The organism is Micromonospora sp. NPDC003197 (genome assembly GCF_053590565.1).
In genome coordinates this window covers 1-57547 of the sequence record NZ_JBSFTE010000032.1, presented here as the reverse complement: position 1 = coordinate 57547, position 57547 = coordinate 1, and the positions used below count along the sequence as shown (strand labels likewise).

The 57547-nt window shown below is 69.0% G+C and carries 51 protein-coding genes and 1 pseudogene (1 of these 52 cut by a window edge); 36 read left to right on the top strand and 16 right to left on the bottom strand.

Annotated features, from left to right (window positions below):
- Positions 1-83, top strand: partial view of a co-chaperone GroES gene (groES, locus tag ACWDV4_RS26660; RefSeq protein WP_449984053.1) — the 3' end only. The gene continues 232 nt to the left of window position 1, outside the view; 83 of the gene's 315 nt are visible here — the last part of the coding sequence; its start codon lies off the left edge, out of view; the stop codon is at positions 81-83.
- Between the two features lie 70 nt (positions 84-153).
- Positions 154-1800 (top strand): chaperonin GroEL, encoded by a 1647-nt coding sequence (gene groL / locus ACWDV4_RS26655; protein ID WP_449984051.1) that lies wholly within the window; start codon positions 154-156, stop codon positions 1798-1800.
- 154 nt (positions 1801-1954) lie between these two features.
- On the opposite strand, the gene ACWDV4_RS26650 is transcribed toward groL, so the two are convergent.
- On the bottom strand, positions 1955-2350 hold the full coding sequence (locus ACWDV4_RS26650; protein ID WP_449984048.1) for a WhiB family transcriptional regulator: 396 nt from the start codon (positions 2348-2350) through the stop codon (positions 1955-1957).
- Positions 2351-2682: 332 nt separating this feature from the next.
- On the opposite strand from ACWDV4_RS26650, the gene ACWDV4_RS26645 reads away from it, so the two are divergent.
- Positions 2683-3819 carry a response regulator transcription factor gene (locus ACWDV4_RS26645; RefSeq protein ID WP_449984045.1) on the top strand — a complete coding sequence of 379 codons (1137 nt, stop codon included), beginning with the start codon at positions 2683-2685 and terminating at the stop codon, positions 3817-3819.
- A 102-nt stretch (positions 3820-3921) separates the two neighbouring features.
- On the opposite strand, the gene ACWDV4_RS26640 is transcribed toward ACWDV4_RS26645, so the two are convergent.
- Positions 3922-4323, bottom strand: coding sequence for a DUF5319 domain-containing protein (locus ACWDV4_RS26640; protein ID WP_449984043.1), 402 nt, complete (start codon positions 4321-4323; stop codon positions 3922-3924).
- Positions 4324-4663: 340 nt separating this feature from the next.
- Here ACWDV4_RS26640 and guaB point away from each other — a divergent pair, with 340 nt between their 5' ends.
- From guaB to ACWDV4_RS26610, 6 genes are all read left to right on the top strand, one after another.
- Positions 4664-6220, top strand: a complete 1557-nt coding sequence (gene guaB / locus ACWDV4_RS26635; RefSeq protein ID WP_449984040.1) for an IMP dehydrogenase — start codon at positions 4664-4666, stop codon at positions 6218-6220.
- A 31-nt stretch (positions 6221-6251) separates the two neighbouring features.
- A complete protein-coding gene (locus ACWDV4_RS26630; protein WP_449984036.1) occupies positions 6252-7370 on the top strand; it encodes a GuaB3 family IMP dehydrogenase-related protein in 1119 nt (372 codons plus the stop codon).
- 110 nt (positions 7371-7480) lie between these two features.
- The gene (locus tag ACWDV4_RS26625) at positions 7481-8338 is read left to right on the top strand and encodes a hypothetical protein (RefSeq protein ID WP_449984035.1); all 858 of its coding nucleotides are present in this window, start codon (positions 7481-7483) and stop codon (positions 8336-8338) included.
- 148 nt (positions 8339-8486) lie between these two features.
- On the top strand, positions 8487-9380 hold the full coding sequence (locus ACWDV4_RS26620) for a DUF998 domain-containing protein (RefSeq protein WP_449984032.1): 894 nt from the start codon (positions 8487-8489) through the stop codon (positions 9378-9380).
- 7 nt (positions 9381-9387) lie between these two features.
- The gene (locus ACWDV4_RS26615; protein ID WP_449984029.1) at positions 9388-10614 is read left to right on the top strand and encodes a sensor histidine kinase; all 1227 of its coding nucleotides are present in this window, start codon (positions 9388-9390) and stop codon (positions 10612-10614) included.
- Positions 10611-11288 carry a response regulator gene (locus ACWDV4_RS26610; protein WP_449984027.1) on the top strand — a complete coding sequence of 226 codons (678 nt, stop codon included), beginning with the start codon at positions 10611-10613 and terminating at the stop codon, positions 11286-11288. The genes ACWDV4_RS26615 and ACWDV4_RS26610 overlap by 4 nt, the downstream gene beginning before the upstream one ends.
- A 60-nt stretch (positions 11289-11348) precedes the next feature.
- On the opposite strand, the gene ACWDV4_RS26605 is transcribed toward ACWDV4_RS26610, so the two are convergent.
- Positions 11349-11921 (bottom strand): NUDIX domain-containing protein, encoded by a 573-nt coding sequence (locus tag ACWDV4_RS26605; RefSeq protein WP_449984025.1) that lies wholly within the window; start codon positions 11919-11921, stop codon positions 11349-11351.
- Between the two features lie 142 nt (positions 11922-12063).
- On the opposite strand from ACWDV4_RS26605, the gene ACWDV4_RS26600 reads away from it, so the two are divergent.
- Positions 12064-13500: a M1 family metallopeptidase gene (locus ACWDV4_RS26600; RefSeq protein WP_449984022.1), complete on the top strand. Its 1437-nt coding sequence runs from the start codon at positions 12064-12066 to the stop codon at positions 13498-13500.
- Positions 13501-13533: 33 nt separating this feature from the next.
- The gene (locus tag ACWDV4_RS26595; protein WP_449984019.1) at positions 13534-15207 is read left to right on the top strand and encodes an FAD-dependent oxidoreductase; all 1674 of its coding nucleotides are present in this window, start codon (positions 13534-13536) and stop codon (positions 15205-15207) included.
- A gap of 64 nt (positions 15208-15271) precedes the next feature.
- Here the strand turns inward: ACWDV4_RS26595 and ACWDV4_RS26590 are convergent, their stop codons facing one another.
- Positions 15272-16426 (bottom strand): LCP family protein, encoded by a 1155-nt coding sequence (locus ACWDV4_RS26590; protein ID WP_449984016.1) that lies wholly within the window; start codon positions 16424-16426, stop codon positions 15272-15274.
- An 89-nt stretch (positions 16427-16515) separates the two neighbouring features.
- Between ACWDV4_RS26590 and ACWDV4_RS26585 the strand changes: the two genes are divergently transcribed.
- From ACWDV4_RS26585 to guaA, 3 genes are all read left to right on the top strand, one after another.
- Positions 16516-16845, top strand: a complete 330-nt coding sequence (locus ACWDV4_RS26585; RefSeq protein WP_449984013.1) for a PadR family transcriptional regulator — start codon at positions 16516-16518, stop codon at positions 16843-16845.
- Positions 16842-18914 carry a hypothetical protein gene (locus ACWDV4_RS26580; protein ID WP_449984010.1) on the top strand — a complete coding sequence of 691 codons (2073 nt, stop codon included), beginning with the start codon at positions 16842-16844 and terminating at the stop codon, positions 18912-18914. The genes ACWDV4_RS26585 and ACWDV4_RS26580 overlap by 4 nt, the downstream gene beginning before the upstream one ends.
- Positions 18915-19051: 137 nt before the next feature.
- Positions 19052-20605, top strand: coding sequence for a glutamine-hydrolyzing GMP synthase (gene guaA, locus ACWDV4_RS26575; RefSeq protein ID WP_449984007.1), 1554 nt, complete (start codon positions 19052-19054; stop codon positions 20603-20605).
- Positions 20606-20639: 34 nt separating this feature from the next.
- Here guaA and ACWDV4_RS26570 read toward each other — a convergent pair whose 3' ends face one another.
- Positions 20640-21029 carry a PspC domain-containing protein gene (locus ACWDV4_RS26570; protein ID WP_449984005.1) on the bottom strand — a complete coding sequence of 130 codons (390 nt, stop codon included), beginning with the start codon at positions 21027-21029 and terminating at the stop codon, positions 20640-20642.
- Positions 21030-21265: 236 nt separating this feature from the next.
- Between ACWDV4_RS26570 and ACWDV4_RS26565 the strand changes: the two genes are divergently transcribed.
- The 3 genes from ACWDV4_RS26565 (at position 21266) to ACWDV4_RS26555 (ending at position 24708) form a co-directional block, all read left to right on the top strand.
- Positions 21266-22213: an NUDIX domain-containing protein gene (locus ACWDV4_RS26565; protein WP_449984002.1), complete on the top strand. Its 948-nt coding sequence runs from the start codon at positions 21266-21268 to the stop codon at positions 22211-22213.
- A 284-nt stretch (positions 22214-22497) separates the two neighbouring features.
- Complete coding sequence (locus ACWDV4_RS26560) at positions 22498-23409, top strand: NUDIX hydrolase (protein ID WP_449984000.1); 912 nt, start codon at positions 22498-22500, stop codon at positions 23407-23409.
- 267 nt (positions 23410-23676) lie between these two features.
- The gene (locus ACWDV4_RS26555) at positions 23677-24708 is read left to right on the top strand and encodes a CDP-alcohol phosphatidyltransferase family protein (protein ID WP_449984102.1); all 1032 of its coding nucleotides are present in this window, start codon (positions 23677-23679) and stop codon (positions 24706-24708) included.
- Positions 24709-24902: 194 nt separating this feature from the next.
- Here ACWDV4_RS26555 and ACWDV4_RS26550 read toward each other — a convergent pair whose 3' ends face one another.
- From ACWDV4_RS26550 to ACWDV4_RS26540, 3 genes and pseudogenes are all read right to left on the bottom strand, one after another.
- Complete coding sequence (locus ACWDV4_RS26550) at positions 24903-26156, bottom strand: phosphatidylserine decarboxylase (protein WP_449983997.1); 1254 nt, start codon at positions 26154-26156, stop codon at positions 24903-24905.
- A gap of 234 nt (positions 26157-26390) precedes the next feature.
- Positions 26391-26630 (bottom strand): annotated as a pseudogene (locus ACWDV4_RS26545) (hypothetical protein); the annotation flags it as partial.
- The gene (locus ACWDV4_RS26540) at positions 26627-28294 is read right to left on the bottom strand and encodes a PspC domain-containing protein (protein WP_449983995.1); all 1668 of its coding nucleotides are present in this window, start codon (positions 28292-28294) and stop codon (positions 26627-26629) included. The gene ACWDV4_RS26540 and the pseudogene ACWDV4_RS26545, both read right to left, overlap by 4 nt.
- Positions 28295-28522: 228 nt before the next feature.
- Here ACWDV4_RS26540 and ACWDV4_RS26535 point away from each other — a divergent pair, with 228 nt between their 5' ends.
- A complete protein-coding gene (locus ACWDV4_RS26535) occupies positions 28523-29767 on the top strand; it encodes a PspC domain-containing protein (protein ID WP_449984100.1) in 1245 nt (414 codons plus the stop codon).
- Positions 29760-30443 carry a response regulator gene (locus ACWDV4_RS26530; protein ID WP_449983993.1) on the top strand — a complete coding sequence of 228 codons (684 nt, stop codon included), beginning with the start codon at positions 29760-29762 and terminating at the stop codon, positions 30441-30443. Before ACWDV4_RS26535 ends, ACWDV4_RS26530 begins: the two co-directional genes overlap by 8 nt.
- A 76-nt stretch (positions 30444-30519) precedes the next feature.
- Here ACWDV4_RS26530 and ACWDV4_RS26525 read toward each other — a convergent pair whose 3' ends face one another.
- Positions 30520-31254 (bottom strand): PIG-L deacetylase family protein, encoded by a 735-nt coding sequence (locus tag ACWDV4_RS26525; protein ID WP_449983990.1) that lies wholly within the window; start codon positions 31252-31254, stop codon positions 30520-30522.
- Between the two features lie 451 nt (positions 31255-31705).
- Between ACWDV4_RS26525 and ACWDV4_RS26520 the strand changes: the two genes are divergently transcribed.
- The 5 genes from ACWDV4_RS26520 to ACWDV4_RS26500 all read left to right on the top strand — a co-directional run bounded on the left by ACWDV4_RS26520 (position 31706) and on the right by ACWDV4_RS26500 (position 37444).
- A complete protein-coding gene (locus ACWDV4_RS26520) occupies positions 31706-33343 on the top strand; it encodes a peptide ABC transporter substrate-binding protein (RefSeq protein WP_449983987.1) in 1638 nt (545 codons plus the stop codon).
- Between the two features lie 146 nt (positions 33344-33489).
- A complete protein-coding gene (locus ACWDV4_RS26515) occupies positions 33490-34416 on the top strand; it encodes an ABC transporter permease (RefSeq protein WP_449983985.1) in 927 nt (308 codons plus the stop codon).
- Positions 34409-35392 (top strand): ABC transporter permease, encoded by a 984-nt coding sequence (locus ACWDV4_RS26510; RefSeq protein WP_449983983.1) that lies wholly within the window; start codon positions 34409-34411, stop codon positions 35390-35392. Before ACWDV4_RS26515 ends, ACWDV4_RS26510 begins: the two co-directional genes overlap by 8 nt.
- A 17-nt stretch (positions 35393-35409) precedes the next feature.
- Positions 35410-36438, top strand: coding sequence for an ABC transporter ATP-binding protein (locus ACWDV4_RS26505; RefSeq protein WP_449984097.1), 1029 nt, complete (start codon positions 35410-35412; stop codon positions 36436-36438).
- Complete coding sequence (locus tag ACWDV4_RS26500; RefSeq protein WP_449983980.1) at positions 36431-37444, top strand: ABC transporter ATP-binding protein; 1014 nt, start codon at positions 36431-36433, stop codon at positions 37442-37444. The genes ACWDV4_RS26505 and ACWDV4_RS26500 overlap by 8 nt, the downstream gene beginning before the upstream one ends.
- A 225-nt stretch (positions 37445-37669) precedes the next feature.
- On the opposite strand, the gene ACWDV4_RS26495 is transcribed toward ACWDV4_RS26500, so the two are convergent.
- Both ACWDV4_RS26495 and ACWDV4_RS26490 read right to left on the bottom strand, forming a co-directional pair.
- Positions 37670-38065 (bottom strand): chorismate mutase, encoded by a 396-nt coding sequence (locus ACWDV4_RS26495; protein ID WP_449984094.1) that lies wholly within the window; start codon positions 38063-38065, stop codon positions 37670-37672.
- Positions 38066-38369: 304 nt separating this feature from the next.
- On the bottom strand, positions 38370-40211 hold the full coding sequence (locus ACWDV4_RS26490) for a bifunctional metallophosphatase/5'-nucleotidase (RefSeq protein WP_449983977.1): 1842 nt from the start codon (positions 40209-40211) through the stop codon (positions 38370-38372).
- Between the two features lie 165 nt (positions 40212-40376).
- Here ACWDV4_RS26490 and pcrA point away from each other — a divergent pair, with 165 nt between their 5' ends.
- Positions 40377-42803: a DNA helicase PcrA gene (gene pcrA / locus ACWDV4_RS26485; RefSeq protein ID WP_449983975.1), complete on the top strand. Its 2427-nt coding sequence runs from the start codon at positions 40377-40379 to the stop codon at positions 42801-42803.
- A gap of 87 nt (positions 42804-42890) precedes the next feature.
- Here pcrA and ACWDV4_RS26480 read toward each other — a convergent pair whose 3' ends face one another.
- On the bottom strand, positions 42891-43709 hold the full coding sequence (locus ACWDV4_RS26480) for a M23 family metallopeptidase (RefSeq protein WP_449983973.1): 819 nt from the start codon (positions 43707-43709) through the stop codon (positions 42891-42893).
- Positions 43710-43994: 285 nt separating this feature from the next.
- Positions 43995-44723 carry a M23 family metallopeptidase gene (locus tag ACWDV4_RS26475; RefSeq protein WP_449983970.1) on the bottom strand — a complete coding sequence of 243 codons (729 nt, stop codon included), beginning with the start codon at positions 44721-44723 and terminating at the stop codon, positions 43995-43997.
- 539 nt (positions 44724-45262) lie between these two features.
- Here ACWDV4_RS26475 and ACWDV4_RS26470 point away from each other — a divergent pair.
- From ACWDV4_RS26470 to ACWDV4_RS26450, 5 genes are all read left to right on the top strand, one after another.
- Positions 45263-45667, top strand: a complete 405-nt coding sequence (locus ACWDV4_RS26470) for a cobalamin B12-binding domain-containing protein (RefSeq protein WP_449983967.1) — start codon at positions 45263-45265, stop codon at positions 45665-45667.
- A 330-nt stretch (positions 45668-45997) separates the two neighbouring features.
- On the top strand, positions 45998-46750 hold the full coding sequence (locus ACWDV4_RS26465; protein WP_449983964.1) for a hypothetical protein: 753 nt from the start codon (positions 45998-46000) through the stop codon (positions 46748-46750).
- A gap of 215 nt (positions 46751-46965) precedes the next feature.
- The gene (gene sucC, locus ACWDV4_RS26460) at positions 46966-48144 is read left to right on the top strand and encodes an ADP-forming succinate--CoA ligase subunit beta (protein ID WP_449983962.1); all 1179 of its coding nucleotides are present in this window, start codon (positions 46966-46968) and stop codon (positions 48142-48144) included.
- Position 48145: 1 nt separating this feature from the next.
- Complete coding sequence (sucD, locus tag ACWDV4_RS26455) at positions 48146-49033, top strand: succinate--CoA ligase subunit alpha (protein WP_449983959.1); 888 nt, start codon at positions 48146-48148, stop codon at positions 49031-49033.
- A gap of 210 nt (positions 49034-49243) precedes the next feature.
- Positions 49244-50563: a cell division protein PerM gene (locus tag ACWDV4_RS26450; RefSeq protein WP_449983956.1), complete on the top strand. Its 1320-nt coding sequence runs from the start codon at positions 49244-49246 to the stop codon at positions 50561-50563.
- Positions 50564-50617: 54 nt separating this feature from the next.
- Here ACWDV4_RS26450 and ACWDV4_RS26445 read toward each other — a convergent pair whose 3' ends face one another.
- The gene (locus tag ACWDV4_RS26445) at positions 50618-50854 is read right to left on the bottom strand and encodes a DUF4190 domain-containing protein (protein WP_449983954.1); all 237 of its coding nucleotides are present in this window, start codon (positions 50852-50854) and stop codon (positions 50618-50620) included.
- Positions 50855-50878: 24 nt separating this feature from the next.
- On the opposite strand from ACWDV4_RS26445, the gene ACWDV4_RS26440 reads away from it, so the two are divergent.
- Positions 50879-51301, top strand: coding sequence for a hypothetical protein (locus tag ACWDV4_RS26440; protein WP_449983951.1), 423 nt, complete (start codon positions 50879-50881; stop codon positions 51299-51301).
- 25 nt (positions 51302-51326) lie between these two features.
- Here ACWDV4_RS26440 and ACWDV4_RS26435 read toward each other — a convergent pair whose 3' ends face one another.
- On the bottom strand, positions 51327-51728 hold the full coding sequence (locus ACWDV4_RS26435) for a CD225/dispanin family protein (protein WP_449983949.1): 402 nt from the start codon (positions 51726-51728) through the stop codon (positions 51327-51329).
- A 127-nt stretch (positions 51729-51855) separates the two neighbouring features.
- Here ACWDV4_RS26435 and purN point away from each other — a divergent pair, with 127 nt between their 5' ends.
- Together purN and purH are read left to right on the top strand one after the other, a co-directional pair.
- Positions 51856-52476, top strand: coding sequence for a phosphoribosylglycinamide formyltransferase (purN, locus tag ACWDV4_RS26430; protein WP_449983946.1), 621 nt, complete (start codon positions 51856-51858; stop codon positions 52474-52476).
- Positions 52473-54053, top strand: coding sequence for a bifunctional phosphoribosylaminoimidazolecarboxamide formyltransferase/IMP cyclohydrolase (purH, locus tag ACWDV4_RS26425; protein WP_449983943.1), 1581 nt, complete (start codon positions 52473-52475; stop codon positions 54051-54053). Before purN ends, purH begins: the two co-directional genes overlap by 4 nt.
- A 47-nt stretch (positions 54054-54100) precedes the next feature.
- On the opposite strand, the gene ACWDV4_RS26420 is transcribed toward purH, so the two are convergent.
- Complete coding sequence (locus ACWDV4_RS26420) at positions 54101-54634, bottom strand: hypothetical protein (protein WP_449983939.1); 534 nt, start codon at positions 54632-54634, stop codon at positions 54101-54103.
- A gap of 188 nt (positions 54635-54822) precedes the next feature.
- Here ACWDV4_RS26420 and ACWDV4_RS26415 point away from each other — a divergent pair, with 188 nt between their 5' ends.
- The 3 genes from ACWDV4_RS26415 (at position 54823) to ACWDV4_RS26405 (ending at position 57376) form a co-directional block, all read left to right on the top strand.
- Complete coding sequence (locus ACWDV4_RS26415) at positions 54823-55689, top strand: bifunctional methylenetetrahydrofolate dehydrogenase/methenyltetrahydrofolate cyclohydrolase (protein WP_449983935.1); 867 nt, start codon at positions 54823-54825, stop codon at positions 55687-55689.
- Positions 55690-55848: 159 nt separating this feature from the next.
- Entirely contained in the window at positions 55849-56799 is a 951-nt protein-coding gene (gene mdh, locus ACWDV4_RS26410; protein ID WP_449983933.1) for a malate dehydrogenase, read from the top strand.
- Positions 56800-56977: 178 nt separating this feature from the next.
- Positions 56978-57376: a VOC family protein gene (locus ACWDV4_RS26405; RefSeq protein WP_449983931.1), complete on the top strand. Its 399-nt coding sequence runs from the start codon at positions 56978-56980 to the stop codon at positions 57374-57376.
- Positions 57377-57547 lie beyond the last annotated feature (171 nt).

The window sequence follows — 57547 nt, the reverse complement described above, 5'->3', positions numbered from 1 at the left end:
ACGGCGGCACCGAGGTCAAGTACGCCGGCGAGGAGTACCTGGTGCTCTCCGCCCGCGACGTCCTCGCGGTCATCGAGAAGTAATCAACTGATCAGTGACGATGCCCCGGACCGGCTCGCCGGGCCGGGGCATCGACTGTTTGAAGGGATATTCATGGCGAAGATCCTGAGCTTCTCGGACGACGCCCGGCACCTGCTCGAACACGGTGTCAACACGCTCGCCGACACGGTCAAGGTCACCCTCGGCCCGCGCGGGCGCAACGTCGTACTGGACAAGAAGTTCGGCGCCCCCACGATCACCAACGACGGCGTGACCATCGCCAAGGAGATCGAGCTCAGCAACCCGTACGAGAACCTTGGCGCGCAGTTGGTCAAGGAGGTGGCGACGAAGACCAACGACGTCGCCGGCGACGGGACCACCACCGCCACCGTGCTCGCCCAGGCCATGGTCCGCGAGGGCCTGCGCAACGTGACGGCCGGTGCCAACCCGACCAGCCTCAAGCGGGGCATCGACGCGGCGGCCGCGAAGGTCTCCGCAGCGCTGCTCGACAAGGCCGCCAAGGTGGGCAAGCGCGAGTCGATCGCCCAGGTGGCGACGGTCTCGGCGCAGGACGCCACCATCGGCGACCTGATCGCCGAGGCGATGGAGCGGGTCGGCCGCGACGGTGTGATCACCGTCGAGGAAGGCTCCACCCTGGCCACCGAACTGGACGTCACCGAGGGCCTCCAGTTCGACAAGGGCTTCATCTCGCCGCACTTCGTGACCGACAGCGAGGCCCAGGAGGCGGTGCTCGACGAGCCGTACATCCTGATCACCACGCAGAAGATCTCCTCCATCGAGGAGCTGCTGCCGCTGCTGGAGAAGGTGCTCAAGACCAGCAAGCCGCTGCTCATCGTGGCGGAGGACGTCGAGGGTCAGGCGCTGTCCACGCTGACGGTCAACTCGATCCGCAAGACCATCAAGGTCTGCGCGGTGAAGGCTCCCGGCTTCGGTGACCGGCGCAAGGCGATGCTCCAGGACATGGCGATCCTCACCGGCGGTGAGCTGATCGCTCCCGAGTTGGGCTACAAGCTCGACGCGGTCACCCTGGAGATGCTCGGCAGCGCCCGGCGCATCGTGGTCGACAAGGACAACACCACGGTCATCGACGGTCGGGGTAAGCGGGCCGAGGTGGCCGACCGGGTCGGTCAGATCCGCAAGGAGATCGAGGCTTCGGACTCCGAGTGGGACCGGGAGAAGCTGGCCGAGCGGCTGGCGAAGCTCTCTGGTGGCATCGCGGTCATCAAGGCCGGTGCGGCGACCGAGGTCGAGATGAAGGAGCGCAAGCACCGCATCGAGGACGCCATCGCCGCGACCAAGGCCGCAGTCGAGGAGGGTACGGTGCCCGGCGGTGGCGCCGCACTCGCACAGATCGCCTCGGTGCTCGACGACGGTCTCGGGCTCACCGGTGACGAGAAGGTCGGCGTGTCGATCGTCCGCAAGGCACTGGTCGAGCCGTTGCGCTGGATCGCTCAGAACGCCGGGCACGACGGCTACGTGGTGGTGCAGAAGGTTTCCTCCAGCCCCTGGGGCAAGGGCCTCAACGCCGCCACCGGCGAGTACGTCAAGCTGGCCAAGGCCGGCATCGTCGACCCGGTGAAGGTGACCCGCAACGCGGTCGTCAACGCCGCGTCGATCGCCGGGCTGCTGCTCACCACCGAGAGCCTGGTCGTGGAGAAGCCGGAGAAGCCGGTCGCTGCGGCGGCGGGTGGTCACGGTCACGGCCACGGCCACGGGCACCAGCACGGCCCGGGTTTCTGACCCGAGGTACGGGCTTCTGACCCGAGGTATGGGCTTCTGACCCGAGGTACGAGCAAGACCGGATCCGCGTGATCAGGAACTGGCTCCGGCGCGCCGCTGGCGTGTCCGGAGCCTTCTGATTACGCGGATCCGTCGGTCGTGGGTATGCGGTGTGTCAGGCGGAGCGCTCCTGCAGCTGCCGCTGTATCGGGATCGTGGCCTTGTGCGGCCTGCCCAATCGAGCCTCCAACCGGGCGGTGTCCACCCGGCTGCGCCGCCGGTCGGCGAGATCCTCCCAGCCCATGGCGAGTAGCCGGAGCCGCTCCGATTCGCTGAACCCGCCCCAGACGCCGTACGGCTCTCGCACGGCGAGCGCGTGCGCAGCACATTCGGCGCGTACCGGGCAGGTCACACAGACCGCCTTTGCGGTTGTCTCCCGACGATTGCGGGAGGCACCCCGCTCGCCGTCCGGGTGGAAGAACTGGGCGCTGTCCCGGCCCCGACAGGCACCGAGCCGCTGCCATTCCCACAGGTCAACGATGGGTCCGGGCAGTCTGCGTACGTCCGACATCAGCACCTTCCTTCGACGGTGAGTGTGGGACCCCGGCTGCCCGAGGTCGGGGCTGGCCTTCCCGATACCCAGTACGCCGCCGGCTCACACGTCCGGGTCAAGAACCCCGCTGCCAGGGTTAGGAAGGGGCCCTTCCTATCGCTTTCTGCCTAGGAAGGGCCCCTTCCTAACGCCTCAGAGCACACCGGCCGGCAAAACGGGGCATTATCTGGCGAAACAGCTGGAAAGCGGTCGGGCATGCGCAAACGTCGAAAATATTGCCGTTCATCGCGCGGAAACTCGTGATGATCAAAGCCTGCCGTGGTCTCCTCCTTTGAGGAGAGGAGAGCACCGTGCGTACAGTTCTCGTCTGCGTCCGGACACCGCTCGCGGCGCAGAATGTCGCTTCCGCCGCCGCCCGGCTCGGGCTAGCCGCCGCCGTCCGTACCGCAGTGTCCGATCCCGAGGTGATGCTGCGGCTCGCCGAGCGACCACCCGACGTGGTCTTGGCCGACACCGCGATCACCCGGCCGGACAGTGTGGGGTTCACCCGTCGGGTCCTGGCCCGAGCTCCCGGAGCGGCGATTCTGCTGTTCGGCGCGGAAGAGCCAGGGGTAGCCTCGGCCGCCATCGCCGCCGGAGCCCGGGGCCTGATCCAGGGCGGGGACCATGACCTGGTCAGTGTGGTGGCCAAGGCCATCATGCTGCTCGCCGCGCGAGGGCGGGCCATCCGGGGGGCCGGCCAGGACGGGGCCGCGCTGCCCACCGTCACCGGTACGGCGATGCCGGGTGAACGCGCCAACCCGGCGGCCCGGATGCGCGCTACCGGCCAGCATCCGGATGCCGGCCAGCGGCCCGGTACCGAACCGCGGCCGGGTGCCGTCGCCTGGGTGGCGGCCCGGCCAGGGGCGCTCGGTTCGGAGACCGGCACCACGGCGCAGGCGACGTCACGGGGCGGCACCATGCCACCCGTTGGCGCCGATCCCGCGACCCACCTGGCGGGACGGACAGGCCCGCCGGTAGGGGCGGGAACTGGGCCGGCGGGAGCGGGAACCGGGCCGGCGGGCAAGGCCGCTGGTGGTCCACCGGGGGTGCCCGGAGTCGTACCGGTCCAGCGGGGTGACGACCCGGGGGGTGACGGCGAACACCCAGCGGAGGGGGCACCGTCATCGACCGGGACGGCGGAACCACCAGCCGGCGCTGCCGATGGCCGGTCGGGAGCCGTTCGTTCCGGGGAGACCGCCGCTACCGGTGATGCCGGCCGGTCCGAGCCGGGTACGCCCGTCGCGCGGCATCTGGTGCTGACCGAGCGCGAGATGCAGGTGTTGCTGGGGATGGCCGATGGTAAGAGCAACGCGGAGATTGGCCGGGAGCTCTACGTCTCGGAGGACACCGTGAAGACGCACGCCCGTCGGCTGTTCCGCAAGCTGGGGGCCCGGGATCGCGCACACGCGGTGGCGGCGGGCTTCCGGGCCGGGCTGGTCGCCTGATCGGGGCGGCTTCCCAGACGCCAGGTCGGGCGCCAGGTCGTCTGATCGGGGCGGCTTCCCGGGCGCCAGCGCAGTGGGGTTTCGGATCAGCCGGGTTTCGGATCAGCCCTCGCTGTCGTCGGTTCCCTCAGCCAGGGTGTCGTGTACGCCGTCGGCGTAACCGCGCGCGTACTCCCAGCTCACATAGTGGTCCGGGTCTGGATCGTAGGCTGGCTCATGCACTCGGGGGCGGCCCGAGTCGAGTAGATGCCGGAGATTGCCCCGCAGCAGATCCCAGTCGAAGTAGTGTGGCTCTCGGCAGTCCTCGCACTCGATCACCAGTCCGCGGATGCCGGACGGACCCAGCAGCGCCTGGTAGACCTCCAGGTCGGCGAGGTCCTCCAGTACGTCCTGTCGCTCGCTCTCGGTCAGTGGTTCGAGCGGGGCGTCGCCTACGGCGTCGTCAAGGCCTGCTGACGGATCGGCAGGGTCGCCGTTGAACGGATCGATCGGCTCGTCGTGCACCCCCCCACCGTAGTGGTAACCCTGGCTGGTGCGCGTACCCGTCGGTCGGACGCTTGCGGCGTCGCGGCCGGCTGCCGTCGGTCGAAGGCTCGTGGCGTCGGGTCGGCTCCGCCGGTCGGACGCTCGCGGTCGGCTGCCGTCGGTTGTCCATGGCGTCGGTTGTCCATGGCGTCGGTTGTCCATGGCGTCGGGTACGGTCCGCTGGCCGGCGGGGCCTTGCCGCCCGCCGAGGCGTCCCAGCTCACTGGGTACGATGAACCATCGCGTCGCCCGCTCCGACCGGGCGATGATCCACTACGGCACGTGACGCCGTCGTTCCGACCAGCTCAGGGGAGAAATCGTGGAGAATCTGCCGACCAACGATCTTCCGGCGGGTCTGGTCGACACCGATGCATCCGCCGCCGACCTGGCTGCGGCGCAACCCCTGTCGGTGCCGCTCGGCCTTACCTTCGACGACGTACTGCTTCAGCCGGGCGAGTCGGACATCGTGCCGAGCAAGGTCAACACGATCACCCGGCTGACCCGCAACGTCACACTCAGCCTTCCACTGCTGTCCAGCGCCATGGACACGGTGACCGAGGCCCGGATGGCGATCGCCATGGCCCGCCAGGGCGGCATCGGTGTGCTCCACCGCAACCTCTCGGTCGAGGACCAGGCGATGCAGGTTGACCTGGTCAAGCGTTCCGAGTCCGGGATGATCACTAACCCGGTCACCTGTAGCCCGGACGACACCCTGCGCGATGTGGACGCGCTCTGTGGTCGATACCGCATCTCCGGGGTGCCGGTGGTCGACGCTGACGGCGCCCTGGTGGGCATCGTCACCAACCGGGACATGCGGTTCGTCTCCGACGGGGACACCCCGGTCCGGGAGATCATGACCAAGATGCCGCTGATCACCGCGCGGGAAGGGGTCTCCAAGGCGGAGGCGCTCACCCTGCTGCGGCAGCACAAGGTCGAGAAGCTGCCCCTGGTCGACGCCGCCGGCCGGCTCCGTGGCCTGATCACCGTCAAGGACTTCACCAAGAGCGAGCAGTTCCCGGACGCGACCAAGGACGCCGCCGGCCGGCTGCGGGTTGCCGCCGCGATCGGTGTGGGTGACGACGCCTACAAGCGGGCTCGGACGCTGATCGACGCCGGGGTGGACGTGCTGATCGTCGACACCGCCCACGGCCACCAGCGCGCGGTGCTGGACATGGTCCGCACCCTGAAGAAGGACGCCACGATCGACATCGTGGGCGGCAACATCGCCACCTACGCCGGGGCGAAGGCGCTGGTCGATGCGGGTGCCGACGGGGTCAAGGTCGGTGTCGGACCGGGTGCCATCTGCACCACCCGGGTGGTCGCCGGGGTGGGCGTACCGCAGATCACCGCGATCATGGAAGCTGCCCGGGCCTGCCGGCCGGCCGGCGTGCCGGTCATCGCCGACGGCGGCATCCAGTACTCGGGCGACATCGCCAAGGCGATGGTGGCCGGCGCCGACTCGGTGATGCTGGGCAGTCTGCTCGCCGGCTGCGAGGAGAGCCCCGGTGAGCTGATCTTCATCAACGGCAAGCAGTTCAAGGCGTACCGGGGGATGGGCTCGCTGGGCGCGATGCAGTCGCGGGGCCAGGCCCGGTCGTACTCCAAGGACCGCTACTTCCAGCAGGACGTGACCAGCGACGAGAAGCTGGTCCCCGAGGGCGTGGAGGGCCAGGTGCCCTACCGGGGCCCGCTGTCCCGGGTGGCCCACCAGCTGGTCGGCGGGTTGCGGCTAGCCATGGGGTACGCCGGCGCGGAGAGCATTCCCGAGCTGCACCGACGCGGTCAGCTCATCCGGATCACCGCGGCCGGGCTCAAGGAGAGCCACCCGCACGACATCCAGATGACCGTCGAGGCGCCCAACTACCACACCCGCTGAACCAGTGACCCCCTCACACCTGGAGTGACTCATGCGTGACGTGGTAGAGATCGGGCTGGGGAAAACCGCGCAACGCGGCTACCACCTGGACGACATCGCCATCGTGCCGAGCCGCCGGACCCGGGACGTGGACGACGTCTCCACCGCCTGGCAGCTCGACGCGTACCCCTTCGGGATCCCCTGCGTCGGGCATCCCTCCGACGCGACGATGAGCCCGGCCTCGGCCGTACGGCTGGGTCAGCTCGGCGGGCTCGGGGTGCTCAACGTCGAGGGTCTCTGGACCCGCTACGAAGACCCGACCAAGATCCTGGAGGAGCTGGCGGCGCTGCCCGACGAGGCCCCGGCCACCCGCCGGTTGCAGGAGGTCTACGCCGAGCCGATCCGACCCGAGCTGATCACCGAGCGGGTACGCCAGCTCCGCGAGGGCGGCGGCACGGTCGCCGTACGGGTCTCCCCGCAGCACACCCTCGCGCTCGCCCCGGTGATCCTCGACGCCGGGGTCGACATCCTGGTGATCCAGGGCACGATCGTCTCCGCCGAGCACGTCTCCACCACCGACGAGCCGCTCAACCTCAAGGAGTTCATCGCCGACCTGGACCTGCCGGTCATCGTCGGCGGGTGCACCGACTACAAGACGGCGCTGCACCTGATGCGTACCGGCGCGGCTGGCGTGATCGTCGGCCTCGGCGGCGACGAGTGGTCCACCACCGAGTCGGTGCTCGGCATCCGGGTGCCGATGGCCACCGCCATCGCCGATGCGGCGGCGGCCCGGCGTGACTACCTCGACGAGACCGGTGGCCGCTACGTGCACCTGATCGCCGACGGCGACCTGCGTACCTCGGGCGACATCGCCAAAGCGCTCGGCTGTGGTGCCGACGCGGTGATGCTCGGCGAGCCGCTGTCGCTCTGCGACGAGGCCCCGGCCGGCGGATCCTGGTGGCACCCGGCGGCCAGCCACCCGAAGCTGCCCCGGGGTGCCTTCGGCACCGCCGACCAGCCGCTCGGGTCGATGGAGAAGCTACTCTACGGCCCGGCCGACGAGCCGGACGGCCAGCTCAACCTCTTCGGCGGGCTACGCCGGGCGATGGCCAAGTGTGGCTACCGCGACCTGAAGGAGTTCCAGAAGGTGGGGCTCGTCCTCGACCGCTGACGTCCGTCCGTTCCCGGCCGGCTGCCCGTCGTTCGCGTCAGCGAGAGCGGGTCGCCGGCCGTCCGATTCTTTCAAGACTCAACAGACGGATCCGCCTAGCGTTGGGTGTCATGCCCATCGACATCGCTGCTGCCGAACGGTTCATCCACGACACCGCCCGCCTGTTGGACCGGCATCGACTCGCGGTGCTTCGCCACGGTGCCCCGGTGGAACCGGTGCTCACGGCACTGCGTGCCTATCAGAACCCGGACCACGGCTTCGGTCATGCCCTGGAACCCGACGTCCGGGATCCCGCGAGCCAGCCGACTGCCACTTTGCACGCGCTTGAGGTGCTCGCCGAGGTCGGTGCGTTGGACGACCCGATGGTGGTCCAGGCAGCGGACTGGGCCGCCCACAATGCCCGCGCGGACGGAGCCCTGCCCTTCGTCCTGCCCACGGCGGCCCACCATCCGCACGCACCCTGGATGACACCGAACCCGGACGGTTCGTTCATCACGTTCGGGGTCGTGTCCATCCTGATCCGAGCCGGCGTCCGGACCTCCTGGCTCGATGTCGCGAGGTCCTGGTGCTGGTCCCGGATCGATCGCCCGGACCAGCTCGACGCCTACTGGATCAAGTTCGCTCTCGACTTCCTCGACCACGAACCGGACGAGGACCGTGCCCGTGCGGCAATCGCGTCGCTCCAGCCCAAGATCGGGAGTGACGGCACCATTCCCGTACCTGGTGGTACCGAGGACGAGCGCCTCACCGCGCTTGTGCTTTCCCCACGGCCGCATCTGCGCAGCCGGACCCTCTTTGCGCCGGAGCAGATCGACGCGGAGTTGGACCGGCTGGAGGCCGACCAACTGGCGGATGGCGGGTGGATGTTCGACTGGCTCGACTGGTCCCCGGGGCAGCGCGTGGAGTGGCGGGGCAGTGTCACGCTGCGCGCCCTCGCCACCCTCACGGCACACGGACGCGCCAGATGATCACATGGTGTCGGTGTCGGTGTCGCGGGTACGCCATCCGGTGCGCCGGTACGACGTTCGGTGTACCCGCAACTGACTGTTTCCGGACGACGTAGCGGGGGTGGCGGCACACATAGCGTTCCCTCATCGATAGCGATGAGGAGGAAGAATGACTTCCGTACCAACCAGTTCGGTCCGCGTACCGGCATCCGCTCCCATTGAGCCGGCGACGGCGACGGCGACGGCGACAGCGACAGCGACGGCGACAGCGGGGGCGACGGCGAAGGCGGACAACCGGTCCAGGTGGCTGTCCTGGGGACTGGTGGCGACCCTCGGTGTCGCGGGTGGGGCGATGGCGGCGGCGGATGTGCTCAACCCCCAGTACAGCCCGCTCAGCGAGGTGGCCAGCCGGTATGTCAACGGAACCGCCGGCTGGTTGATCACGGTGGCCCTGCTCAGCATCGGTACGGCCTCGGCCGTGCTCGCGGGCTGGTTCGGCCGGCTTCCCGGACTGGGGCGGGCCGGCCGGGCCGGACGCTGGGCATTGGCGCTCTGGGCGGTTGGGGTCTTCGTCGCCGGGGTGTTCCCGGCCGACCCGCCCGGCCAGTGGAGCCGGCCGTCGACGTCGGATTTGGTGCACGGCATGGCGGCCTGGCTGTCGTTCGCGGCGTTCCCGGTGGCCGCCGCATTGCTGACTCGGGCGCTGACTCGGGCCTTCACCCGAGCAGAACCAGCATCAGCCGAGGACGTGAGCCGTAGCCGTCTCCGGTCGGGCCTGGTCGGACTCATGATCGCCTCGGTCGTGACCACGGTCGGATTCGCGGTGTTCCTGGTCGACGTTATGGGCGGTCGGTCGTTGGGGTTCGGCGGCGTACCGACCTTCGTTGGGCTCGTCGAACGGCTCGTGATCGTGGCGAATCTGGCCTGGCTGGCCCTCGCCGCAGTGGCGCTGCGTGCGGCAATGCCGTCCGGCACCGCAGTGGCGCTGCGTGCGGCAACGCCGACCACATTCGGTCAGCCGGCTGACCTTCGGTCGCGGGACGGCGCCGATGCCCGGGCATGATCGACCGGTGAGTAAATCGGATGCCCTGCTCAGCATGCCTACCGAGGCGGTGCCGGCCGGATCCCGTACCCGGGCGATCTGGATCGATGTGGCGCTGGCCGGGCTGACCTCGATCGGGGTGCTGGCCGGCACGGTCCTCCTCGATGGAGAGGTCGACCACGCCGGCACGGTACCGGTGGCGGCCTGGCTCGGTCTGCTGTTGCTGCTCCGTCGCCGGTGGCCGGTGCCGGTGTTGCTGGCCAGTGTGCTGGTGGTGATCGCCTTCCGGGGTGCGGGGTTGACCGAGGTGGGCTGGGTGTGGCCGGCATCCGCGGCATTCTTCACAGTCGCGGCCGGTGACCGGCAGGCCCGGCACGGTTTGGCCTGGGCGGCCGGGGTTGGGCTGGTCGCGTTGTGGTTCGCCGCCACCTGGCACGGCCCGGGTGCCGGCGGTGACCCGCGACTCGCGTTGGCTCTGGTCGGTGCGGAGACGTTGTGGCTGGCCGTGGTCCTGGCCGCAGCTGCCGCGTACCGCAACTGGCACCGGTGGCAGGCCGAGTTGGCCGCCGGGCTACGTCGGCTGGAGTACGAACGGGAACTGGAGTCGAGCCGCCGGAGCGCGGAGGAACGCCTTGAGATCGCCCGGGAGCTGCACGACGTGGTCGCACACACGCTGACCGTGGTGGGTGTGCAGTTGCACGTGGTGGCCGAGGCGCTGGACGATTCACCCGCCGAGGCGCAGGCCGCACTGCGTACGGCGCAGGAGGTGCGTACCAAGGCGGTCGCCGACCTCCGTTCGCTCATCGGGATCCTGCGTGACCCCGACCCGACCCTGCAGAACGAGGCTGGGCCCGTCCGAGTGCCACAGATCGACCTGGCCGGACTCGACGACCTGATGGTCCGTACCCGGGCCAGTGGGTTGGACATCGCCCTCGACGTAGCTGGCGATCCGGCGGCGGTTCCGGCCCCGATCGCGTTGGCCGCCTACCGGATCGTGCAGGAGTCGTTGACGAACACGGTCAAGCACGCCAACGCCAACCGGTCGATGGTGCGGCTGCATTGCACGAGTGACGTGGTGGAGGTGGAGGTCACCGACAACGGTGCCACGGCGGAGCCGAAGGTGGGCTCCGGGCATGGCATCAGCGGCATGCGGGAGCGGGTCGCCGCGCTGGGCGGGACGTTCACCGCTGGGCCGGCGGCCGGAGGCGGCTACGCGGTACGCGCCACGATCCCTGTGCCAATCTTTCGATCATGACGATCAAGGTGCTACTCGCCGACGACCAGGTGCTGGTCCGGGCCGGGTTCCGGAGTCTGCTGCGGCGGGACCGGGACATCGAGGTCGTCGGCGAGGCAGGGACCGGCGACGAGGCGGTCCGGACGGTCCGGGCGAACCGGCCGGACGTGGTGCTCATGGACATCCGGATGCCCGGCATGGACGGCCTGCTGGCCACCGAACGGATCGTGGCTGATCCGGCGTTGGCCGGCTGCCGGGTCATCATCCTGACCACCTTCGAGACCGACGAGTACGTCTTCGCCGCCCTGCGGGCCGGGGCCAGTGGGTTCCTCACCAAGGAGATCGAGCCGGAGGAGTTGCGGCGCGCGGTCAAGGCCGTTGCCGCCGGGGACGCACTGCTCTCACCCGGCGTCACCCGCCGGGTGATCGAACAGTTCGCGCACCGGCCGGTGACGCCGGTCGACACCGACGCCAGGCTGTCGGTGCTCACCACCCGGGAACGCGAGGTCCTCCAGCTGATCGCCACCGGACTGTCCAACGAGCAGATCGCCCAACGCCTGGTCATCAGCCCCCTGACGGCCAAGACCCACGTCACCCGGGCGATCACCAAACTCGGCGTACGGGACCGCGTCCAGCTCGTCATCCTGGCGTACGAGACCGGCCTGGTTCGTCCCGGGCAACAGCCCGCTGAGTAACCCGGGCAGCAGTCCACTGAGTGCCCCGGGCAAGGCCCACGGCGTGACCCGGTGCGGCGGTCAGTTGCCGAGTAGGCGACCCACCCGGGTCAGGGTTTCGCGGATGTTGGGCTTGGTGGTCGTTGCCAGCGCCTCGGGGACGGACAGCCAGCGCAGTTCCGCCGTCGGGTTCTCCGGTCGGATCGCGTCCGGTGTGTTGGTGGCGAGCACGAATCGCAGGTCGGCGTGCTCGTGGGCCGGCTCGGTGTCGCTCGGTGCGACCGGCACGACGACGACGTGGACGATCGGCGCGGCATCCGGGGCGGGCCAGGAGGTGAGGTCGGTGAGGCCGGTCTCCTCCTGCCCTTCCCGTACGGCGACGGTCCCCGGATCCGTCTCGCCCGGGTCGGCGTGCCCGCCGACCAGCAACCAGGCCTGCTGCCGTACGTGCCAGCGCAGCAGCACCCGACGGCTCGGCGGATGCACGATCCCTGCCGACACGGTCAGATGCAGCGGCGTCGACCGGTGCCACGGATTTTCGGCCGACGACAGCAGCGAGCGGACCCGCGCGACGTCGTCGGTTTCCGTAGCCGTCTCGGGTCGATAGTGGGACAGGGCATCGACCAGGGGAGACATCAACTCGCTCTCGGGCATCGTCGAACTCCTCCATCCACACCGCTGTCGGGATCACGGTAGTGGTGCCGGGGCGAGTCGCCCAATGAATACTCTGGTCCTGCCCCGCCCCGGCGTACGACGACGCACGGAGGTGCGGTGGGCGAGAGTATGGGGGAGGGCAATGAGCAGGTCCAGGCGTACGGTGACCGCCGCCATGCTGGTGGCGGTGCTCGCGGCGGGCGGCTGCACCGGTGACGGGGGTGATAGTGAGCCGAGCGCGCGGCCCGATCCCACCGGATCCCGCTCCTCGTCCGCTGCCGACGGGATCGGTGACCCCTACTTCCCCTCGTACGGCAACCCCGGTTACGACGTGGCGAGCTATGCGCTGAAGGTGCGGTACGACCCGGCCAGCGATGTGCTGACCGGGGTCGCCACCATCACCGCCACCGCCACCGACCAGTTGGACCGGTTCAATCTGGACCTGGCCGGCCTGACGGTCGAATCGGTCGAGGTGGACGGTGCCAAGGCCGGCAACGAGCGCCGGGACAACGAACTCGTCGTCACCCCCAGCCAGCCGATCGCCAAGGACCGTCGGTTCACCGTCAAGGTCGACTACGGTGGCAAACCCCGTCCGATCATCGACCCGGTGCTCGGGGCGAACGGCTTCAACGACACTCCGGACGGGGCGATCGCCCTCGGTCAGCCCGAATCGGCCAGCACCTGGTTTCCGGTCAACGACCACCCCTTGGACAAGGCCACCTACGAGATCGAGGCCACCGTGCCGGCGGGGCTCAGCGCCCTGAGCAACGGGATACCGCTCGGCGTCGACACCGCCGACGGGTGGAGCACCTGGCGGTGGGCCGAGCGGGTGCCGATGGCCAGCTACCTGACCACCCTGGTGATCGGCGACTACCGGGTGGTCACCGGTACGCACGGCGGCAAGCCGATGGTGACCGCAGTGGCGTCGAGCCTGCCCAAGGGCGGTGCCGCCGAGCAGGCGATGGCCCGTACCGGGGAGGTGGCCGACTTCCTGGTCACCCAGTTCGGACCGTACCCGGTCCAGGCGTACGGCGGGATCGTGGTCGACGACGACCGGATCCGGTATGCCCTGGAGACCCAGTCCCGCCCGGTCTACGGGTCGGTGTTCTTCCGCAGCGGCCCCGAACTGGGTGTGGTCGCCCACGAACTGGCCCACCAGTGGTTCGGCGACAGTGTCTCGCTGCGCCGGTGGAGCGACATGTGGCTCAACGAGGGCTTCGCCAGCTACGCCGAGTGGCTCTGGGAGGAGCACGCCGGTGGCCGGTCGGTGCAACAGAACTTCACCACCGAGTACGCCAACACGGACTGGGCGAAGCCGGCGCTCGACCCCGGCCCGACGCAACTCTTCGGCCGGGCGGTCTACAAGCGGGGTGCGCTCGTGGTGCACGCGCTGCGGCTCACCGTCGGCGACGACGCGTTCTTCCGGATCCTCAAGACCTGGACGGCGGAGAAGCGCGACGGCAACGTGACCACCGACGACTTCGTTACCGTCGCCGAGCGGGTGGCGGGTAAACCGCTGCGTCCCGTGTTGGACACCTGGTTGTCCGGGACCAGCGCACCGCCCGTGCCGGGCGGGTAGACACTTTTCTACCCGTCGGTAATATCGCTGGTCATGCACTTCGACGTGGTGGTCATCGGCTCCGGTTTCGGCGGCAGCGTGGCCGCGCTGCGCGCCGCCGAGAAGGGCTACTCGGTCGCGGTGATCGAGGCCGGTCGCCGGTTCGCCGACGACGAGTTCCCGAAGACGTCGTGGCGGCTGCGGCGCTTCCTCTGGGCACCGAAGCTGGGCTGCCACGGCATCCAGCGGATCACCCTGCTGCGCTCGGCCAACCGGCAGGAGGCGGGGGTGCTGGTGCTCTCCGGCGCCGGAGTCGGCGGTGGCTCCCTCGTCTACGGCAACACCCTCTACGAACCGCTGCCCGACTTCTACGCCGACCCGCAGTGGCGGGACATCACCGACTGGCAGGCCGAACTCGCCCCGCACTACGCGCAGGCGAAACGAATGCTCGGTGTCACCACGTACCCGGTGCAGACCAGCGCGGACCGGGCGATGCGGGCGGTGGCCGACCAGATGGGGGTCGGGCACACCGTCCGCCCCACCCCGGTGGGGGTGTACCTCGGCCGGCCCGGGGAACGGGTCGCCGACCCCTACTTCGGTGGCCTCGGGCCGGACCGTACCGGCTGCACCCACTGTGGATCATGCATGACCGGATGCCGGGTCGGGGCCAAGAACACCCTGGTGAAGAACTACCTGTGGCTGGCCGAGCAGCGCGGCGCGCAGGTGATCCCATCGACCACCGCGACGAGCGTACGACCCGCGCCGGACGGGACCGGCTACGAGATCGAGACGGTACGCACCGGCACCTGGCTGCCCGGCCGCCGCCGGACCTGCCGGGCCAACCAGGTCGTCTTCGCCGCCGGGGCACTCGGCACCCAACGGCTGCTGCACAAGCTACGGGCGACCGGCGCACTGCCGAAGCTCTCGCCCCGGGTCGGTGCGCTGACCCGGACCAACTCCGAGGCGATCCTCGGCGCGGCCGTGCCGCGACCCGCCGCCCGCCGTCGAGGTGTGGACTTCACCGACGGCGTGGCCATCACCAGTTCCTTCCACCCCGACGCGCAGACCCACATCGAGCCCGTCCGGTACGGCCCCGGCGCCAACCTGATGGGACTACTCCAGACCGCACTCGTGGACGGTGGACCCCGCCGGTTCCGGCGCTGGCTGGGCACGCTGGCCCGGTCCCCGCTGACCTACCTGCGGCTGCTCTCCGTGCGGGACTGGTCCCGGCGTACCATCATCGCCCTGGTCATGCAGTCGGCTGACAACTCGCTGATCACGCACTACCACCGGAGCTGGTTCGGTCGGCGGCGGCTGGTCACCAGCCAGGGGCACGGCACGCCCAACCCGACCTGGATCCCGCCCGGCAACGAGGCGGTACGCCGGCTCGCCGACGAGATCGGCGGGATCCCCGGCGGGTCGATCACCGAGCCGTTCAACGTGCCGATGACCGCGCACATCCTCGGCGGGGCGGCGATCGGCCGGTCAGCTGAGGACGGGGTGGTCGACGCGTACCACCGGGTGTTCGGCTACCCGGGGCTGCACGTGCTGGACGGGGCGGCGGTGTCGGCGAACCTGGGCGTCAACCCGTCCCTGACCATCACCGCCCAGGCTGAGCGGGCCATGTCGTTCTGGCCCAACCGGGGCGACCCGGATCCGCGTCCGACGCCCGGCACGCCGTACGTCCGGGTCGCGGCGGTGCCACCGCACAACCCGCTTGAGTGTTAGGAAGGGCCCCTTCCTATCGCTTTTTGTATAGGAAGGGGCCCTTCCTAACACCCAACTGTGCGGCCTAGCGCGGTACGACGAGCGTCGGGTTGGCTGTCAGGAAGTTCGCGACCCGACCGGCGCGCAGTTCGGTGATGAACCGCCGGCTGACGTCGTCGAGCTGCTCACCCAGATAGCCGTCCCCAACCCCCACCGAGTGTCCGGGCAACTCGACCAGGGTCATCGCCTCGACCGACAGCCCACTGAGCGCGAACGCGAAGTCGACCACCCGTTGGCCGTTTCCCTGGAAGGTGAAGCCGCTGCCGAGGGCGTTCACCATCTGATCGAGCCGATCCGGGTCCCGGGCCAGCTCCTGGCTGAGGATCTTTTGCGTGATGGCCTTGACGAGTTGCTGGTGGTGACGCTGGCGGGAGTAGTCGCCGCCGTTGATGTAGCGCTGCCGGGCATAGTCCAGCGCCTGCCAGCCGGTCAGGTGCCGCTGGCCCTTCTCGTAGACCATCTGTGGGCCGACGTAGCCACCCGGTCCACTGGCCCGGTGCGTGCCGTCCGGGCGGCGGTGCCGGGAGACCACCCGTTGGTCGATGTAGAGGTCCACGCCGCCGACCGCGTCCACCAGGTTGTCGAAGCCGCCGAAGGTGAGTACGCCGCCGGCATCGAACCGGCTGATCCCGGTGTACCGGCTGACCGTGGTGGCGAGCAGCTCGAAGCCCTGAGCGGTGCTCGGCGGCTTCCGGCCGGCCGGATCCCGGCTGCCGTAGCTCATCGCATGGGTCAGCTTTGTTCGTGCCCCGGAGAAGCCCGCCTTGGGAAAGGCCGGGATGTCCACCACCAGGTCGCGGGGGAGGGAGAAGACGTACGCCCGCTCCAGCCCTTTCGGGATGTGCATGATCAGTACGGCGTCGCCGTGTGGCTCCCAGTCTGGCTCGCTGACCCGGGTGTCCACGCCGACGAGCAGGAGGTTGAGCGGTCCGGTGATCCCGGCACCGGGCTTCGGGGTGGGGCTGGCCGATGGAGTCGATCGTCCGGCGGTGGTCGAGGCGGTGCTACCGGTGGGCGGCTGGCCGTCGTCGCTGCCGGAGAGGAGCGCGCTGGTCGCGTACGCGGTGCCAGCCAGCAGTGTGACGACCGTGACGATTACGGCGAGCTGTCGGCTACGGGCGTGTCTGTTGGGTTGCCACCGGTGGCTGTGGCCAGGCCGATCCTGCCCGGTGTCTGTCATCCTTCGATCCCTTCCCGTGGCCCTACCTGCGGCCTGCGTCGGATCTTCCTATGTAGAGAACGCGGCTACCCCTATGTAGAGTTACGACCATGGGTGGCAAGGTAAGGCTCACCACGGCCGTGGCCCGGGTGCTGACCGCGTTCCTCGAAGATCCCACGATGGACCGCTACGGTCTTGATCTCATCGGCGTGACCGGCCTGCCGAGTGGCACGCTCTATCCGATCCTGGTCCGCCTGCAACGCGCCGGATGGGTCGACTCCGCGTGGGAGGACATCGACCCGGTCACGACCGGCCGGCCCGCCCGACGCTACTACCGGCTCACCCCCGATGGCCTGGTGCAGGCGCGTCAGGAGCTGGCCGCGCTCTATCAGCAACTCGGCAAAGGGCAGCCGGCGAGCACGAAGCCGAGCCCGGCGTGAGGGCTGTCGAGCGGGTCGCGGTCCGACTGCTCCGTCTCGCCAGCCGCCGCTGGCCAGCCGACCTACGCGAGCTGATGCTGGCGGAATGGCTGGCGGAGCTGGCGGTGATCAGCGCCGACCGGACGCGGAGGCCCGTCGCCCGGGCCGTCCGGCAACTCCGGTACGCGATCAGCCTGGCCGGGTCACCGCCGGTCGGGGACGAGTACGGCGTACCGCGCGGGTGGCGGGAGATGCTGCCCGGCCTCGGCCAGGCGGTGCAGCCGGTCCTGATGCTGCTCGGCGCGGCGGTGTTCTGCTCCCTGCTGGTCGGACTGGTCGGCGGACTCGGCAACTGGGTGCTGGAGATGATCCGGGGCTACCGGATACCCAGCGACGAGTTCGACTGGGTCTGTGGCGCGACGTCTGTGGCGAGTCTGGCCATCGCCACCGTCGCCGCCGCCCTGATCGGTGGTTGGCTCGGTCGGCGGCTCCCCATCGGCTGGGCACACCGTACCCGGCTCGCGGCGGCTGGGTCGGCGGTGCTGGCGCCGGTCGTACTGGCCATCGGCGTGCAGGTGCAACACCTGGTCTCGCTGTCTCGGCACGACATACCCGACGACGGGACAGTCACCATGATCGGTCCGGAGCCGTTTCCGGCGGTGGTGCTCTGGGCCGCCCTGGTCGCCCCGCTGGCCGGGTACGCCGTCCGCCTGAGGCGGCGAGGACGTCGACGGCAGGCCGCGTGGATCGTCGTCCTCGGCAGCTTCGTCGCCCTTGAGCTGACCGCGATCGTGGCTGGCCAACTTGCGGCAGCCATCGAGGGCGTCAGCTTCGCCACGTCCGCTTGGTGGTTCCCGTTTTCGCTGTTGGGCTACGACGATCGGTCGACCAGTCTGCCCGCCCTGCTCGGGGCGGATGCCCTGGCAATCGACATCGTCCTGACGGCGGTGGCGGGCACGATGCGACCCCTGCTGGCCTGCACTGCCTTCGCAGTGGGGTACGGCATACGGGCGAGCCGAGCATCCGTAGCGGAGGTGCTCCGGGCGCCGGTGTCGGTCCCACCTGCCCGGTCTGCGGCAACGGCCGGCGCGGCCTGGGTCGTGCCCGGCCCTGCCTTCCGGACGTTCGGGCTGGCGGTCATCGCCTTCGGGCTGGCGCTCTGGGCGTACGTCTCGACGGTGCTCACTCCGGGACTGGTCGAGGTGGCGGCGGTCGACGAGGTGCAGAGCTGGGAGCTGCACCTGTGGGCCCAGGAGTTGCGCGAGGCCGCGATAGTGCTCGCCGTACTGGGGTTGCTCGTCTCGGCTGCCGGGCGTGGTCCGGTGCTGCTGCCAGGTTTGTTCGTCGCGACGGCTCTGCTGGTGGCTGACTCCATGATCGATAGGTTTGATCTTGGCGGCCTGAGCCTGCTGCCCGGTGTGTTCGGCCTCGGGGTGGCAGTGCTGGCGGTCGGCTGGGGGCTTAGCGGCGTACTGGCTGGAGATCGGAACGACAGCAGGGTGAGCGAGCCGGTCGTACGCCGTCGCCTGGCCTGGGTGTCGGTGGTGGCGGCGCTGTGCGGCCCCGCGCTGTTCGCCCGGACCTGGTCCGATTCGATAATGCCGATGGGCTATCCGGCCAGCACCGCCATCGCTGTCGGCGCGTTCGCCGCCGTGGCGGTCCTCGCCGCAGTCGCTGTACGCCCCGGCCGACTTCCGAAGACGGCCAGGGCACTACTGGTCGGTGGGCCAGCGTTGCTCATGGGCACCCTCGGTGCGCTGCTCGGGACGGTCGCCGTCGCATTTGTCGGTGCCGGGCTGGGTCTGTTGCTCGTGGCCCTCACTCTGGCGATCATGACGCTACGGTCGGGCCGTTGGGTGACTCTGCGTTGGTCAGCGGTAGGGCTCGTCGCCCTGCTGCTCGGCCTACCGGTCGCCTTCGCCCAGATCGTGCTGGGGAGCCTGGTCGGGCACTGGCTCTTCGCCGCCGCCGGCTACGGCACCCCGGTGGATGGCCTGCCCGCCCTACCCGGTGCGGTGATCATTGCGGTGCCACTCGCGGTGCTGCTCGCCTGGCGAGTAGTCCCCCGCCCGACCCCGAGCCTGATGTAAGGAAGGGCCCCTTCTTATCGCTTTCTGCATAGGAAGGGCCCCTTCCTAACACTCGGGCCTATTCCCCAGTCGGGTCACCGGTGAGGTGTGGCACAGCCGCGAGCGGGTGCCCCCATCACGCTCGGTACGCTTTCTCCATGAGCACTCCGCGCCCTGTCCTCGTGGTCGACTTCGGAGCCCAGTACGCCCAGCTCATCGCGCGTCGCGTACGCGAGGCGAGGGTCTACTCGGAGATCGTGCCGCACTCGATGCCGGTCGCCGAGATGCTGGCGAAGGACCCGGCGGCGATCATCCTCTCCGGCGGTCCGGCCAGCGTCTACGCACCCGGCGCACCGCAGGTGGATACCGCCCTGTTCGAGGCCGGTGTCCCGGTCTTCGGCATCTGCTACGGCTTCCAGGCGATGGCGCAGGCGCTGGGCGGCACGGTGGCGCACACCGGCAACCGGGAGTTCGGTGGTACGCCGCTGCGGCCCCGGGCGGAGGCCGGAGTGCTGTTGCGCGAGCTGCCCGCCGAGTTGCCGGTCTGGATGAGCCACGGTGACTGTGTGACGGAGGCGCCCGAAGGGTTCACCGTGACAGCCGAGTCGGTCGGGGCGCCCGTGGCCGCGTTCGAGGATCTTGCCGGTCGTCGGGCCGGGGTGCAGTTCCACCCCGAGGTGGGGCACACCGCGCACGGGCAGGAGATGCTTTCCCGCTTCCTCTACGACATCGCCGGGATCGAGCCGACCTGGACCCCGGCGAACATCATCGAGGAGCAGGTGGCCGAGATCCGGGCCCGGGTCGGCGACAAGGAGGTCATCTGCGGTCTCTCCGGCGGAGTGGACTCGGCGGTGGCCGCCGCGCTGGTGCACAAGGCGGTCGGCGACCAGCTCACCTGCGTCTTCGTGGACCATGGCCTGCTCCGCGCCGGTGAGGCCGAGCAGGTGGAGAAGGACTACGTCGCGGCGACCGGGATCAAGCTGAAGGTGGTCGACGCCCAGGACCGGTTCCTTGGCGAGCTGGCCGGCGTCACCGACCCGGAGCAGAAGCGGAAGATCATCGGGCGCGAGTTCATCCGGGTCTTCGAGGCCGCCGCCCGCGAGGTCGCCGCCGCCGGTGACGTGGAGTTCCTGGTCCAGGGCACGCTCTATCCGGACGTGGTCGAGTCCGGTGGGGGGACCGGGACCGCCAACATCAAGTCCCACCACAACGTCGGCGGTCTCCCGGACGACCTCCAGTTCTCGCTGATCGAGCCGTTGCGCACCCTCTTCAAGGACGAGGTCCGGGCGCTCGGGATCGAGCTCGGCCTGCCCGAGGCGATGGTCTGGCGGCAGCCGTTCCCCGGTCCGGGCCTGGCTATCCGGATCATTGGCGCGGTCGACCAGGAGCGTCTCGACCTGCTGCGCGCCGCGGACCTGATCGCCCGGCAGGAGTTGACCGCCGCCGGTCTCGACCGGGACGTCTGGCAGTTCCCGGTGGTGCTGCTGGCCGACGTACGCAGCGTGGGTGTGCAGGGCGATGGCCGCACCTACGGGCACCCTGTGGTGCTGCGTCCGGTCTCCAGCGAGGATGCCATGACGGCCGACTGGTCGCGGTTGCCGTACGACCTCATCGCCCGGATCTCGACCCGGATCACCAACGAGGTGGCCGAGGTCAACCGGGTGGTGCTGGACGTGACCAGCAAGCCGCCGGGCACCATCGAGTGGGAGTGATCCCGGTCCAGATCTTGCGGTAGCCGGCGCGCTATCACGCGGTCGGCGGCGCGGTCGGCGGCTGTCCGTCCGCAGCGCCGGGCTGCTGCGCCGCGCCGGGCTGCCGGGAGGGCGCATCCACCGTCGCCGGCTGCGGCCAGGTGGGTTGGCCTGCTGTCGGTTGCGGTCCGGTCGGTTGGCCCGTCGGGTACGGCCAGGCGGGAGCGTCGGCCGGCTCTTCGGGCATGAGGAACCACATGATCGGGTACGCCAGCAGTGCGAGGCCGCCGGTGAGCACCGTGGCTACGGCGAAGATCACCCGTACCAGGGTGGGGTCGATGTTGAAGTAGCGGCCCACTCCGCTGGCCACCCCGGCCACCATGCGGTCGGTGACGGGACGGCGGAGCTGCCGGTACGGAGGCTGGTGTGGGGCAGTCTGTGTCATGTCTCCACGGTCCGCGCCCGGCCCGGCGGCTGCCTCGGTGACCGCCCGGAGTCCGACCCTGATCGCCCCCTGACTGCCTGCGTTGTTAGGAAGGGCCCCTTCCTATGCAAAAAGCGATAGGAAGGGGCCCTTCCTAACAACGCATGTCAACCTGCTGCTGCCAGTTTGCGCGTTGACTGTCAGGAATCTGACTCTTCTCATGGTCAGCTTGGCTGGCCCGGGGAGAATTCCGCCCTGTGAAAGCAGCACTAGAGCCACTCCGCAAGATCGCGGCGTATGCAGTTTGTACCGATTCAGCGGACCGGGTGCTACTGGTTCGCGCTTCTTCGCGGTCCGGCACCCCCGGCATCTGGTCGCTGCCCGGCGGTGCGGTCGACCATGGCGAGGACCCCAACCACACCGTGGTACGCGAGACCGCAGCCGAGACCGGGCTCTCCGTCACCGTCTCCGGTCTGCGAGACGTCCTGGCCGACATGCGGGCGCTGCCCGAGCGGGGTATCACGCTGCACACCGATCGGCTGATCTACAACGTCTCGGTACGGGGTGGGACCATCTGTGAGCGGGTGGGCCAGCCGACCGACCTGGCCCAGTGGTGCACCCTCGACGAGGCGAAAGGGCTGCCGTTGCGCCCGTTCACGGCTCGGGCGTTGGGCCTGCCGCCCGGCTCGATCGACCTCTGCCCTGAGGAGACGCCAGACTTCCCGTCCTTCTATGCGGTGCCCGGCCCGGACGGGCTGCACCGGGCGCAGCGCTTTGCGGCGTACGCCGTGGCCACCGACCCGGATGGCCGGGTGCTGCTGACCCGGGTATCCGACGGCTATCCCGGCGCGGGCTGCTGGCACCTGCCTGGCGGCGGTACGGATTACGGCGAGCAGCCGGGCACGGCGCTGATCCGGGAACTGGTCGAGGAGACCGGTCAGCGGGGCCGGCTGGTCGAGTTGCTCGGCGTGGCCAGTCACCGGGACGCCGCATCGCTCGGCCCGGAGGGATATCCGATCGACTGGCACGGCGTACGTGCCTTTTATCGGGTGGTAGTCGACTCGCCGGTGCCCCCGACGGTGTACGACGTGGGCGGCTCGACCTGCGAGGCGCGCTGGTTCGGCCCGGACGAGTTGGGGGCACTGCCCGCGGAACGGCTCACCGAGGTGACTGCCGAGGCAGTTCAGGCCGCCCGCCTAACCTAAGCCAGCCCGCGACAACCTCTACTGCGAGGACGCCCACCGCGACGATCTCCACTGCGAGGACGCCTACCGCGACGACCCCGCCTCTCCCGGGTCGATCATGAAGTTATTGTCGGGATATGGCGGCTCCGACGACGATAACTTCATGATCGACGGAGCGCAGCGGTGGTCGATGGAGCGCGGGCCGTGGTCAATGGGAACGTGGCCGTGGTCGATGGAAACGTGGCCGTGGTCGACGGGGCGTGGGGTGCGGACAGGATGCGCGGGACAGGGACGGGGAGTAGCTGGTGACCGAACGGCGGCGGAGAATCGCGGCGTACGGCCTGTGCCAGGACGGGGATCGGGTGTTGCTCGCCCGAGCGTCCCGGACCGTGGCATTTCCCGGTCGATGGCAACTGCCTGGCGGCGGGGTTGATCACGGCGAGCATCCCGCGACCACCGTGGTACGTGAGTTCGGCGAGGAGACCGGTCTCGAAGTCGAGGTGAACGGGCTGCGGAACGTCGTCGCTGACGTGATCCGGCTGCCATACCAGGACGACCTCGTGGTGCACACCGACCGGGTGATCTACGAGGTCACCCCGGTCGGCGGGACGTTACGCCACGAACGGGAGGGTACGACTGACCGGATCGCCTGGGTGGGATCGGCCGAGTTGCCCACTCTGTCGCTGATGCCGTTCACTGCGCAGCTGCTCGGCGTACCTGTCGTTCCTCTGCCGGAGACCGCCCTGGTCGGGCCGCCGCCGGCTCCGCTGCCGCCCGGTCAGCGACAGCGGTTCGCCGCGTACGGCCTGGCCACCGACCCGGCTGACCGGGTGCTGCTGTCGCTGATCGCACCCGGGTATCCGGGGGCCGGGCGGTGGCATCTTCCCGGCGGTGGTACAGATCACGGTGAGCAGCCGGAGGCAGCGCTGCTGCGGGAACTTGTGGAGGAGTCCGGCCAGCTTGGTCGGGTCATCGACCTGCTCAGCGTCTCGCATCGGTACAGCCCGGCTGAGCAGGGCCCGGAGGGCGTGCCAATCGACTGGCACGGCGTACGGGCGGTCTACCGGGTGGTGGTCGACGTGCCCACGGAGCCGAAGGTGACCGAGGCGGAGGGGGGCTCCACCGCGCGGGCGGCATGGTTTTCGGTCTGTGATGCGTTGAATCTTCCGTTGACCGAGGTCACCGCAGCCGCATTGGGGCAACTGGGCAGCAAGTAGACACATGACTGATCGATATAGATGTCCCGGGTAAAATCTGTGAAGAGGCTGAGCCGGGGTTGAGGGGCTAGCTGCGCCGGTTTAGGTCCTCTGGGTGTTTCAGGTGGTTTGTGCAATGATGTCCCCTCGCTGACTATCGCCAACGCACAACGATTGTGCGATGGTGTAGGCCGCAAAACAGGTTGCCGGTCACCTTTCAGGGCTGGCACGACGAGCCGGATGGCCTCCACTCAGGTGGAGGTGACCGATCCGGTGATGGAGGAGAACGTGCCGAGGACCCCTTGGCGTCGGCGTCGTACCACGGACAGTCCGCGCCCGGCAGGTCGGCGTTGGGCCGGGCAGCTACGTCGGGGTGGAACCTTCGCCCGGCAGGTGCTCTTGGTCCGGGTCGGTCGTCGCAATCAGGAACCGGATGGCGTGCCGGACAAGGTGCTACCCGAGCGCTTCCACCACTCTGGCGGTCACTGGTCGGCCGATCCATACCAGGTTGACCGACTGGCTGAAGCAGAGATCGAGGCTGTCGTGCCGGTCAGCCCAGCAGTCGGATCCGTCGCCACGGCGCCGGAGGACACCGCCCCCGGGGCGACCATCCCGCTACTCCCCGGTGAGCGTACCGTCGCCCGCCGGATCAAGTTCGCGGTGGTGAACGCCTGCACCCTGGCCAGCCTGATGCTTGGCCTCTTCGCCATCTTCCTGGCCATGCACGGCAACGTCCGCACTGCGGCCGCCTGCCTGATCGCCTGCGTGGTCTTCGACGGCCTCGACGGAGCACTGGCCCGCAAACTGGGTGTAGCCAGCCCATTCGGTGCCCAGATGGACTCACTGGCCGACATGTGCTCGTTCGGCCTCGCCGCGCCCGTGGTCGTCTACGCCTCGCTCGCCGGCTCGGTGTCGACCGCCGCCGCTGCGGTCGCCGCCGCTCTGGTCGCCGCCTGCGCCGCGATCCGGCTGGCTCGCTTCAACGTCTCGCCCAAGGACGGCCGGTTCTTCTGCGGCGTTCCGACCACGATGGCCGCGGCGGTGCTCGCGATCACCGTGCTGATCGGGCTCCCGGTGCCGGGCATGGCCGTGGTCGCGGGGGTGGGCGTGCTGGCCTTCGCGATGGTCTCCAGCTTCCCGTACGCCAAGCTGGCTCGGCTGATCAAGCTGCCACCGTGGCTCTGGCTGGCCCCGGTGATCGGTGCCCTGGTCGACGTTCGGCTCACCTTCGCGCTGGTGGTAGTGGGTTACCTGGTCAGCGGCCCGCTGCTTTGGCTGCGCCAACGCGCCACCGTGCACGGCCCTAGCCGAGCGGCATAGGCAACCCGAGTGGGATAGACAGCCGAGCGGCATAGGCAACCCGAGTGGGATAGACAGCCGAGCGGCATAGGCAACCCGAGTGGGATAGACAGCCGAGCGGCATAGACAGCGGCAACGAATCGCCAAGCAAAGGGCGGATCCCGGAATTCCGGGATCCGCCCTTTCGCCGTCATCGACCGGTCACCGGCCGGTGGTTACCGCCAGCGGGCGATCACCGTCGCGCCACCGACGACCCGGTCACCGGGCCCTACCAGGGGCTCCGCCGCGTCGGCAGGCAGATAGACGTCGGTGCGCGAGCCGAACCGGATCAGCCCGAACCGTTCGCCCCGGGCCAGCAGCGCCCCGACCGGCGCGCGGTGCACGATTCGTCGGGCGATCAGCCCGGTACGCTGCGCCACCACCACTGTGCCGTGGTCGGTTTCGAGGGTCGTGTACGCGGCCACGTTGTGTTCCGCGTCCGGCTTCATCGCCGCGGCGAAGCCGCCGTCCGCGACGAAGTAGTCCACCACCTTGCCGGCGACCGGTGCCCGGTTGACGTGGACGTCCAGGACGGAGAGGAAGACCGCGATCCGGAGGAACTCGCCGTCACCGAAGCGTTCGTCGTGCAGCCGCTGCACCGACAGCACCTTGCCGTCTGCGGCGGCGACCACCGCTGACGCGTCGTCGGGTACGTCCCGCTCCGGGTCACGGAAGAACGCCGCCAGCGGTGCGGCGGCCACCGCCGGCAACAGCCAGAGTTTGGAATTCGGCCGGACGACCCGGGTCAGGGCGGCGACACCCAGGGCGATGCCGGCCGCCGCGACCCCGTTGGAGTCGATGTGCATGGTGCGGGTCAGCGGCACGCTCGACGGCCGGAAGGCCGGCGCGAGTCGGGCTGCCGTCGCCACGGCGGCCTGGGTGAACCGCAGCCGGTACACCCGTACCGGGGGCTGGTTGAGCAGGACCAGGTCGGTGCCCACCCCGAACAGCGCACCCTGCCGGTCGAGTTCGGCGGCAGCCCCCGGAGTACGCCCCGGCACGGCGGGCACCGCAACCGACAGCACCGCCCCTTCGGTCAGGTACTTGGCGAGCCCTTCCACGGTGGCCCGAGCCTCCTCGGCAGTGCCGGTCAACGGCTCGGCGGCCACCACCACGTCCGCCGCGTCCGCCTCGGCCAGCGTGTCGACGACCCGTACCCGGTCAGCGACCCACTGCCCCTGGGCCGTGACGTGGGCGCGGAGGCCCGCCGCCGCCAGCGGGTCCGTCGGTACGACGGTGACCGCGTCACCGGGCAGCAGGGTCTCGAACGTCGAGGCCAGCACCGCGGAGTCCACGGTGACCCCGACCAGCAGGGCGGACTTCGGGGCCTGGTGCCGGGCGAGTTCGGCAGTGAGGGTACGGGCGGCGCGCTCGCCGAGGCGCACCGTGCCGGATGCTCCGGTGGTGTGCGTGGCGGGGGACTGCGTCATGTCGGGCGGGCTCCTCGCGAGGTCGTGGTAGGACGTGGGCGGTGGCGCTGGAAACCTCCATCGGGCAGCATATGCGGCTTTCCGACCCGGCCGCATATGCCCGTGTCAGCCCCGCCCGTCGTATCCCGCGCCGTCGTATCCCGCGCCGCTGGCTGGTGGGCCGGTAACTGGCCCGGTCGGGTCGTCGCCTCCCGGCGGTACGGACGCCGAGGCCGGCGGCGCAGACACCGAGGCCGGCGGCGCAGACACCGAGGCCGGCGGCGCAGACGCCGGAGGTCCGGGCGGCGAGTTCCGGTTGGCGCGTAGCGCGCCCAGCAGACCCAGGACACCGAGCAGGATCAGCCCGCCAGCGACGAACCAGCCGACCGCGGGCAGGGCCAGGTCGAAGATCTGGGCGAGCAGCCACCAGGCGACGAGACCCAGGAAGAGCAGGCCGAACATGAGGGACACCCCGTCGGTACGGTGTGGCTTCATCGAGTCACCTCCAGGTTGCCCGCGTTGACGTACAGAATGAGCCGCAGCTTGCCGCCGCCGGGGCCGTCCCGCCCAAGGTCGGTCAGATCCCGCTGTTCGATGTTGACGCCGCTCCGTCTGTTGTTGAAGACTCCTGCGTCGCCAGCGTTGACGCTTGCGGTCACGGTCACGTCGGTGTTCGGCGGCACGAGCACGGTCAGGTTGCCGAAGTTGACCTGCGCGGTCACCTGGGTCTCCGAATCGGTGAACTCGATCCGGGTGAGATCGAGTACGGCGTCGCCGAAGTTGTTCTCGTACCGAATCGCCAGGTCTCGCTGGTTACTCGGTGTCCAGGTGACGTCGCCCTCGATGTTGCGGACCCGGTCGTAGGACTCGGCGAGGGTGGCTATCCCCAGGGCGGTGGCGGCCACCAAGCCGAGGGCGATCAGCCAGCGGGCCCGACCGAACCACGTGCCGATCAGGAGGCCGAGTCCGATGGTGGCCAACGCCACCGCGAAGTAGGCGGATGGCGGCGGGCTGATTACACCGCTGAGGTCGAGTACCGCGAGCAGGCCGAGAACCACGAAGATCATGGAGAAGGTGGCGGCACCGAGGGGCGAGCGCTCCTTCGGTGGTTTGGGCGGCCTGGGGGGCTTGACCATCGGTCGCATCCCCGGTGTGTACGCGGTGGCGTTCGCGTACGGACCGTGCGGCGCGAACGGCGGCCGGTATCCACCAGCTGGTGGCAGCGGGCCGGTGGGCGGAGGGCTGACCGCTGGCGGCGGGGGTGCCGGTGACGTGCCGACCGGCCAGACCGGCATCGTCGGGGCGGGCGGTTCGGCCTGCCCTGCCAAGGTGGCGGGCTCGGTCGGTGACGCAGCGCCGAGGTACGGCGACAGCGGCTCGGTGGCCGGAACGGTCGAGGGGCCGGTCGCCCCGAGCCCGGATGGCGGGGGCGGGGGCGGGGCCATCGGCGGCTGACCGCCGGGCGCGGAGGTCGGACCCGGGTAGGCCGAGCCGGGATAGGAGGAGCTTGGGTAGGCCGAGCCGGGCAGGTTGCTGGTGGGCGTCGGCGTTGCCATCGGGCCCGGAACCGGGCCGGAGGTGGCACCCGTACCGGCTGACCAGGGGTTTCCGGCCTCGGTGGCCTGATTACGGTTGGTGTTCCGGTTTATCAGTAGCGCACCGCCGATGAGGATCGCCGCGCCGAGCAGGACGGCCCGGAACGCATCGGTCACGACGTAGCCGAAGCCCAACGCGACCAGGATGCCCAGTACGAGCACCGTGACCGGGGAGGTGCTCGACCGACCCCGGCCCAGCATCGCCTCCACCGGGGAGGCGGTGTCCCCCTCGCCCGGGATGATCAGCCACGCCGCGACGTAGACCAGGATGCCGATCCCCCCGAAGAAGCCCAGTACCGCCACCAGCACCCGCCACAGGATCGGGTCGGTGTTGGTGGCTCGACCGATCGCCGCGCAGACCCCGGCCAGGTAACGACCCTGCCGGGGCCGGATCAGGCCGTACCGGGTGGTGAAGCCGGCGGTTCCCGGCGGGGGCGGGTCGGGCGGAGGACCGTACCCGGAGTTGGGGGGTGGGGTTGGCCCGCTGGCTGGCGACGGTCCGGCTGGCCCTGGTGTGCCCTCCCCCGTAGCCGGCCGGCGGGGCTCGGCAGCTTCGTCGGTCATACTCCGAATCCTCGTCCGTCCACCACCCGACCGGCCTCAGGACCCGACCCTGAGCACACCCTGAGATCTGCCTGCCCAACGACCAGGGACTTACCCCGTAGCCGGGGAAACCGGGCCCGTGTGACGATCGGATGGCCAGCGGTGTGTAGCCGGCCGGGCAGGCCGGCAGGACGAGCTTACGGAGATCGGCCGGGCAGGCCCGCCAAGACAAGGAGTCCCCCGATCAGCATCGCCACCGAACCACCTCGCCTCTACCGCTCCCGTGACCACCGGATGGTCGCCGGAGTGGCCTCCGGCATCGCCGAGCACCTGGGCATCTCCGTGGTACGGGTCCGAGTCGCGTTCGCCGTACTGCTCGGACTCAGCGGGCTCGGTGTGCTGCTCTACGCGGCCTTCTGGGCGGTCGTCCCACTTCGGACGGACACCGCCGAGACACCCCCGCCACGGGACGTCTTCCAGCTTCTGCCGTTCGTGGCCATCGGACTCGGCATGATCATGGTGCAGGTCCTGGTGTTCGACTCGATCGGTGTGGTCAGCACCGCCGGGTGGCTGGTGGCGATCATCGCGGTTGGCGCGGGGGTGATCTGGCACCAGTCCGCCCCCGGACGTCGACAGCAGAGCAGCGAGTCGCTGTCGGTGCCGTGGCTCGCCGCGGTGGTGGAGGAGAGCGACCGACGCGCCTTTATCCTGCGCTTCATCGGTGGTGGGGTGCTCGTCGCCGTCGGCATCATCGGCGTGGTCGCCGTCTACTCCCCGCAGGACAACTTCGACGCGGTGTTCAACGGTGTGATCTTCGCGCTGGTCGGGCTCGCCGGAGTCGGGGTGGTGGCCGCACCCGTCCTCTGGCGGACCTTCAACCAGCTCCGCGCGGAGCGCGAGGGGCGCATCCGGGAACAGGAGCGGGCCGAGTTGGCCGCCATGGTGCACGACCAGGTACTGCACACCCTCGCGCTCATCCTGCGTAACGCGCACGATGTGAAGACGGTGCAGCGGCTGGCCCGAGGCCAGGAGCGGTCCTTGCGTAACTGGCTGTACAAGCCCACCGCCTCGCCAACCGAACGGCTCGCCGCCGCGCTGGAACAGGCCGCGGCGGAGGTGGAGGACACCTACGCGGTGACCGTGGAGACGGTGGTGGTGGGCGACCGGGAGACCGACGAACGGGTCGGGGCACTGGTCGCCGCCGCCCGTGAGGCGCTGGTCAACGCCGCCCGGCACGCCAAGGTCCAGACGGTGTCGCTCTACGCCGAGGTCGAGCCGGAGCAGATCAGTGTCTTCGTACGGGATCGTGGCGCGGGCTTCGACCCGACTACGGTGGGGGACCATCGGCACGGCGTACGTGGCTCGATCATTGGTCGGATGGACCGGCACGGCGGTCGGGCGGAGATCCGCAGCGAACCGGGCAGCGGTACCGAGGTGCGGCTGACCCTGCCGACCCCCGGCAGCGCAGGAAGGACAGGAAAAGATCATGACTGACCAGCCGAGCGAGTCGACCGGTAGCGTCGAGGTCCCCCGCCAGCTGCGGGTGTTCCTGGTCGACGACCATGCCATGTTCCGGGCGGGGGTTCGGGCGGAACTGGGCGCGCACGTGGAGGTGGTCGGCGAGGCGAGCACCGTGGCCGAGGCGGTCACCCGGATCGCCGCCCTGGAGCCGGACGTGGTGCTGCTCGACGTACACATGCCCGATGGGGGTGGCCGGGCGGTGCTGGACGCGATGCGGCGCAGCCATCCGCAGGTCCGATTCCTGGCGCTGAGCGTCTCCGATGCGGCGGACGACGTGATCGGCCTGATCCGGGCCGGTGCCCGGGGGTACGTCACCAAGACGATCTCGCCGGACGAACTGACTGCGGCGATCCGGCGGGTGGCCGACGGCGACGCGGTGTTCAGCCCCCGGCTGGCCGGGTTCGTGCTGGATGCCTTTGCCGCCCGTCCGGACACTCCGGTCGCCGATCCGGAGCTGGACCAGCTCACCAACCGGGAGCGTGAGGTGCTGCGGCTACTCGCCCGGGGGTACGCCTACAAGGAGATCGCCAAGGAGCTGTACATCTCCATCAAGACGGTGGAGACCCATGTCTCGAACGTCCTGCGCAAGCTCCAAATGTCCAATCGTTACGAGCTTTCCCGCTGGGCAGCGGATCGTCGATTGGTCTGATCTTTGGGCCGGTTCGGCTGGTCTCGATCGGCCGAACCGGCGAGGGCCACTCCGTACGAAGCACGGTCTGGTGGCGTCACTCCGTACGAAGCACGGTGAACGATTCAGCCAACCGACCCTCCGGTAGCCCGGCGGCCCGCGCGGTGGCACCGAGCCATTCCCGCAGCCAGTTTTCCAGGTCCAGATGAGCAGTCTGCGAAGTATGTGCTCGTAGCGCCGCTACCTTCTGTTCGAACTTGTCGGTGATGTCCACAACATGATCCGGGTCGGGCCCACCGGCGTACCACACCTCGCGGACCACCCACGGCTCCAAGCCTTCCTGGAGGAGCTCCGGAAAGGCGAACGGGTTGCGCGCGTCCGGGTAGATGGCACAGGTGGTCGCCTCCCCGGCGGCGAGATGGTCGGGGTGGCTCGGCCCGGTGAGGTGCTCCCAGCGGCGTAGCGGCGAGCTGGTCAGCACCCGGTCGGGTCGTACCCGGCGGATCGCTGCGGTGATGTCTCGGCGGAGGGCCAGGGTGGGAGAGAGGGTCCCGTCGGAGTACCCGTCGAGGAAGTTCACCTCGTGTACGCCGACAGCGGCGGCGGCGGTTCGCTGTTCCCGCTCCCGGAGCAAGGGCAACTCGTCGCGGGGTGTGTCGTCGAACCCACCGGCATCCCCCCGGGTGATGAGCAGGTACGTGACCTCGATACCTTCATCTACCCAGCTGGCAATGGTGCCCGCTGAGCCAAAATCTATATCGTCCGGATGGGCGAATACGGCCAGTGCACGTCGTACGTCGGAAAGTGGTGGTACTGAGGCGGGAAAGCTCATGAAAGCTGAGCCTACGCGCAGCGTGAGGTATCGGCGGCTATGACGGAATTGCTGGTCAGGGCCGCCTTTCCGGGGCGAAAAACGATCTTTCTTCAGTATCGGCAGCGCACCAGGCAACTAACGTCTTGATAACGGCACCTTCACGCAACAGGCCAGGCGGTGTCACAGTTGCAAGCGCTTCACCCCCCTGCGTGAGTCACCCGGCTGGTACGCCCGACACTCCCCGACGGCCTGTCCCAGGCTGCCCCGGAGCGAAGGAAACCGGTTGCGGTGGTGGGCGTGCGGTGGGTGGGCGAGCCCGGCGGATCATCGGTGCATCTGGGGTGTCCCGATTCCCTGCGGTAGCTTTCCGGCGGTCCGTGTCAACCTTCGGGCGGCCGGTCGGCGTCACCCCTACGACGTGTAGAACCACACGGCGAAGACCCAGGTAATGAAAGAGGAGGCCCCAGTAATGAGAGTCTCGAAGCGCGCGAGCGCGGTCGCGGTCAGCGCGGCTGTCGTGCTCGTCGCTGCTGGCTGCAACAGTGGGGACGGAGGCGACACCTCGGGCGGAAGCACCGATGGCGCCATCACGATCCACGGCACCCAGCCCGAGGTCGGTCTGGTCCCCGCCAGCACCACCGAGACCGGTGGCGGCAAGATCATCGACTTCATGTGGACCGGTCTGGTGCGGTACCCGAACGACGGTGGCAACCCGGTCAACGCCCTTGCCGAGTCGATCGAAACCACCGACTCCAAGGTCTACACCATCAAGATCAAGAAGGGTACCAAGTTCCACGACGGTACCGAGGTCAAGGCGAAGAACTTCGTTGACGCCTGGAACTGGGGCGCCTACTCGCCGAACGCGGCGCAGGGTGCCAGCTTCTTCAGCGACATCGAGGGCTACGCGGACGTCCACACCGAGGACCCGGACGGTGCCGACGGCCCGCAGAAGGCCCCGGAGCCGACGAGCAAGACGATGAAGGGCCTGGAGGTCGTCGACGACCACACCTTCAAGGTGACCCTGTCGGCGCCGTTCTCGATCTTCCCGACCAAGCTCGGCTACAGCGCGTTCGTGCCGCTGCCGGACGCCTTCTTCACCTCCACCCCGGACGCCTTCGGTAAGAAGCCGATCGGTAACGGCCCGGTGAAGTTCGTCTCGTGGCAGGACAACGTCGAGATCAAGCTGACCCGCTTCGACGACTACACCCTGGAAGACAAGGTCAAGTTCAAGGACGTGACCGTCAAGATCTACCAGGACGACACCGCCGCCTACAACGACCTGCTCTCCGGCCAGCTGGACTTCATGGAGCAGGTGCCGACCTCGTCGCTCGCCGGTGACAAGTGGAAGAGCGACCTGGGTGACCGGGCCAAGAACGTGCCGGTCCCGACCAGCGCTCTGATCGCCTTCCCGATCTATGACAAGCGCTACCAGAACGCCGACCTGCGTCGGGCCGTCTCGCTGGCCGTCAACCGGGCAGAGATCACCGAGAAGGTCTTCTTCAACTCGAAGAAGCCGTCCGACAGCTGGGCCAACCCGCTCGCCCCGGGGAACAAGGAGGGCAACTGCACCTCCTGCACCTACAACCCGGACGAGGCGAAGGCGCTGCTCGCCAAGGCCGGTGGCTTCCAGGGCGAGATGGTCTTCTACTACAACGCTGACGCCAGCCACAAGGAGTGGATGGAGGCCGTCGCGCAGAGCGTGAAGAACACGCTGGGCATCAACGCCCGCGCCGAGGGCATCCCGACCTTCGCGGTGTTCCGTCAGATGATCAACAACCACGAGATGAAGGGCCCGTACCGGGCGGCCTGGCAGCAGGACTACCCGGACGTGGAGAACTGGATCGGCCCGCTGTACGTGACCGGCGGTTCCTCGAACGACGGTCTCTACAGCAACAAGGAGGTCGACCGGCTCTACAGGGAGGGCACGGCGGCTGTCGACATCGACGCTGCGCACGCCAAGTTCGCTGAGGCGGTCGCCCTGGTCGACAAGGACACCCCGAGCATCCCGGTGTACTTCTACAACGAGCAGTGGGCGCACTCGGAGAAGCTGAAGAAGATCGAAGTCACCAACGTTGGTGAGATCGATCTTTCCTCGGTCGAGCTCTAGTAGGTAACTAGTTCCGACCCCGGGTCGGGCCGCCAGATCCTTGGCGGCCCGACCCGAGGCGGTATCGCCGGGGTGCGTCTGCCACGTTTCCGGCGCGCATCTGCCACCCGTGTCGGGCGCCCGACGCGCTCCTGTCTGGAGGACCCATGGGCCGTTATGTTCTGAGGCGGCTGCTCCAACTGGTTCCCGTCTTCATCGGGACCACGTTCCTGATCTACTGGCTCGTCTGGGCAGTGCCCGGCGACCCCTTCGCTGGGAAATGCGGTGACCGCCGCTGCCCAGACTCCTACATCGCCGGCATGATCGAGAAATACGCGCTCGACCAGCCGCTCGTTGTGCAGTACGCCAAGTACATGCAGAACCTGTTCCAGGGGGACTTCGGTACCACGTACGGTGGCCGGTCGATCAACGAACTGATTGCCGCTGCCTACCCCAACACCCTCAAGCTGGCTCTTGTCGCGCTGGCCGTCGAGGCCCTGATCGGCATCACCGCCGGCGTGCTGAGCGGTCTGCGGCGTAACGGCTTCCTGGACAACCTGGTCCTGGTCTCGACGCTGTTCCTGATCGCGATCCCGACCTTCGTCACCGGCTTCGTGCTGCAGTACCTGTTCGGTGTCAAGTGGGGCATCGTCAACCCCACCGTCTCCAGCGACGTGCCCTTCGCCGAATTGCTGATACCTGGATTCGTCCTTGGTAGCACTTCCATGGCGTACATCGCCCGGTTGGCTCGGACGAGCATCGCGGAGAACCGTCGTGCCGACTACGTGCGGACCGCCATCGCCAAGGGGCTACCCATGCGCCGGGTGGTGGGAGTTCACCTGCTGCGTAACTCGATGATTCCAGTGATCACGTTCCTCGGTACCGACCTCGGCGGCCTCATGGGTGGCGCGATCGTAACTGAGGGTATCTTTAATATCAACGGAATTGGTCGAGAGGTCTTCCGGGCGATCGTCACCAAGGAAGGCGCGACGGTGGTCTCCATCGTCGTGATCCTGGTGCTCGTCTATCTGCTCATGAACCTGGTGGTCGACCTGCTCTACGCCGCCCTGGACCCGAGGATCCGCTATGAGTGACCCCACAATCGGATCGGCAGTCACGACTCCGCCGGCAGAGGCACCCACCGTTGCCGGCGGCACCGCACCGCCGGACGCTGGCATGCCCGCCAACGCCAAGCGGGAGAAGCCGCGTGGGCTGCTGGGCGACGCCTGGATGGACCTGCGCCGCAAGCCGCTCTTCTGGATCTCCGTGGTGTTCATCGGCTTCTTCGTGGTGGTCGCCGCCTTCCCGTGGCTGTTTACCAGCAAGGACCCGGCGTACGGCACGCTGACGAACAGCCTGGCCAAGCCGTCGGGCGAGGCGTGGTTCGGCTACGACGTGCTGGGCCAGGACGTCTACTCCCGGGTGATCTACGGTGCACGCGCCTCGATCATCGTTGCGCTGCTCTCCACCATCGGCACGGTCCTCATCGGTGGTGCGATGGGCATGATCGCCGGGTTCAAGGGCGGTTGGGTGGACTCGATCCTGTCCCGGATCGCCGACGTCTTCTTCGGCCTGCCGTTCGTACTCGGTGCGATCGTGATTCTCTTCACCTTCAACGCGCCTGGGTCGGACAACAACGAGTGGCGCATCATGGGACTGGTAATCATGTCCCTGGTGGTGCTGACCTGGCCGGTGTCCATGCGGATCATGCGGTCGGCGGTGCTGGCCGCCAAGGACGCCGACTACGTCGTGGCGGCGCGAGCACTCGGTGCCGGGTCGGGGCGGATCATCTTCAAGCACCTGCTGCCGAACTGCATGGCTCCGCTGCTGGTCTACTCGACGATCCTCATCGGGTCGTTCATCGGCGCCGAGGCGACCCTGTCGTTCCTCGGTGTCGGCCTGAAGTCGCCGGTGGTGTCCTGGGGCATCATGATCAGCGAGGCGCGGAACCTGATCCGGGTCTCGCCGCACCTGCTGCTCTTCCCCTCCGCGTTCCTCGTCGCCGCCGTACTCAGCTTCGTCACCCTCGGTGAGGCAGTGCGCGAGGCTCTCGATCCGAAACTCCGGTAGGAGATCCTGTGTCCGACATACTCGTTTCCGAGCGGTCCGCAGCGGATGCCTCCGGACGTCCTTCCGGCCGCCTTCTTGAGGTCGAGGACCTCCGGGTGGAATTCCGCACCCGGGACGGCGTGGCCAAGGTCATCAATGGGGTGACCTACCACGTCGACGCGGGCGAGACCCTTGCCGTGCTGGGAGAGTCCGGCTCCGGCAAGAGCGTGACCGCCCAGACCATCATGGGCATCCTCGACACCCCGCCCGGCTTCGTCACCGGTGGCGAGGTCCGGTTCCACGGCCGCGACATGCTGAAGATGTCGCCCGAGGAGCGGCGGCGGATCCGCGGCGAGGGCATCGCGATGGTGTTCCAGGACGCGCTCTCCGCGTTGAACCCGGTCTTCACCGTTGGGTTCCAGATCGCCGAGCAGTTCCGGTTCCGCCGGGGCATGAGCCGCGCCGACGCCAAGAAGCGCGCCATCGAGATGCTCGACCTGGTGCAGATCCCGAACGCGAAGGGGCGGATCAACAACTATCCGCACCAGTTCTCGGGCGGTATGCGGCAGCGCGTCATGATCGCGATGTCGCTCGCGCTCGACCCCGAGGTGCTGATCGCCGACGAGCCGACCACCGCGCTCGACGTGACCGTGCAGGCGCAGATCATGGACCTGCTGGCCGAGCTGCAGCGTGAGCGGCAGATGGGCCTGATCCTGATCACGCACGACCTGGGCGTGGTCGCCGACGTCGCGGACCGGATCGCGGTGATGTACGCCGGGCGTATCGTCGAAGAGGCGGACGTACACGAGCTGTACGCGAAGCCCTCACACCCGTACACGATTGGTCTGCTCGACTCGATCCCGCGGATCGATGAGAAAGGCCAGGAGCTGCGGACGATCAAGGGGCTCCCGCCGAGCCTGTTGAACATCCCCGCCGGGTGCCCGTTCAACCCGCGTTGCCCGATGGTGCAGCCGGTGTGCCGGGAGAAGGTGCCCCCGCTGCTGCAGATCGGCCCCACCCGGGGCAGCGCCTGCCACTTCGCTGAGGATCTGGTGAACCGTGACTGAGAACATCCTCGAAGTCCGCGACCTGGTCAAGCACTACCCAGTGACCAGGGGAATCGTCTTCAAGAAGACCATCGGCCAGGTCAAGGCCGTGGACGGGGTATCGCTCGACCTGAAGAAGGGCGAGACCCTCGGCGTGGTGGGCGAGTCCGGCTGTGGCAAGTCCACGCTGGCCCGGGTGCTGATGAACCTGGAGCGCCCCACCTCGGGGTCGGTGCGCTACAAGGGCAAGGAGATCTTCGGGCTCAAGGGCAGCGAGATGCGCCGGATGCGCCGGCAGATCCAGCTGGTCATGCAGGACCCGTACACCTCGCTCAACCCCCGGATGACCGTCGGTGACCTGATCGGCGAGCCGTTCGAGATCCACCCCGAAGTGGCTCCGAAGGGCAGCCGGCGGGGCAAGGTCATGGACCTGCTCGATGTGGTCGGGCTCAACCCCGAGCACATCAACCGCTACCCGCACCAGTTCTCTGGCGGTCAGCGGCAGCGGATCGGTATCGCCCGAGCACTGGCCCTACGGCCGGAGATCATCGTCTGTGACGAGCCGGTCTCCGCGCTCGACGTCTCCATCCAGGCGCAGGTGATGAACCTGCTCGGCAAGCTCCAGGACGAGTTCGGACTGTCGTACATCTTCATCGCGCACGACCTCTCCGTGGTCCGCCACCTCTCCGACCGCGTCGCGGTCATGTACCTGGGGCGGGTCGCCGAGGTCGGCACCGACGAGGAGATCTACGAGCGCCCGACCCACCCGTACACCCAGGCGCTGCTCTCCGCCGTCCCGGTGCCGGACCCGACCAGCCGGGAGAACAAGGCGATCATCCGGTTGACCGGTGACGTGCCGAGCCCGGTGGACCCGCCGTCGGGCTGCCGGTTCCGTACCCGGTGCTGGAAGGCGCAGGACATCTGCGCCACGGAGGTGCCGGCGCTGACCCTGCGTCCCGGCTCCGACCACGACAGCGCCTGCCACTTCGCCGAGAAGCGGGAGATCGTCGTCAGCCACGAGGCCTGATCGGCGCCGCAGCACAGGCTCGGATCAGCGGGGCTTGCCGGAGGATCGACTCCGGCAAGCCCCGCTTCGTTCTTCCCGCCAGTGCGGGTACGCACACCGCCGGGTTCGCCGTCGGTAGCACGCGGTGCGTGGTGGGCGGTGCCGGCTGTGGTGGTGCCGGCTGTGGCGCGTGAGGCGCTCCGCCGGTTTCGCCGGCTGTGGTGGCGCGACTGGTCAGGGCAACGTTCACAGGGGACCGCGGCCGGCCCGCAGCAGGAGCAGTGCGAGCTGTGTACCGTCGGCTCCCAACGCCTCCCGGAAGCGTTCGACGATCTCCCGTTCCCGGGACAGCACGAGCCGGGTCCCGCCCGACGCCATCCGGGTGGCACCGACCTGCTGGGACAGGGCCGACCGCTCCTGCCACAGTGCGATGAGCGTGTCGTCGATTTCATCGATCCGCTCGCGGATGGCAGCGATACGTGCTGCTGCGGCGGGAGCGTCCGTGCCAGTTCCGGTCCCTGCCCCACCGTTGGCTTGGGGAGCGTTGACGGACGGTCCGGATGGCGTACTGGCTTGGGGACCATCAGCAGACGGCCCGGATGGCGCGCTGGCCCGGGCATCGGCGGACGGATCGGTCGGCATGCTGGCTTCGGCGTCGGCGGGCTGTTCCACCATGTTGGTAATCATCGGGCACTCCCTCTTCAGACAGGCCGCGGTGTCCGGATCCCGAAGCAGAAAGCCCCGGGCTCCAGGAGCCCGGGGCTTTCGGTAGGTCAGTTGATCAGGTGCGACCCACGGCTGCCGGACTCCCGGAGCCGTAGTAAAAGTAGGCACGCACCTGCTCGATCACGCGGTCGAGTATGCCGAGTGGCGTGGCCTCGCGCAAGCATTCGAGTTAGGAAGGGCCCCTTCCTATACAAAAAACGATAAGAAGGGGCCCTTCCTTTCAGCCCAGCCGGGTGATGCGGTTGGCCGGACCGGGGGCCACCGGAGCCGCGCCGAGGTAGGCCACCAGCGCGTCGACGTCGAATCCGGGCGCGGTGGAGCGGGCGGTGCCCTCCCGCAGGGTGGTGAACCCGTCGCCACCGTTGGCCAGGAAGTCGTTGGTGGTGACCCGGTAGCTGGCCGCCGGGTCGATCGGCGTACCGCCCAGCTTCAGCTCGCTGACCCGCTCGCCCGCCGGCTTCGTGGTGTCGTACGAGTAGGTGAAGCCGGCCGAGACCTGGAGGACGCGTTGGGTGGTCTGCCCACCGAAGCCCGGGAACTGCTGCTCCAACACATCCTTGAGCTGCGCCCCGGTCAGGGTCTGCGTCACCACCAGGTTGTTGAACGGCTGCACGGTGAACGCCTCGCCGTAGGTCACCTCGCCGGGTTCCTCGTCACCGGCGGAGGCGGCGTACGGCAGGGAGGCCCGGATTCCGCCCGGGTTCATCAGGGCGAGCTGCGCGCCGTTGGCGGTGGTCCAGGCGAGCTGGGCGTCGGCGATGACGTCGCCCATCGGGCTCTCCTGGTTGGGCTGGACGTCGCGCGTGATGTCGCCGGTGATCCGTCCGATGACCCGGTTGGCGATCGGGGCGACCGCCTGGCGGTACTTGTCGGCCAGGGCCTTCGTAGCCGGGTTGACCAGGTCCGGGTTGCGGACGTAGTTGCCCGGGGTGGTCTCCTGCCAGCTACCGTCCGGGTTGCGCACCCCGTTCTCGACGATCACGTTGCGCGCGGTGATCTCGGCGAACCGGCCGGTTCGCCGGTCCAGCGTGTAGTCGATGTCGGTGATCAGCTGTCCGTTGGTGCCGGCGCTGGTGACGACGCTGTGCGCGCCGGAGGAGTTCGGCAGCGAGCAGGAGTAGAACCGGTGGGTGTGCCCGGAGACGACCAGGCCGAACTCGGGGCGCAGGCCCGCCACGATCGGCACGATCGGGCCGGAGAAGTTGGCGCAGTCGGAGACCCCGGGGGTGCTCGGCGGCGGCGACTGGGCGCCACCCTCGTGGATCAGCAGGACCATGGCCCGTACGCCGAGCAGCTTGAGCCGGGCGGCCCACTTGTTGGCGGTCTCGACCTCGTCCTTGAACTCGACGTTGGTAATGCCGGCCGGGTTGACGATGTCCGGGGTGCCTTCGAGGGTGACCCCGACGAAGCCGACCGGTACGCCGCCGACGTGCCGGATGGCCACCGGCGGGAGGATCGGTAGCCCGGTCCGCTTGTTGACGGTGTTGGCAGCCAGGTAGGTGAACTTCGCCCCGTTGAAGCCGTCGCCGTCCTGGCAGCCGTCGACCGGGTGGCAGCCGCCCCGGTTGAGGCGCAGCAGCTCGTCGACGCCCTCGTCGAACTCGTGGTTGCCGACGGAGCTGATGTCCAGCCCGATCTGGTCCATCAGTTCGATGGTGGGTTCGTCGTGGAACGCGGCGCTGACCAGGGGGGTCGCGCCGATCAGGTCGCCGGCACCGACTGTGGTGGTCTTCCGGCCTTCGGCGCGGGCCTCGGCACGCAGCTTGTTCAGCCAGGTCGACAGGTATTCCACCCCACCGGCGGGGGTGCCGTTGACGGTGGCTCCGCTGCCGGTCGGCGGGTCGATCGCACCGTGGAAGTCGTTGTAGCTCAGGAAGTTGCCCTTGACCGTCTTGCCGAGGCCCGATCCGTAGGAGATCGAGACCGGGGTCAGGTTGGTGGTCGGACTGGCGGCTGCCGGTGTCGGGCCGCTGGCGATCGGCAGGGCGCCGACGAGGGCCAGCGCGAGGGCGGGTACCGCGAGGCGTCGCAGTACGCGGCCGCGCGAACGCGGTTGACTCATGTTCTTCTCCCAAGTGGGGGTACGGGGAGGTTCAAGGCGCTACCCGGTCATCGTTCTCGACCAGGCAGGAACACGCCAGACCTTGTCATACGGCGGCACGACGTCGATCGGGGGAGGGGCGGGCAGTGTGGGGATGTCCTACCGGCGACATAGACTCGCCACGCGATGCATGCTCTCTTCGAAATCCCGCCCATCGGCGACCCACCGTCGGTCTCGTCGTCGTCGCCGTCCCCGTCGTCACCACGCCCTCAGTCGCCGTCCGGTCTGGATCCACAGGCTCTGGTGACCGGCCTCAACGGTCCCCAGCGGGACGCGGTGACCCATGCGGGCCCGCCGTTGCTGATCGTGGCGGGCGCGGGCTCGGGCAAGACCCGAGTACTCGCCCATCGGATCGCCTATCTGCTGGCCGCCCGGCAGGTGCATCCGGGCGAGATCATCGCGATCACCTTCACCAACAAGGCCGCGGCGGAGATGAAGGAGCGGGTGGCCGCTCTGGTCGGTCCCCGGGCCCGGCTGATGTGGGTGTCGACCTTCCACTCGGCCTGCGTACGTATCCTGCGTGCCGAACATGAGCACGCTGGGTTGAAGTCGACGTTCTCCATCTACGACGCCGACGACTCGCGGCGGTTGATGCAGATGGTGGCGCGTGAGCTCGACCTTGATCCGAAGCGTTATCCGGCGCGGGGGTTGGCGGCCCAGGTCTCCAATCTCAAGAACGAGCTGGTCGATCCGGAGGAGTTCGCCGGTCGGGCGAAGGGCCCCAACGAGCGGGCCCTGGCCGAGGTCTACACCCGCTACCAGCAGCGCCTCAAGGAGGCGCACGCGCTCGACTTCGATGATCTGATCATGACGACGGTGCACCTGCTCCAGGCGCACCCGCACGTCGCGGAGAGCTACCGCCGACGGTTCCGGCACGTGCTGGTGGACGAATACCAGGACACCAACCACGCCCAGTACGTTCTGATCAAGCAACTGGTGGGCGGTGGTGACGTCGAACTGCCCCCGGCCGAGCTGTGTGTGGTTGGTGACGCCGACCAGTCGATCTACGCGTTCCGGGGCGCGACGATCCGTAACATCCTGGAGTTCGAGCGGGACTTCTCGGATGCCCGGACCATCCTGCTGGAGCAGAACTACCGTTCCACCCAGACCATCCTCAACGCCGCCAACGCGGTGATCGACAACAACGCCTCCCGGAAACCCAAGCGGTTGTGGAGCGAGCAGGGCGCCGGTGAGCAGATCGTCGGCTATGTTGCCGACACCGAGCACGCCGAGGCGGACTGGGTGGCCCGGGAGATCGACCGACTCTGCGACGACGACGAGGCTCGTCCGGGTGAGGTGGCGGTGTTCTATCGCACCAACGCCCAGTCCCGGGTCTTCGAAGAGGTGTTCATTCGGGTCGGGCTCCCCTACAAGGTGGTCGGCGGGGTGCGCTTCTACGAGCGCAAGGAGGTCCGCGACGCACTGGCCTACCTGCGGGCGGTGGTCAACGACGACGACACGGTGAGCCTGCGACGCATCCTCAACACGCCGCGCCGGGGCATCGGGGACCGGGCGGAGGCGTGCGTGGAGGCGCTGGCTGCCCGCGACCGGATCTCCTTCGGCGCGGCACTGCGCCGGGCGGTGGACGCACCCGGCATTTCCACCCGTGCGGCGAACGGCATCGGCGACTTCGTCGCCCTCCTCGACGACCTCCGCGAGATGTCCGCCACCGCGCTGCCCGAGGAGGTGCTGGAGGCGGTGCTGACCCGCTCCGGCTATCTCAGCGAACTTGAGGAGAGCCTGGACCCGCAGGACGCCGGTCGGGTGGAGAACCTCCAGGAGCTGGTGAGCGTCGCCCGGGAGTACACCGAGCGGTTCGAGGCCCAGGCCGAGGACGGGCAGGGGGCGACCCTGGCCGGTTTCCTGGAACAGGTGGCGCTGGTTGCCGACGCCGACCAGATCCCCTCCGACGACCCGGACCACCAGGGCGTGGTCACCCTGATGACCCTGCACACCGCCAAGGGGCTGGAGTTCCCGGTGGTGTTCCTCACCGGGCTGGAGGATGGCGTCTTCCCCCACCTGCGCTCGCTGGGCGACACCCGGGAGCTGGAGGAGGAACGGCGGCTGGCCTACGTTGGTATCACCCGGGCCCGCCAGCGCCTCTACCTGTCCCGCGCGGTGACCCGTTCGGCGTGGGGGCAGCCCTCCTACAATCCGCCGTCGCGCTTCTTGGAGGAGCTCCCGGCCGACCTGGTGCGCTGGGAGCGTACCGGCGGCTCCTACACGTCCTGGTCCGGTACCGGCGGCGGGGTGGGCGGCCGGGCCGACGTCGACCGGCAGCCGGCGGGCCGGGGCAGCGGCTTCGCCGGGGGTACGCCTAAGGCGGCCCAGTTGGCCCAGCGCCTCGGAGTCGATGGCAGCCGGCTCGCCACCGCCAGTGAACTGCCCCGGGGCCCCAAGGTGGCGGCTGGGGACCGGGTCAACCACCAGCGCTACGGGCTGGGCCGGGTGGTCGCGGTCGAGGGGCACGGTCCGGGTGCGCGTGCCCAGATCGACTTCGGTGACCAGACGCTGTGGCTCGTGCTGCGGCATGCGCCGATCGAGAAGCTCTGACCCGGTTTCTCGGACCCCATACATCGCGAAGCCCGGTCTGGCAGCTGCCAGACCGGGCTTCGCGTCGGGGGAGGTACGGGTAGCGTCTCAGCAGCCGAGGTCGACGCCCCGGGCCCGCATCCACGGACCGGGGTCGACCTGGTTCCACAGGCCGTTGTGCACCTCGAAGTGCAGGTGCGGTCCGGTCGAGTCACCGGTGGAGCCCTCGCGGCCGATGAGGGTGCCGGCACTGACCTTCTGGCCGACGTTCACCGTGGTCTCGTTCAGGTGGGCGTAGTGCGTCAGGTAGCCGTTGCCGTGGTCGATGACCACGGAGATGCCGTAGCCGGTGAAGGCCCAGCCGGTGTTGACGACGGTGCCGGCCGCTGCGGCGACCACCGGGGTGTTCGCTGGCATGGCCAGGTCGATACCGGCGTGCAGGGTGCCCCACCGCTGCCCGTAGCAGGAGGTGGTCGAGGCGCCGGGCATCGGGTTTACCCAGTCCGCCTTGGGCTTGGCCGCCGTGGTGGCCTTCTTCGTCGCGGGCGCTGCCGCCTTGCTGGGGGTGGCCTCAGCGGTGGGGGTCTCGGTCGCGGGTGCCTCGGTGGTGGCTGAGGGGCTGGGAGCCGATGAGGTCGACGTCGGGTCAGCGGTGGCGTCGTCCCGCGAGGAGCGGTCCGCGCGGTCGGCAGCTTCGGCCCGGGCCCGCTCGTCCAGAGCGACAGCGGTGGTCTCGGTGGCGTCCTGCTCGTCGGGGGTGACGGCGGCGGAGATGCCCGCGATACCGAAGCCGACCAGCGCTACGAGGGCGGTGGCGAGGTAGGGGGTACGGCCTGTGCTCAGTCTGCTGCGCACCCGGTGACGGCCCACTTCGGCGTCGCGTTCAGGGGTGTCGTGGTGGTTCTCGAGCGACTCGTTTTCCTGCACGGGGGAACCTTCGTGGTCGAGGGGCACGGACTGGCAAATATTTGTTTGCCGCGCCTTTGACCAGGGAAAAGGGGTAGAAGGTCGGTCGCCGATGGGCGGACGACGAGCCGCGGTGGTCGGGGTCGTTGTCCGGGTATCGCCAGTTACTGACCGGCAGGCAGGTGGAGTACCGGCGTGGTGTCGCTCACATCACCTGTTGTGGCGTAGGAAACTTTTACCGAGAGTGATCAACGAAAAACCGCCCGAACCGTGAGGTCCGGGCGGTAGGTTGGACAGCGCAAAGAGTCAGGAGCTGGTGACATCCGCGAAGCTTGGCTGCATTTCCAGCTTGATGTCCACTCCCCGCTCCTGGAGCCACGGAATCGGGTCCTTCGGCTCGCCATTGACATGGACCTCGAGATGTAGTTGAGGCCCATAGGTGTGGCCGGTGCTGCCCACCAGGCCGAGCTGGTCGCCAGCCTTGACCTGCTGGCCTTCCTTGACCGTCAGCTTGGACGAGTGTCCGTAGATCGCCTCGCTGCCGTCGGTGTGCTTGATGATCACGGCGTAGCCGTAGCCACCGAACCAGCCTGCCTTAGTCACCGTGCCGGCGCGAATGGCCTGGTAGGGGGTGCCTTCGGCGGCGGCAAGGTCGATGCCGGTGTGCAGTTTGCCCCAGTGCATCCCATAGGGGGTGGTGAACTGGTAGCCGCGCAGTGGCAGGAGGCAGACGTCGTTTGACGCGTCGGTCGTCGCCGCCTCGACGTTGTCGCGGGGGTTGTCGCGGGAGGCGCGATCGGCGTCAGCGGCGCGGGCTGCGGCATCGGCGCTGATCTGGGTGTCGCTCTCCAGTTCGGCGGCGAGCGCGCTGGGGTTGACCGTTTTGGCGTCCGGCATGGCGCCGGCGCCGAGGGCCACGATGCCCGCGCCAACGAAGGCGGAGGTTACGACTGCGGCGTAGCGGCTGCGAGGAGGAGTGGGGACGCGACGCCGACCGCGATATCGGTCGGGCTCAGACGACAAGCGCTGGCGCACGCACATCCTCCGTTATCGGGTCAATAAGGCGGCTTCGCCAGTGTCGTGTAGCGAGATGAACACTGGATCACCGCGTCGTCACCCGGCTGTGGGCCTGATGGCAACCGTTGGACACGGTAGCCAACCCCCAGGCGACTCACAAGCCGCACCGCGCAAATCACTAATACGGAGTGCGGCTGTCCGCTATGGAATAGCCTAGGTCGTAACGTTTTGCGGATACCTTCGTTAGTAGCGCTTCGTTTGCGGCTGGTGGCGGATCGTCATCTTGCTTGCCCCAGGGGCCACCGCGCCACCCTGGCTGCTCCGGTAGGCGCTGGTCCGGTAGGCGGTCCACTGTGCCGACCCGATGGCGGGCGCCGATCCGGTGCTGGATGCCAATCTGGCGGCGGGTCCCGACTGCTGGCGGGTGTCGACCCGATGGCTGTCCGACCGGCGCGGGAGGGAGCACTGTCGCTCCCGGCTTCCGAAGCGCGCGGGAGGCAGGTTACCGTTCGTTCAGGTAGTTGCCGCGGATGCCGCCCTGGAAAGGTGTTGCGCTGATGAGCTCTCGAATTCGGGTCGTCGTGGCCAAGCCAGGGCTGGACGGGCACGATCGCGGTGCCAAGGTGGTTGCTCGCGCCCTGCGGGACGCCGGTATGGAGGTCATCTACACCGGGCTGCACCAGACACCGGAGCAGATCGTTGAGGCAGCCATCCAGGAGGACGCCGACATCATCGGTCTCTCCGTACTCTCCGGGGCACACATGACGCTCTTCCGGCGGGTGCTGGAGTTGCTGACCGAGCGAGAGGCCGAGGACATCATGGTCTTCGGCGGCGGCATCATCCCGGAGGCCGACATCCCGGAGTTGGAGCGGCTCGGCGTCGCGAAGATCTTCACACCCGGTGCGACGACCAAATCGATCGTGGACTGGGTCAACCAGAACGTCGCCCAACAGGTCGCCTGACTTACCGCACCGGTCACCTGACTCGCCGCGAGCGGGCGGTCCATCCGAAGGCGGTATTCGAAGACGGGGGAGAGGCCGGACGCACCCCTCACACGTCCGGCCTCTCTATGCACGATGCCCCGCCGCCACCCCTCGACCGACAGGGCATCGGCCGCTCCCGCCATCGCGCTCGATCGCGCTCTGACATCTGACTCAACGATGCCCTCCGGCCGGGGTTACGCAGCCGCCGGAAAGAGTCGACGATTTTTCCATCGGAGTGACTTCCGGCCGTAGCCTGTGCGCGTCACCACATGACCCGCATGCCACACCGCCGCCCCCAGGAGCCGAGTCATGACCGTCCCCCCGCAGCAGCCGCCCCCCACGTCCGGCGGATGGCCCCAACAGCCGCCCACCCCACAGGCATGGCCCCAGCAGCCGGCCAACCCGCAGGCATGGCCCCAGCAATCGGGTGGCCCCGCCCAGCCGCAGCAGCAGGCATGGCCCCAGCAGCCGGCGGGGCCCGGTGGTTGGCAACAGCCTCCGGTCGCGCCGGCACCGCTGGTGAAGCGGATTCCCGAGGACCAGCCCTTCGTCGTACGCCCGAGCGGGCGCAAATACCTGCTCTTCTTCGGCGGGCTGATGGCTTTCGTCCTTCTGATGGCCGGTTGCCCGCTCGGGCTGATGGCGATGGCGGGTAGCCCCGAGATGGTCCTCATCGGGCTCGGGATTTTTCTCGTGACCTTCGGCGGGTTGTTCGGCCTGCAGTACTGGATGGTCGCCTCGGGCGGGCCGGTGCTGGCGGTGGGCCCGACCGGGCTGTGGATCAAGACGCGGCCCACCCGGGGGCAGGCGGTCTGGCTGCCCTGGGAGGCAGTCGAGCAGGTCTACCGCCGTCGCTGGGCGTTCAACAAGTATGTCTGTGTCAAACTCCGCGATCCCCGGATGCTCGGCAACCTCGGGGCGTACACGGCGTTGGACAGCAGCATGATGCAGGGGGTCTTCGGCACCGGCCTGACCGCCACCCTCAACTTCGGGGACCGGCCCGAAGCGGAGATCATGCAGGCGATCGGCTACTTTTCGGCCGGTCGGTGCCCGGTAAGCTAGGGCGGGCCTGACGGGTGGTGGGGACCGCTCCGAGCCGGCCGGCGCTCCGGTCGGCATGTGCATTACCGCACACCGCGCACCCGCTCGGTTGCCGGCGGTGCCCGCCTCGCTAGGCTGCGGCCGATGGCCTGTTTCATCTGACGACAGGCGTCAACTCAATTCACGCTGGCGGCGGCGCGACGGCGCGTCGCGGAGACGGGACGGGACACACAATCGTGGACCTGTACGAATACCAGGGGCGTGACCTGTTCGAGCGGCACGGGTTGCCCGTGCTCGCCGGCGGCGTCGCCACGACCCCGGAGGAGGCCCGGGCGATCGCCGAGCGCCTCGGTGACCGGGTGGTCGTCAAGGCGCAGGTGAAGGTCGGTGGCCGTGGCAAGGCCGGCGGGGTGAAGCTCGCCGAGGGTGCTGAGGAGACGACGGCTCGGGCCGGCGACATCCTGGGCATGGACATCAAGGGTCACACCGTCCACAAGGTGATGATCACGGTTACCGCGAACATCGCCGAGGAGTACTACTTCTCGTACCTGCTCGACCGGGCCAACCGTACCTTCCTCTGCATCGCCAGCGTGGCTGGTGGCATGGACATCGAGCAGGTCGCGGCGGAGACCCCGGACAAGGTCGCCAAGATCGCTATCGACGCCAACGTCGGGGTGGACGAGGCGAAGGCGCGGGAGATCGTCGCCGCCGCCAAGTTCCCGGCCGAGGTGGCCGACCAGATCACCGCCATCGCGGTCAAGCTGTGGCAGACGTTCGTCGCCGAGGACGCCACCCTGGTGGAGGTCAACCCGCTGGCCAAGACCGCAGATGGCACGGTGCTCTGCCTCGACGCGAAGGTGACGCTGGACGCCAATGCCGCGTTCCGGCACCCGGACCACGAGGCACTGGTCGACCAGGCCGCCGTGGACCCGCTGGAGCAGCGGGCCAAGGAGAAGGACCTCAACTACGTCAAGCTCGACGGCGAGGTCGGCATCATCGGCAACGGTGCCGGTCTGGTCATGTCCACCCTTGACGTGGTGGCGTACGCGGGCGAGCGGCACGGCGGGGTCAAGCCGGCGAACTTCCTCGACATCGGTGGTGGCGCGAGCGCGGCGGTGATGGCCAACGGGCTGGAGATCGTCCTGTCCGACCCTGCGGTGCGTAGCGTCTTCGTCAACGTCTTCGGTGGCATCACCGCCTGCGACGAGGTGGCCAACGGCATCGTCCAGGCCCTGGAACTGCTGGAGCAGCGGGGCGAGAAGGTCACCAAGCCGCTCGTCGTCCGGCTGGACGGGAACAACGCCGAGGCGGGTCGGGCAATCCTCGACGACGCCGCGAATCCGCTCGTCGAGCGGGTGGACACCATGGATGGAGCGGCCGAGCGCGCCGCCGAGCTCGCGGCTGCGGGGGTCTGAGATGGCAATCTGGCTGACCAAGGACTCGAAGGTCATCGTCCAGGGGATGACCGGCTCCGAGGGCATGAAGCACACCCGGCGGATGCTCGCGGCCGGTACCAACGTGGTCGGCGGCGTGAACCCGCGTAAGGCGGGCCAGACGGTCGACTTCGACGGCACCGAACTGCCCGTCTTTGCCAGCGTGGCCGACGCCATGCAGGCCACCGGTGCGGACGCCACGGTGATCTTCGTACCGCCGCAGTTCACCAAGGGCGCCGTGATCGAGGCGATCGACGCCGGCATCGACCTTGCCGTGGTGATCACCGAGGGTGTGCCGGTGCACGACACCGCCGCGTTCTGGGCGTACAACGTGGCCAAGGGCGAGCAGACCCGAATCATCGGCCCCAACTGCCCGGGCATCGCCTCGCCCGGTGCGTCCAACGCCGGCATCATTCCGGCCGACATCACCGGTTCCGGCCGGATCGGTCTGGTCAGCAAGAGCGGCACGCTGACCTACCAGATGATGTACGAGCTGCGCGACATCGGCTTCTCCACCTGCGTCGGCATCGGTGGCGACCCGATCATCGGCACCACCCACATCGACGCGCTCGCGGCCTTCGAGGCCGACCCGGAGACCGACGCGATCGTGATGATCGGTGAGATCGGTGGCGACGCCGAGGAGCGGGCTGCCGAGTTCATCAAGGCCAACGTGACCAAGCCGGTGGTCGGCTACATCGCCGGTTTCACCGCGCCTCCCGGCAAGACGATGGGCCACGCCGGGGCGATCATCTCCGGCTCGTCCGGCACCGCCGAGGCCAAGAAGGCGGCGCTGGAGGCGGTCGGCGTCAAGGTCGGCAAGACGCCGACCGAGACCGCCCGCCTGATGCGGGAGATCATGTCCGGCAACTGAGTACCACCCGTGACGGGGCCGGCCGCATGCTGTGGCCGGCCCCGTTCGTTTGCGTACCCGGGGGGGTTGTTGCTTGGCCCTGGTGAACGCGGCGGTTGTCCGAGGATCCGCCTGGTAAGGGTGATATGTGGGCATATCACGAAGCTCGTGGTGCGACCAGCGGTGGTGTCGGCCAGCGGCCGTTTCGCGGACGTGTCAGAGTAGGCGCTGATGCCACCCGTCCCCCCTGATCCGCCGCACCGTTCCGCTCATCCGGAGCTTGGCGACGCCGACCCACCCGATCGCGGGGTCGAGCCGGTCGCGGGACCGGACCGACGGACCGGTCGCCCACCCGTGCAGCGGTCCGGTGGGCAACCGCGTCCCCGCCGTCGGGCTCCACTGGCGGTCGCCGCCGGCATCAACACCTGCTGGGCGGCGCTGGTCTCGTTCCTCCCGGTCGCTACCGTCCTGGGCCTGGCCCAGCTCACCGAAGACTCGGCCACCTTCGCCGGAGCCATCCGGATTGGGCTTGCCGGCTGGTTGCTGGGGCACGGCGTGCCCCTCGGTACCAGCGCCGGCCCGATCGGCCTCGCGCCGCTGGCACTCGGTGCGCTCGCGGCGTGGCGGGTCGCCCGGGCCGGCGTACACACCAGCCGGGCCATCGGCGCGCAGCGGCGCGGCTCGCCCCGGCAGGCGCTCGCCGTCGCGGGCACGGTCGGCCTCTGGTACGGCGTACTCGGTGCCCTCGCGGCGGTCGCCGTCGACGTCACCGGGCTCACCGTCTCCCTGCCCCGGGCGGGCCTCACCTTCGCCGTCTTCGGCGCGCTGTCGGCGCTGCTCGGCGCGGCGCGCAACACCGATGCCCTGGGGGTGTTGGCCGAGCGGACACCCGCCGCCCTGCGGGACGGGGTGCGTACCGGACTCGTCGCTGCGCTGCTCGTACTCGGAGCCGGCGCTGCGGCGGCGGGACTCGCCGTGGCCACCGGCGGTGGCGAGGCCAGCGACATGCTTGGCGCCTATCGGACCGGGGTGGCCGGGCAGGCGGGCATCACCCTGCTCAGCGTCGCCTACGCGCCCAACGCCGCCATCTGGGCCGCCTGTTACCTCCTTGGGCCGGGGTTCGCCGTCGGCACCGACACCGCCATCAGCACCACCGAGGTGACGGTCGGCGCGCTGCCGGCCGTACCCCTGATCGCCGGCCTCCCGAGCGGACCCGTCGGCGGTTCTGGTGCGCTGTTGCTCGCCGTGCCGGTGCTCGCCGGCATGGCCGCCGGTTGGTTGGGCATGCGCCGGACACTTCGCGCCGCTGCCCGGGACCGTACCCAGATTGGCTGGCTTCGGCTGATCGCGGCGGCGGCGATCGCCGGTCCGGTGGCCGGCGTGTTGCTCGGACTCGCCGCCCTGGTCTCGGGCGGGCCGCTCGGCGGCGGCCGGTTGATGGAGATGGGGCCGGTGCCCTGGTTGGTCGCGGCCATCGCGACGCTCGTGCTGGCGGCGGGCGCCATGATCGGTGCCGCCGCTGCCCGAGTCTTCAGCGTCCACCCCCACTGACGCGGCGGGGCGCCCCGGAAGTTCCGGAGCGCCCCGAACGCGTGGCCGGCTGACTCAGTAGCTGGTCGGCACGAGGGCCATCCCGACGAAGTTCAGGATGATGGAGAGGATGCCGAGCCCGACCGCGACCGCGCCGCAGATCAGACCGGCCAATGCCTGGCCCCGGTTGTCGGCCAACCCCTGGTCCGCCTTCTGCTTGCCGAGGAAACCCGTCACCGCCGCCGCGATGCCCAGCGGGAAACCGAGATAGCAGCAGAAGAGCAGCGGGATGGCCGCGATGCCCAGGATCATCGAGACCAAGCCCAGCGTGTTCTGTTGCTGGGCCGGCGGCGCCGGGTAGCCCGGGGCCGCCGGGTAGCCCGGCATACCGTAAGGCTGACCAGCGCCGTACGGCTGCCCCGAGATGGGCTGCTGGCCGTACGGGTCCGAGTACGCCGGCTGCCCGTACGGCTGACCCGAGGTGGGCTTGCCAACGGCGGGCTCGCCGTACCCCGGCTGCCCCGAGGTGGGGGCACCGTAGGCCGGCTGCCCCGAGGTGGGGGCACCGTAGGCCGGCTGCCCCGACGAGGGCTGTCCGTACGGCTGGCCCGAGGTGGGCTGCCCATAAGTGGGCTCGCCGTACCCCGGTTGGCCGGAGGTGGGCTGCCCGTACGGCTGCTGCGGCTGCGCGTAGGGATCCTGAGGCGGTGGTTGCTGGCCGTACGGGTCCTGGTCGGGATAGCCGGGCTGCATGGGTGACTCCTGTCAGGAACTGTGGTTGCGCTTAGACACTGGTCGAGGCCGCCGACAAACCGATGACGAAGTAGATGACGCAGCAGATGATGTTGATGGCCCAGAGGATGAGACCGATGATCAGGGCCAGCTTCGACCACTTCTTGGAATCGGCGGCGGCTGCCTGGGCAGCAGCATAGTTACCCTGCTGGAGCAGCGGGTTGACCTTGGACGCGGCCATGATGGCCGGGATGGCCAGCGGCCAGAACAGGAAGATCGCGACGATGGACATCGTCATGTTGTTGTCGATCTGGGGCGGCGGCTGCTGCTGGTAGGGGTAGCCGGGCTGCATGGTGGTGAACTCCTTGGGACGTCGTCCTTCTTGGGTGGAGGGCTGCGGAGAGCGGCCGTTCATCGAGAGACCAAACTCCGAAGCGTCCGGCAGCGTACCCAATGCATGCGACACCAGGGGGGTACTGCGCTGGCAACTTGCCGAGCAGTTGTCACATCGGTCAGAAATTGTGATGGTTGCCGGTGGAGGGGCCGGGAGGGCGCTCCGACCTGCCCGATAGGGTGCTGTCGTGACTGAGCCCGCGGCGGCCGCCCGCCTCGTCGTCCTCATCTCCGGCTCCGGCAGCAACCTGCAGGCGTTACTAGACGCGTGCGCCGACCCGGCCTACGGCGCACAGGTGGTCGCCGTCGGCGCGGACCGGGACGCAATAGCCGGTCTCGACCGGGCCACCGCAGCCGGTGTACCGGTCTTCGTCGAGCCGCTGAAGGCGTACCCGACCCGCGAGGAGTGGGACCAGGCACTCACCGGACGCATCCAGGAGCATCGGCCCGACCTGGTGATCTCGGCCGGCTTCCTCAAACTCGTCGGGCCGCACTTCCTCGCCGCCTTCGGCGACCGCTACCTCAACACGCACAACACCCTGCTGCCCGCGTTCCCCGGCATCCACGGTCCCCGGGACGCGCTCGCCTACGGCGTCAAGCTCACCGGGGCCACCCTCTTCTTCGTCGACGCTGGAGTCGACACCGGCCCGATCGTCGCCCAGGTGGCGGTGCCGGTGCTCGACGACGACAACGAGGAAACCCTCACCGAACGCATCAAGGAAGCCGAACGGCGTCAGTTGGTCGAGCAGATCGGCCGGCTGGTCCGCGAGGGTTGGACGATTTCCGGAAGAAAGGTCACCATCCCGTGAGCCAGAGCGGGTCCGCAGTAGACGGTCGGCGCCCGGTGCGTCGCGCAATGATCAGCGTGTACGACAAGACCGGACTGACCGAACTCGCCCAGGCGCTGCACGCCGCCGGGGTCGAGATCGTGTCGACCGGCAGCACCGCCGCAACCATCGAACGGGCCGGGGTGCCGGTCACGCCCGTGGAGACGGTGACCGGGTTCCCCGAGTGCCTCGACGGCCGGGTCAAGACCCTGCACCCGAAGGTGCACGCCGGACTCCTGGCCGACCTACGGTTGGACAGCCACGTTGCCCAGCTCGACGAGCTCGGTGTGCAGCCGTTCGACCTGCTGGTATCCAACCTCTACCCGTTCACCGAGACGGTCGCCTCCGGCGCCGACTTCGACAGCTGCATCGAGCAGATCGACATCGGCGGTCCGGCCATGGTGCGCGCCGCCGCCAAGAACCACGCCTCCGTGGCGGTGGTCACCGACGTCTCGGCGTACCCCCTGGTGTTGGCGGCCGTGGCCGACGGCGGCTTCACGCTGGCGCAGCGCCGCGCGCTCGCCGCCCGCGCCTTCGCCGACATCGCCGAGTACGACGTGGCCGTCGCCAACTGGTGCGCAATGACGTTGAGCGAGGAAGGTCAGGCGTGGCCCGGCTTCGGCGGGCTCGCCCTGCGCCCCGCCGCGACCCTGCGCTACGGGGAGAACCCGCACCAGCAGGCAGCGCTTTATGTCGACGCCGGGACGCCGGCCGGGCTGGCCCAGGCCGAGCAGCTACACGGCAAGGAGATGTCCTACAACAACTACGTCGACGCGGACGCGGCGTGGCGGTCGGCCAACGACTTCGCCGACGCCCCGGCGGTGGCGATCATCAAGCACGCCAACCCGTGTGGCATCGCGATCGGCGTGGACGTGGCCGAGGCGCACCGCAAGGCGCACGCCTGCGACCCGGTGTCGGCGTACGGCGGGGTGATCGCGGTCAACCAGCCGGTCTCTGTCGAGCTGGCCAAGCAGGTGGCCGAGATCTTCACCGAGGTCGTCGTCGCGCCGGGCTATGCCGAGGGTGCGGTCGAAGTGCTGGCCGCGAAGAAGAACATCCGGCTGCTACGGGCCCCGGCCTGGTCACCACAGCCGGCCGAGTGGCGGCAGGTCAGCGGCGGTGTGCTCGTACAGGCGGCGGACCGGGTGGATGCCCCTGGTGACGACCCTGGCACCTGGCGGCTGGCAGCGGGCGAGGCGGCCGACCCGGACACCCTGCGCGACCTGGCCTTCGCCTGGCGGGCCGTGCGCGCGGTGAAGAGCAACGCGATCCTGCTGGCCACCGACGGCGCGACCGTCGGGGTGGGGATGGGACAGGTCAACCGGGTCGACTCGGCACACCTCGCGGTTACCCGGGCCGGGGCGGATCGGGCCCGGGGTGCGGTCGCGGCATCGGATGCGTTCTTCCCGTTCGCCGACGGGTTGCAGGTGTTGATCGACGCGGGCGTACGGGCCGTCGTGCAGCCCGGCGGCTCGGTACGCGACGAGGAGGTCGTCGCCGCCGCACAGGCCGCCGGGATCACCATGTACTTCACCGGGACCCGGCACTTCTTCCACTGACGGTTCCACCATGATCTGTGCCCCCGGTCGTGTACCGGGGGCACAGATCATGGAGCGACTCGTAGGGTCAGCAGGGCCGTTGCCCCGTTGTCGCGGTCGGCCTGCACCGTCCAGCAGCCGGCAGTCGGGAAGACCCACCCCGTGCCCCATTCGTCGCCGGGGCGCGACCAGATGCTCCCGGTGTGACCCTCCGGTCCCCACGTCGGTGCCACCGTGGCGTCGCCCGGCCCGACGGCCCGGATACGCAGATCGCCGGTCCCGGTCATCCGCCAGACGATCTTTGTCTCCTTGGTGGCCCGTAGTTCCCTCTCCCCCTCCCTCGGGAAGAACAGCGCCCACAGGGTGACGCCGTTGCCGACTCCCGGTGCTTCCCTGTCCCCACTGTCGGAGCTGATCGGATAGTCAGCGGAGGGCGGGCAGGGCGGCTTGGCCACCGCTGACGCTGATCCGGTCGGGGATGTTCCTGGCCTGGTCGGCGATGTTCCCGGGATGCCGGTGGGCGTCGCCTCGCTGCATCCGGCCAACAAGGCAACTCCGGTCAGTGCCCCAGATACCAGGGCAGCTGCGCGTCTCCTAGGCATGCTAGCAAGATATCGAGATTTGCAGATCGGCCGAAAGGTCGTATCGGCGGAGAGCGAATCGTGAGTCAAGATCCTCGTGGTGGGGAACTGGCCGCCGCGACGCGGGAACTGCTGGCACTGTCTACTGGCGGACCGTCGGATCTGGTCCCTGATCACGGGAATTCTGCGGACGTGAGACGATTCGTGGTGTGACGGCGACCCTCTTGGATGGCAAGGCGACCGCAGCGGAAATCAAGGATGAGCTGCGCGTACGGGTGAAGGCACTCGCGGAACGGGGCATCGTCCCGGGCCTGGGTACGGTACTGGTCGGCGAGGATCCGGGCTCGCAGGCGTACGTCAACGGCAAGCACCGGGACTGCGCCGAGGTCGGCATCGCGTCGATCCGACGGGAACTGCCAGCGGACGCGACGCAGGAGCAGGTCGACGCGGTCATCACCGAACTCAACGCCGACCCGGCCTGCCACGGCTACATCGTCCAGCTGCCGCTGCCGGCCCAGATCAACACCCAGCGGGTGCTGGAGCTGATCGACCCGGACAAGGACGCCGACGGCCTGCACCCGGTCAACCTCGGCCGCCTGGTGCTCGGCTACCCCGGTCCGCTGCCGTGCACCCCGCGCGGCATCGTGGAACTGCTGCGTCGGCACGACGTGGCACTGCGCGGGGCCGAGGTCGCCGTGGTTGGGCGGGGAAACACCGTGGGTCGCCCGTTGGGGCTGTTGCTTACCCGGCGGAGCGAGAACGCCACCGTGACGTTGTGCCACACGGGCACGCTGGACCTGGCCGCACACACCCGGCAGGCGGACATCGTGATCGTCGCCGCGGGCGTACCGGGGCTGCTCACCGCCGACATGGTCCGCCCGGGTGCGGTGGTGGTCGACGTGGGCATCACCCGGGTGATCGGTGCGGACGGCAAGGGCCGTTACACCGGGGACGTCAATCCCGAGGTGGCTGAGGTGGCCGGCGCGCTGGTACCGATGCCGGGCGGCGTCGGGCCGATGACCCGGGCCATGTTGCTGGCCAACGTGGTGGAGCGCGCCGAGCGGGACGCCGGTTAGGAAGGGCCCCTTCCTATCGCTTTTTGCATAGGAAGGGGCCCTTCCTAACACCACAACCAAGTGGTGATCCGGCCAACGGTCACCAGCCCTGCCCTGAACGGTGCGACCATGGCTGATACGGTCCGGAAAACCCGACTGGTATCAGGGAGTGGGACGACCATGGGCAAAAAGGTCACTGTCGTCGGCGCTGGCTTCTACGGCTCGACGACCGCACAGCGCCTGGCCGAGTACGACGTCTTCGACACGGTGGTCATCACCGACATTGTGGAGGGCAAGCCTGAAGGGCTGGCGCTGGACCTGAACCAGTCGCGGCCGATCGAGGGCTTCGAGACCAAGGTCGTCGGCGCCACCACCGGCCCGAACGGTGAGGGCTACGAGGCCATCGAGGGCTCGGACGTCGTCGTGATCACCGCTGGTCTGCCCCGTAAGCCCGGTATGAGCCGGATGGACCTGCTGGAGACCAACGCGAAGATCGTTCGCCAGGTCTCCGAGAACGTCGCCAAGTACGCCCCGAACGCGGTGATCATCGTCGTCTCCAACCCGCTGGACGAGATGACCGCGATGGCACAGCTGGCTACCCAGTTCCCGAAGAACCGGGTGCTCGGCCAGGCCGGCATGCTCGACACCGCCCGGTTCAGCAACTTCGTCGCCGAGGCGCTGTCGGTGCCGGTCGCGTCGGTCAAGACGCTGACCCTGGGCTCGCACGGTGACACCATGGTCCCGGTTCCGTCCAAGAGCACGGTCGACGGCAAGCCGCTGCGTGACGTCATGCCGGCGGAAAAGATCGAGGAGCTGGTCGTCCGGACCCGCAACGGTGGCGCCGAGGTCGTCGCGCTGCTGAAGACCGGTTCGGCGTACTACGCCCCGTCCGCCGCTGCCGCCCGGATGGCCAAGGCCGTGGCGACCGACTCCGGCGACGTCATGCCGGTCTGTGCCTGGGTTGACGGCGAGTACGGCATCTCCGGCGTCTACCTGGGCGTCGAGGCTGAGATCGGTGCCGAGGGCGTACGTCGGGTCGTCGAGACCGACCTGGACGCCGACGAGCTGGCCAGCCTGAAGGAGGCCGCCGAGGCGGTCCGCGCCAAGCAGGGTGACGTCGCCAACCTCTGACCCGTACGCCGGACGCGGCCAGGCCGCGTGCTGAAAGATCACCCCGCCCCCTGAGTCTAGGGGGCGGGGTGATCTGCGTTACGGATCAGACTGGACAGAAACTCTCTACGCCGTACGGTGTACAATGTACGGTAAATGAGGCTGAGGGCCTCGACCCGCTTCGACCGAGGAGATCCCCTTGCAGATCACCGGTGCCGCCATCTCGCTGAACGTCGACGACGTGGCAGCCTCGGCTGCTTTCCTCAAGCAGCACTTCGGGTTCCGGGAGGAGATGGCCGCCGACGGGTTCGTCTCGCTGACCCGGGACGATCTCGGGTTCAACGTCATCTTCCTGCGTACCGGTCTGGCCAGCCTGAAGCCGGACAGCCTGCGTGATCAGCACGCGAGCGGGCTGATCGTGGTCTTCGTGGTGGAGGACATCGACGGCGAGTACGCCCGGATCCAGCGCGAGGGGGTAGAGATCACCACGCCGATCGAGACCGAGCCCTGGGGGGAGCGCTACTTCCAGGTGACTGACCCGAATGGTGTTGTCGTCCAACTCGTGCAGTGGATGACCCAGCCGGACGCCCAGGAATAGGAATCCAGGCCTGGAGGGAGGGCGGTCGAGTCGGACGGATATGTGTCAGCGGCACCCGTTCTCGACCGCCCTTCCTCTAGACGAGTAGTTCCGATGTCAGGGGTCGATGTCTGGGCATGAAGAGAGGGCGTCCAAGATCGTGTTGTGACGCAAGACCTGGACACCCTCTTG

Excerpts from the sequence above, each read along its gene's own strand:
- groL (WP_449984051.1), top strand. The coding sequence starts at position 154 with ATGGCGAAGATCCTGAGCTTCTCGGACGACGCCCGGCACCTGCTCGAA.
- ACWDV4_RS26515 (WP_449983985.1), top strand. The coding sequence starts at position 33,490 with ATGGGCCGTTATGTTCTGAGGCGGCTGCTCCAACTGGTTCCCGTCTTC.
- ACWDV4_RS26445 (WP_449983954.1), bottom strand. The coding sequence starts at position 50,854 with ATGATCCTGGGCATCGCGGCCATCCCGCTGCTCTTCTGCTGCTATCTC.
- ACWDV4_RS26630 (WP_449984036.1), top strand. The coding sequence starts at position 6,252 with ATGCGTGACGTGGTAGAGATCGGGCTGGGGAAAACCGCGCAACGCGGC.
- ACWDV4_RS26590 (WP_449984016.1), bottom strand. The coding sequence starts at position 16,426 with ATGACAGACACCGGGCAGGATCGGCCTGGCCACAGCCACCGGTGGCAA.
- ACWDV4_RS26450 (WP_449983956.1), top strand. The coding sequence starts at position 49,244 with ATGCCACCCGTCCCCCCTGATCCGCCGCACCGTTCCGCTCATCCGGAG.
- ACWDV4_RS26610 (WP_449984027.1), top strand. The coding sequence starts at position 10,611 with ATGACGATCAAGGTGCTACTCGCCGACGACCAGGTGCTGGTCCGGGCC.
- ACWDV4_RS26520 (WP_449983987.1), top strand. The coding sequence starts at position 31,706 with ATGAGAGTCTCGAAGCGCGCGAGCGCGGTCGCGGTCAGCGCGGCTGTC.
- sucD (WP_449983959.1), top strand. The coding sequence starts at position 48,146 with ATGGCAATCTGGCTGACCAAGGACTCGAAGGTCATCGTCCAGGGGATG.
- ACWDV4_RS26525 (WP_449983990.1), bottom strand. The coding sequence starts at position 31,254 with ATGAGCTTTCCCGCCTCAGTACCACCACTTTCCGACGTACGACGTGCA.
- ACWDV4_RS26495 (WP_449984094.1), bottom strand. The coding sequence starts at position 38,065 with ATGCCGACCGATCCGTCCGCCGATGCCCGGGCCAGCGCGCCATCCGGG.
- pcrA (WP_449983975.1), top strand. The coding sequence starts at position 40,377 with ATGCATGCTCTCTTCGAAATCCCGCCCATCGGCGACCCACCGTCGGTC.
- ACWDV4_RS26530 (WP_449983993.1), top strand. The coding sequence starts at position 29,760 with ATGACTGACCAGCCGAGCGAGTCGACCGGTAGCGTCGAGGTCCCCCGC.
- ACWDV4_RS26465 (WP_449983964.1), top strand. The coding sequence starts at position 45,998 with ATGACCGTCCCCCCGCAGCAGCCGCCCCCCACGTCCGGCGGATGGCCC.
- mdh (WP_449983933.1), top strand. The coding sequence starts at position 55,849 with ATGGGCAAAAAGGTCACTGTCGTCGGCGCTGGCTTCTACGGCTCGACG.
- ACWDV4_RS26595 (WP_449984019.1), top strand. The coding sequence starts at position 13,534 with ATGCACTTCGACGTGGTGGTCATCGGCTCCGGTTTCGGCGGCAGCGTG.
- ACWDV4_RS26420 (WP_449983939.1), bottom strand. The coding sequence starts at position 54,634 with ATGCCTAGGAGACGCGCAGCTGCCCTGGTATCTGGGGCACTGACCGGA.
- ACWDV4_RS26550 (WP_449983997.1), bottom strand. The coding sequence starts at position 26,156 with ATGACGCAGTCCCCCGCCACGCACACCACCGGAGCATCCGGCACGGTG.
- ACWDV4_RS26540 (WP_449983995.1), bottom strand. The coding sequence starts at position 28,294 with ATGACCGACGAAGCTGCCGAGCCCCGCCGGCCGGCTACGGGGGAGGGC.
- ACWDV4_RS26570 (WP_449984005.1), bottom strand. The coding sequence starts at position 21,029 with ATGACACAGACTGCCCCACACCAGCCTCCGTACCGGCAGCTCCGCCGT.
- ACWDV4_RS26600 (WP_449984022.1), top strand. The coding sequence starts at position 12,064 with ATGAGCAGGTCCAGGCGTACGGTGACCGCCGCCATGCTGGTGGCGGTG.
- ACWDV4_RS26650 (WP_449984048.1), bottom strand. The coding sequence starts at position 2,350 with ATGTCGGACGTACGCAGACTGCCCGGACCCATCGTTGACCTGTGGGAA.
- ACWDV4_RS26625 (WP_449984035.1), top strand. The coding sequence starts at position 7,481 with ATGCCCATCGACATCGCTGCTGCCGAACGGTTCATCCACGACACCGCC.
- ACWDV4_RS26490 (WP_449983977.1), bottom strand. The coding sequence starts at position 40,211 with ATGAGTCAACCGCGTTCGCGCGGCCGCGTACTGCGACGCCTCGCGGTA.
- guaA (WP_449984007.1), top strand. The coding sequence starts at position 19,052 with ATGAGCACTCCGCGCCCTGTCCTCGTGGTCGACTTCGGAGCCCAGTAC.
- ACWDV4_RS26510 (WP_449983983.1), top strand. The coding sequence starts at position 34,409 with ATGAGTGACCCCACAATCGGATCGGCAGTCACGACTCCGCCGGCAGAG.
- ACWDV4_RS26585 (WP_449984013.1), top strand. The coding sequence starts at position 16,516 with ATGGGTGGCAAGGTAAGGCTCACCACGGCCGTGGCCCGGGTGCTGACC.
- ACWDV4_RS26605 (WP_449984025.1), bottom strand. The coding sequence starts at position 11,921 with ATGCCCGAGAGCGAGTTGATGTCTCCCCTGGTCGATGCCCTGTCCCAC.
- ACWDV4_RS26470 (WP_449983967.1), top strand. The coding sequence starts at position 45,263 with ATGAGCTCTCGAATTCGGGTCGTCGTGGCCAAGCCAGGGCTGGACGGG.
- ACWDV4_RS26620 (WP_449984032.1), top strand. The coding sequence starts at position 8,487 with ATGACTTCCGTACCAACCAGTTCGGTCCGCGTACCGGCATCCGCTCCC.